General features: G+C 69.8%; 58 protein-coding genes and 1 pseudogene. 38 read left to right on the top strand and 21 right to left on the bottom strand.

All coding sequences use genetic code 11. The features are described from left to right. Positions 1-174 precede the first annotated feature (174 nt). The 3 genes from IEY88_RS44720 to IEY88_RS41680 are packed head-to-tail and all read right to left on the bottom strand — an operon-like array spanning position 175 to position 3,475. Positions 175-558, bottom strand: coding sequence for a helix-turn-helix domain-containing protein (locus IEY88_RS44720; protein WP_229694258.1), 384 nt, complete (start codon positions 556-558; stop codon positions 175-177). Positions 559-561: 3 nt separating this feature from the next. After that, positions 562-2,817, bottom strand: a complete 2,256-nt coding sequence (locus tag IEY88_RS41685) for an XRE family transcriptional regulator (RefSeq protein WP_189160430.1) — start codon at positions 2,815-2,817, stop codon at positions 562-564. Between the two features lie 10 nt (positions 2,818-2,827). Beyond that, positions 2,828-3,475 carry a GntR family transcriptional regulator gene (locus tag IEY88_RS41680; RefSeq protein WP_189160429.1) on the bottom strand — a complete coding sequence of 216 codons (648 nt, stop codon included), beginning with the start codon at positions 3,473-3,475 and terminating at the stop codon, positions 2,828-2,830. Between the two features lie 103 nt (positions 3,476-3,578). Here IEY88_RS41680 and IEY88_RS41675 point away from each other — a divergent pair, with 103 nt between their 5' ends. From IEY88_RS41675 to IEY88_RS41620, 12 genes are all read left to right on the top strand, one after another. After that, positions 3,579-4,532, top strand: a complete 954-nt coding sequence (locus IEY88_RS41675; RefSeq protein ID WP_189160428.1) for an asparaginase — start codon at positions 3,579-3,581, stop codon at positions 4,530-4,532. A gap of 66 nt (positions 4,533-4,598) precedes the next feature. After that, positions 4,599-4,889 (top strand): hypothetical protein, encoded by a 291-nt coding sequence (locus IEY88_RS41670; protein ID WP_189160427.1) that lies wholly within the window; start codon positions 4,599-4,601, stop codon positions 4,887-4,889. 113 nt (positions 4,890-5,002) lie between these two features. Beyond that, positions 5,003-5,425, top strand: coding sequence for a peptide-methionine (R)-S-oxide reductase MsrB (gene msrB / locus IEY88_RS41665; protein WP_189160426.1), 423 nt, complete (start codon positions 5,003-5,005; stop codon positions 5,423-5,425). Between the two features lie 256 nt (positions 5,426-5,681). Continuing rightward, positions 5,682-6,242 (top strand): TIGR04222 domain-containing membrane protein, encoded by a 561-nt coding sequence (locus IEY88_RS41660; RefSeq protein ID WP_189160425.1) that lies wholly within the window; start codon positions 5,682-5,684, stop codon positions 6,240-6,242. Then, positions 6,239-6,562: a hypothetical protein gene (locus IEY88_RS41655; RefSeq protein WP_189160424.1), complete on the top strand. Its 324-nt coding sequence runs from the start codon at positions 6,239-6,241 to the stop codon at positions 6,560-6,562. The genes IEY88_RS41660 and IEY88_RS41655 overlap by 4 nt, the downstream gene beginning before the upstream one ends. A 91-nt stretch (positions 6,563-6,653) precedes the next feature. Next, positions 6,654-7,439 carry a TIGR04222 domain-containing membrane protein gene (locus IEY88_RS41650; protein ID WP_189160423.1) on the top strand — a complete coding sequence of 262 codons (786 nt, stop codon included), beginning with the start codon at positions 6,654-6,656 and terminating at the stop codon, positions 7,437-7,439. Positions 7,440-7,451: 12 nt separating this feature from the next. Continuing rightward, on the top strand, positions 7,452-8,198 hold the full coding sequence (locus IEY88_RS41645) for a TIGR04222 domain-containing membrane protein (protein ID WP_189160422.1): 747 nt from the start codon (positions 7,452-7,454) through the stop codon (positions 8,196-8,198). Continuing rightward, positions 8,198-8,821, top strand: a complete 624-nt coding sequence (locus IEY88_RS41640) for a TIGR04222 domain-containing membrane protein (protein WP_189160421.1) — start codon at positions 8,198-8,200, stop codon at positions 8,819-8,821. Before IEY88_RS41645 ends, IEY88_RS41640 begins: the two co-directional genes overlap by 1 nt. After that, positions 8,821-9,594 (top strand): TIGR04222 domain-containing membrane protein, encoded by a 774-nt coding sequence (locus IEY88_RS41635; protein ID WP_189160420.1) that lies wholly within the window; start codon positions 8,821-8,823, stop codon positions 9,592-9,594. The genes IEY88_RS41640 and IEY88_RS41635 overlap by 1 nt, the downstream gene beginning before the upstream one ends. Next, the gene (locus tag IEY88_RS41630) at positions 9,594-10,412 is read left to right on the top strand and encodes an MbnB/TglH/ChrH family RiPP precursor modification enzyme (RefSeq protein ID WP_189160419.1); all 819 of its coding nucleotides are present in this window, start codon (positions 9,594-9,596) and stop codon (positions 10,410-10,412) included. Before IEY88_RS41635 ends, IEY88_RS41630 begins: the two co-directional genes overlap by 1 nt. 4 nt (positions 10,413-10,416) lie before the next feature. Further along, the gene (locus IEY88_RS41625; protein WP_189160418.1) at positions 10,417-10,776 is read left to right on the top strand and encodes an SCO6045 C-terminal-like domain-containing protein; all 360 of its coding nucleotides are present in this window, start codon (positions 10,417-10,419) and stop codon (positions 10,774-10,776) included. A gap of 175 nt (positions 10,777-10,951) precedes the next feature. Next, positions 10,952-14,035 carry a S8 family peptidase gene (locus tag IEY88_RS41620; protein WP_189160417.1) on the top strand — a complete coding sequence of 1,028 codons (3,084 nt, stop codon included), beginning with the start codon at positions 10,952-10,954 and terminating at the stop codon, positions 14,033-14,035. 32 nt (positions 14,036-14,067) lie between these two features. On the opposite strand, the gene hemQ is transcribed toward IEY88_RS41620, so the two are convergent. Genes hemQ through hemE form a run of 3 tightly spaced genes read right to left on the bottom strand, consistent with a single transcriptional unit; the run spans position 14,068 to position 17,245 of the window. After that, positions 14,068-14,760 carry a hydrogen peroxide-dependent heme synthase gene (hemQ, locus tag IEY88_RS41615; RefSeq protein ID WP_189160416.1) on the bottom strand — a complete coding sequence of 231 codons (693 nt, stop codon included), beginning with the start codon at positions 14,758-14,760 and terminating at the stop codon, positions 14,068-14,070. Positions 14,761-14,783: 23 nt separating this feature from the next. After that, positions 14,784-16,211, bottom strand: a complete 1,428-nt coding sequence (hemG, locus tag IEY88_RS41610; protein ID WP_189160415.1) for a protoporphyrinogen oxidase — start codon at positions 16,209-16,211, stop codon at positions 14,784-14,786. Further along, entirely contained in the window at positions 16,211-17,245 is a 1,035-nt protein-coding gene (hemE, locus tag IEY88_RS41605; protein WP_189160414.1) for a uroporphyrinogen decarboxylase, read from the bottom strand. The genes hemG and hemE overlap by 1 nt, the downstream gene beginning before the upstream one ends. 72 nt (positions 17,246-17,317) lie before the next feature. Here hemE and IEY88_RS41600 point away from each other — a divergent pair, with 72 nt between their 5' ends. Beyond that, positions 17,318-17,860, top strand: coding sequence for a DUF3000 domain-containing protein (locus IEY88_RS41600; RefSeq protein WP_030479951.1), 543 nt, complete (start codon positions 17,318-17,320; stop codon positions 17,858-17,860). 12 nt (positions 17,861-17,872) lie between these two features. On the opposite strand, the gene IEY88_RS41595 is transcribed toward IEY88_RS41600, so the two are convergent. Next, positions 17,873-19,015 (bottom strand): dipeptidase, encoded by a 1,143-nt coding sequence (locus IEY88_RS41595; RefSeq protein ID WP_189160413.1) that lies wholly within the window; start codon positions 19,013-19,015, stop codon positions 17,873-17,875. A gap of 255 nt (positions 19,016-19,270) precedes the next feature. Between IEY88_RS41595 and IEY88_RS41590 the strand changes: the two genes are divergently transcribed. From IEY88_RS41590 to IEY88_RS41580, 3 genes are all read left to right on the top strand, one after another. Continuing rightward, positions 19,271-19,987, top strand: coding sequence for a response regulator (locus IEY88_RS41590; RefSeq protein ID WP_015099292.1), 717 nt, complete (start codon positions 19,271-19,273; stop codon positions 19,985-19,987). A gap of 70 nt (positions 19,988-20,057) precedes the next feature. Then, entirely contained in the window at positions 20,058-21,314 is a 1,257-nt protein-coding gene (locus IEY88_RS41585; RefSeq protein WP_189160412.1) for a ribonuclease D, read from the top strand. A gap of 348 nt (positions 21,315-21,662) precedes the next feature. Continuing rightward, entirely contained in the window at positions 21,663-22,277 is a 615-nt protein-coding gene (locus IEY88_RS41580) for a TetR/AcrR family transcriptional regulator (RefSeq protein WP_229694257.1), read from the top strand. On the opposite strand, the gene IEY88_RS41575 is transcribed toward IEY88_RS41580, so the two are convergent. Next, entirely contained in the window at positions 22,261-22,902 is a 642-nt protein-coding gene (locus IEY88_RS41575) for an O-methyltransferase (RefSeq protein WP_189160411.1), read from the bottom strand. The genes IEY88_RS41580 and IEY88_RS41575 overlap by 17 nt on opposite strands. Before the next feature lie 69 nt (positions 22,903-22,971). Here IEY88_RS41575 and IEY88_RS41570 point away from each other — a divergent pair, with 69 nt between their 5' ends. After that, on the top strand, positions 22,972-23,574 hold the full coding sequence (locus IEY88_RS41570) for a TetR/AcrR family transcriptional regulator (protein ID WP_189160410.1): 603 nt from the start codon (positions 22,972-22,974) through the stop codon (positions 23,572-23,574). Beyond that, positions 23,571-24,059, top strand: a complete 489-nt coding sequence (locus tag IEY88_RS41565; RefSeq protein WP_189160409.1) for a GNAT family N-acetyltransferase — start codon at positions 23,571-23,573, stop codon at positions 24,057-24,059. The genes IEY88_RS41570 and IEY88_RS41565 overlap by 4 nt, the downstream gene beginning before the upstream one ends. A 92-nt stretch (positions 24,060-24,151) precedes the next feature. Here the strand turns inward: IEY88_RS41565 and IEY88_RS41560 are convergent, their stop codons facing one another. Then, a complete protein-coding gene (locus IEY88_RS41560; protein WP_189160408.1) occupies positions 24,152-24,640 on the bottom strand; it encodes an HIT family protein in 489 nt (162 codons plus the stop codon). A gap of 104 nt (positions 24,641-24,744) precedes the next feature. Here IEY88_RS41560 and IEY88_RS41555 point away from each other — a divergent pair, with 104 nt between their 5' ends. Continuing rightward, positions 24,745-27,924 (top strand): S8 family serine peptidase, encoded by a 3,180-nt coding sequence (locus IEY88_RS41555; protein ID WP_189160407.1) that lies wholly within the window; start codon positions 24,745-24,747, stop codon positions 27,922-27,924. A 47-nt stretch (positions 27,925-27,971) separates the two neighbouring features. Here the strand turns inward: IEY88_RS41555 and IEY88_RS41550 are convergent, their stop codons facing one another. The 3 genes from IEY88_RS41550 to IEY88_RS41540 all read right to left on the bottom strand — a co-directional run bounded on the left by IEY88_RS41550 (position 27,972) and on the right by IEY88_RS41540 (position 30,059). Beyond that, complete coding sequence (locus IEY88_RS41550; RefSeq protein ID WP_189160406.1) at positions 27,972-28,712, bottom strand: hypothetical protein; 741 nt, start codon at positions 28,710-28,712, stop codon at positions 27,972-27,974. Continuing rightward, a complete protein-coding gene (locus IEY88_RS41545) occupies positions 28,709-29,215 on the bottom strand; it encodes an RNA polymerase sigma factor (RefSeq protein WP_229694256.1) in 507 nt (168 codons plus the stop codon). Before IEY88_RS41545 ends, IEY88_RS41550 begins: the two co-directional genes overlap by 4 nt. Positions 29,216-29,408: 193 nt before the next feature. Then, positions 29,409-30,059 (bottom strand): MerR family transcriptional regulator, encoded by a 651-nt coding sequence (locus IEY88_RS41540; RefSeq protein ID WP_268241290.1) that lies wholly within the window; start codon positions 30,057-30,059, stop codon positions 29,409-29,411. A 59-nt stretch (positions 30,060-30,118) separates the two neighbouring features. Here IEY88_RS41540 and IEY88_RS41535 point away from each other — a divergent pair, with 59 nt between their 5' ends. The 4 genes from IEY88_RS41535 (at position 30,119) to IEY88_RS41520 (ending at position 34,858) form a co-directional block, all read left to right on the top strand. After that, positions 30,119-31,000: a hypothetical protein gene (locus IEY88_RS41535; RefSeq protein WP_189160403.1), complete on the top strand. Its 882-nt coding sequence runs from the start codon at positions 30,119-30,121 to the stop codon at positions 30,998-31,000. Then, positions 30,997-31,446, top strand: coding sequence for an ABA4-like family protein (locus IEY88_RS41530; RefSeq protein ID WP_189160402.1), 450 nt, complete (start codon positions 30,997-30,999; stop codon positions 31,444-31,446). The genes IEY88_RS41535 and IEY88_RS41530 overlap by 4 nt, the downstream gene beginning before the upstream one ends. 92 nt (positions 31,447-31,538) lie before the next feature. Further along, positions 31,539-32,753 (top strand): thiolase family protein, encoded by a 1,215-nt coding sequence (locus tag IEY88_RS41525; RefSeq protein ID WP_189160401.1) that lies wholly within the window; start codon positions 31,539-31,541, stop codon positions 32,751-32,753. Further along, the gene (locus IEY88_RS41520; protein ID WP_189160400.1) at positions 32,750-34,858 is read left to right on the top strand and encodes a 3-hydroxyacyl-CoA dehydrogenase NAD-binding domain-containing protein; all 2,109 of its coding nucleotides are present in this window, start codon (positions 32,750-32,752) and stop codon (positions 34,856-34,858) included. Before IEY88_RS41525 ends, IEY88_RS41520 begins: the two co-directional genes overlap by 4 nt. Before the next feature lie 61 nt (positions 34,859-34,919). Here the strand turns inward: IEY88_RS41520 and IEY88_RS41515 are convergent, their stop codons facing one another. From IEY88_RS41515 to IEY88_RS41505, 3 genes are all read right to left on the bottom strand, one after another. Then, on the bottom strand, positions 34,920-35,147 hold the full coding sequence (locus IEY88_RS41515) for a hypothetical protein (RefSeq protein ID WP_189160399.1): 228 nt from the start codon (positions 35,145-35,147) through the stop codon (positions 34,920-34,922). Positions 35,148-35,153: 6 nt separating this feature from the next. Next, a complete protein-coding gene (locus tag IEY88_RS41510) occupies positions 35,154-35,588 on the bottom strand; it encodes a hypothetical protein (protein WP_189160398.1) in 435 nt (144 codons plus the stop codon). A gap of 182 nt (positions 35,589-35,770) precedes the next feature. Continuing rightward, the gene (locus tag IEY88_RS41505) at positions 35,771-36,097 is read right to left on the bottom strand and encodes a hypothetical protein (protein ID WP_189160397.1); all 327 of its coding nucleotides are present in this window, start codon (positions 36,095-36,097) and stop codon (positions 35,771-35,773) included. Positions 36,098-36,156: 59 nt separating this feature from the next. On the opposite strand from IEY88_RS41505, the pseudogene IEY88_RS45650 reads away from it, so the two are divergent. Then, positions 36,157-36,558 (top strand): annotated as a pseudogene (locus IEY88_RS45650) (HAD domain-containing protein); the annotation flags it as partial. 79 nt (positions 36,559-36,637) lie between these two features. On the opposite strand, the gene IEY88_RS41495 reads toward IEY88_RS45650, so the two are convergent. From IEY88_RS41495 to IEY88_RS41485, 3 genes are read right to left on the bottom strand one after another with little or no spacing between them, the layout of a single operon-like run. Next, on the bottom strand, positions 36,638-37,153 hold the full coding sequence (locus IEY88_RS41495) for a DUF2199 domain-containing protein (RefSeq protein WP_189160396.1): 516 nt from the start codon (positions 37,151-37,153) through the stop codon (positions 36,638-36,640). 21 nt (positions 37,154-37,174) lie between these two features. Then, positions 37,175-37,582, bottom strand: coding sequence for a type II toxin-antitoxin system VapC family toxin (locus tag IEY88_RS41490; protein ID WP_229694254.1), 408 nt, complete (start codon positions 37,580-37,582; stop codon positions 37,175-37,177). After that, on the bottom strand, positions 37,570-37,857 hold the full coding sequence (locus IEY88_RS41485) for a type II toxin-antitoxin system Phd/YefM family antitoxin (RefSeq protein WP_189160395.1): 288 nt from the start codon (positions 37,855-37,857) through the stop codon (positions 37,570-37,572). The genes IEY88_RS41490 and IEY88_RS41485 overlap by 13 nt, the downstream gene beginning before the upstream one ends. A gap of 72 nt (positions 37,858-37,929) precedes the next feature. Here IEY88_RS41485 and IEY88_RS41480 point away from each other — a divergent pair, with 72 nt between their 5' ends. Next, complete coding sequence (locus IEY88_RS41480; protein WP_189160394.1) at positions 37,930-38,649, top strand: DUF72 domain-containing protein; 720 nt, start codon at positions 37,930-37,932, stop codon at positions 38,647-38,649. Continuing rightward, a complete protein-coding gene (locus tag IEY88_RS41475; protein WP_189160393.1) occupies positions 38,646-40,364 on the top strand; it encodes a glycoside hydrolase family 5 protein in 1,719 nt (572 codons plus the stop codon). The genes IEY88_RS41480 and IEY88_RS41475 overlap by 4 nt, the downstream gene beginning before the upstream one ends. Here the strand turns inward: IEY88_RS41475 and IEY88_RS41470 are convergent. Then, positions 40,319-41,053: an arylamine N-acetyltransferase family protein gene (locus tag IEY88_RS41470; protein WP_189160392.1), complete on the bottom strand. Its 735-nt coding sequence runs from the start codon at positions 41,051-41,053 to the stop codon at positions 40,319-40,321. The genes IEY88_RS41475 and IEY88_RS41470 overlap by 46 nt on opposite strands. A 17-nt stretch (positions 41,054-41,070) precedes the next feature. Between IEY88_RS41470 and IEY88_RS41465 the strand changes: the two genes are divergently transcribed. The 10 genes from IEY88_RS41465 to IEY88_RS41420 all read left to right on the top strand — a co-directional run bounded on the left by IEY88_RS41465 (position 41,071) and on the right by IEY88_RS41420 (position 52,562). Further along, positions 41,071-41,880, top strand: coding sequence for a DUF72 domain-containing protein (locus tag IEY88_RS41465; protein WP_189160391.1), 810 nt, complete (start codon positions 41,071-41,073; stop codon positions 41,878-41,880). Positions 41,881-41,920: 40 nt separating this feature from the next. Then, on the top strand, positions 41,921-42,277 hold the full coding sequence (locus IEY88_RS41460; protein ID WP_189160390.1) for a peptidase inhibitor family I36 protein: 357 nt from the start codon (positions 41,921-41,923) through the stop codon (positions 42,275-42,277). Positions 42,278-42,432: 155 nt separating this feature from the next. After that, positions 42,433-44,811, top strand: coding sequence for an AAA family ATPase (locus IEY88_RS41455; RefSeq protein WP_189160389.1), 2,379 nt, complete (start codon positions 42,433-42,435; stop codon positions 44,809-44,811). Then, a complete protein-coding gene (locus IEY88_RS41450; RefSeq protein ID WP_189160388.1) occupies positions 44,808-45,194 on the top strand; it encodes a hypothetical protein in 387 nt (128 codons plus the stop codon). The genes IEY88_RS41455 and IEY88_RS41450 overlap by 4 nt, the downstream gene beginning before the upstream one ends. A gap of 8 nt (positions 45,195-45,202) precedes the next feature. Beyond that, a complete protein-coding gene (locus IEY88_RS41445) occupies positions 45,203-46,039 on the top strand; it encodes a metallophosphoesterase family protein (RefSeq protein WP_229694253.1) in 837 nt (278 codons plus the stop codon). After that, a complete protein-coding gene (locus IEY88_RS45195) occupies positions 46,036-48,666 on the top strand; it encodes an ATP-binding protein (protein ID WP_189160386.1) in 2,631 nt (876 codons plus the stop codon). Before IEY88_RS41445 ends, IEY88_RS45195 begins: the two co-directional genes overlap by 4 nt. Before the next feature lie 107 nt (positions 48,667-48,773). Further along, entirely contained in the window at positions 48,774-49,406 is a 633-nt protein-coding gene (locus tag IEY88_RS41435; RefSeq protein WP_189160385.1) for a hypothetical protein, read from the top strand. Positions 49,407-49,541: 135 nt separating this feature from the next. Further along, positions 49,542-50,441, top strand: a complete 900-nt coding sequence (locus tag IEY88_RS41430; protein ID WP_189160384.1) for a helix-turn-helix domain-containing protein — start codon at positions 49,542-49,544, stop codon at positions 50,439-50,441. Between the two features lie 19 nt (positions 50,442-50,460). Further along, positions 50,461-51,588 (top strand): hypothetical protein, encoded by a 1,128-nt coding sequence (locus IEY88_RS41425; protein WP_189160383.1) that lies wholly within the window; start codon positions 50,461-50,463, stop codon positions 51,586-51,588. Positions 51,589-51,650: 62 nt separating this feature from the next. Continuing rightward, positions 51,651-52,562 (top strand): hypothetical protein, encoded by a 912-nt coding sequence (locus IEY88_RS41420; RefSeq protein ID WP_189160382.1) that lies wholly within the window; start codon positions 51,651-51,653, stop codon positions 52,560-52,562. On the opposite strand, the gene IEY88_RS41415 is transcribed toward IEY88_RS41420, so the two are convergent. Continuing rightward, on the bottom strand, positions 52,535-53,296 hold the full coding sequence (locus tag IEY88_RS41415; protein ID WP_229694252.1) for an NmrA family NAD(P)-binding protein: 762 nt from the start codon (positions 53,294-53,296) through the stop codon (positions 52,535-52,537). The genes IEY88_RS41420 and IEY88_RS41415 overlap by 28 nt on opposite strands. 127 nt (positions 53,297-53,423) lie before the next feature. Between IEY88_RS41415 and IEY88_RS41410 the strand changes: the two genes are divergently transcribed. Further along, positions 53,424-53,783: a nucleotide pyrophosphohydrolase gene (locus tag IEY88_RS41410; protein ID WP_189160380.1), complete on the top strand. Its 360-nt coding sequence runs from the start codon at positions 53,424-53,426 to the stop codon at positions 53,781-53,783. Further along, positions 53,780-54,370 carry an LURP-one-related family protein gene (locus IEY88_RS41405; protein WP_229694251.1) on the top strand — a complete coding sequence of 197 codons (591 nt, stop codon included), beginning with the start codon at positions 53,780-53,782 and terminating at the stop codon, positions 54,368-54,370. The genes IEY88_RS41410 and IEY88_RS41405 overlap by 4 nt, the downstream gene beginning before the upstream one ends. 3 nt (positions 54,371-54,373) lie before the next feature. Here the strand turns inward: IEY88_RS41405 and IEY88_RS41400 are convergent, their stop codons facing one another. Next, positions 54,374-54,538, bottom strand: a complete 165-nt coding sequence (locus tag IEY88_RS41400) for a hypothetical protein (RefSeq protein ID WP_157513017.1) — start codon at positions 54,536-54,538, stop codon at positions 54,374-54,376. Between the last annotated feature and the right edge of the window lie 223 nt (positions 54,539-54,761).

The following is a 54,761-nucleotide window of genomic DNA, read 5'->3' as shown; positions in this document are numbered from 1 at the left end:
CGTAGCGGCTGGTCACGACCACGAGCGAACCGGGACCGGCGGCCAGCAGCGGCCGGACCTGGGCCTCGTTCGCGGCGTTGTCGAGCACAGCACGGACGACGCCGCCGCACCGCCAATGCATCGCACAACCACGCCCTGAACGCACGGACTGTGGGCCACCTCCTGCCGAGAAGCTCATCGGCCGTGAAGCGGAGCAACAGCAGCTCGCCGCGCGCGATCACCCGGCTGCTCCGGGCGTTGGGCGTGCCGGACGCCAAGATGCCGGCCGACGCCGCCGACGGTCTGCGGCTCTACCGGTCGATGCTGCGTGAACGGACCGTGCTGCTCGACCTCTGACGCCCGTGCAAGCCCTACGAACTCATCGGCTTCGACGTCGGTCAGTGCCAGCCCGGCCACCAGCAGGTCGACGGTCTGGGCCTGCGGGGTGTGCACGCGGCCGCGTTCGAGATCGCTCAGCGTGCGGACGCCCAGCCCGGTCCGCGCGGCGAGTTCCTCCTGGGTGAGAGCCGCCCGCCGCCGGTAGAACCGCAGGAACTCGCTGAAGGTCGTCGCCCGCATTCCTCATCCCCCGGCCAAGCGCTCCCGCACCTCGGCGGCGATCTCGCGCGTCGCGTCCGTGTCCCACCGTTCGCACGCCGCGAGCGAGTCTCGCAGATGGCGCCGCCACGCGCTGTGCTCGCCCTGTGACTCGGCGTTGTCCGCGAGCGCCCGCAGGATCTCGATCTCCCCGATGCCGTCGCCGATCGCGCGGAACCCGGCGAGGGCCCTGTCCAGGTCCTCGTCCGATTCGGCGAGACGGCCCGCCGCGCGATGGGCGAGACCGCGGTGCCACAACGTCGTCGCGAGCCACGACGCCATGTGTGCGCGCCGGTAGACCTGCTCGGCCTCCGTCAGCGCCTCGACGGCCTCGTCCGGCCGGTCGACGTCCATCAGCGCGAGGCCGAGCCATCCGAGCGTGCGACCCAGTGCGGAGAGTTCGTAGATGGTGTTGGCGTAGGCGCGTTGTTCCTTCGCTACTTCTTCGTGGGCGGTCACGGCGGCGATCGGGCGGTTCATCGACCGCCACAGCACGCCAAGCACGGACCGTGCGTAGTGCTCGTCCATTGGCTCGTGCATCGACTCGATCGCCTGCAGGCACACGCGTTCGGCCTCGTCGAACTGGCCGAGCCCGCTGTGCGCGGCCGACATGATCAGCCTGATCCAGCCGAGGTGCCCGGTCTCCCCCGACTCCTCCGCGATCCGGGCCGCACCGGTCAGCACCTCCAGCGCCGGTCCCGGCCGGTGCGCGACGTCGAACAACGCCCAGCCGAGCTGGCCGCGCACCGCGATCTCCTGCCACGGCTCGCGCGCGGAGGCGAGGGCGAGGCGGTAGACGCGTTCCCAGACGAGGCCCGGTTCGATGGCCGCGTAGTGCGAGAGGGCGATCACCGCGCGGGCCACGTCCTCGTGCAGCCCTCTGGCCTGGGCCCTTTCGACGGTCTGGGGCAGCAGGTCGCGGTGCTCGTCCAGCCAGCGCCTTCCTGTTGCCACATCGGGGAAAGCACGTCGGCGTGCCTGGACGCGCCGCGCGTCGCCCGTCTGTCCGAAGAGGACTCCAGCCGCGACCGTGGTCTCCAGGAGCCAGGCGAGCATCCTGCCGTCCGCGTCGTCGTCGGTGGCGTCGATCAGGCCGGTGGCGAACGTCCGCACGAGGCCGTGGATCGCGTACCCGCGGTCGTCGGGGTCGAGCAGGCTGACGTCGGTGAGCTCTTCCAGCGCCCGCTCGGCCTCGGCGACGCCGGTGCCGGCCAGTTCGGCGGCGAGTTCCGGGGTCACGTGCGTGCCGATCAGCAGCCCGAGGCGCCGGAACACCAGCCGCGCGGTCTCCGGCAGGTGCGCGAGCGACACCTCGAACGCGCCGCGCACGTCGAGGTCGCCCGCGGTGAGCGCGGCCAGGCGGCGTTCCTCGATCTGCTCGACGAGGTGGCCGAGCGGCCAGCGCGGACGGCTGGCGAGGCGGTTGCCGGCGATCCGGAGCGCGAGCGGCGACGTCCCGCACAGCCGGACGAGCTCCCGCGCGGCCCCGGGATCGGCCTCCACGCGGTGCGCCCCGACGATCGACGCGAGCAGTTCGAGCGCGCACGGTTCGGTGAGCCCGCCGAGCCGGACCCACGTCGCGCCCGTCAGCCCGGCGAGCCTGCGCTGGGACGTGACGATCGTGAGGCAGCCCGGATCCGCACGGAGTGTGCGGACCTCCTCCTCCGTGCTCGCACCGTCGAGCACGAGCAGCAGTCGTTTGCCCGCGAGCAACGAGCGGTAGAGCCGCGTCTGGCCGTGCACGTCCTCCGGCACGTGTTCGGCGGGCACGCCAAGGTCTTTGAGCAGCCGTTGGAGAGGCTGCGCGGAGCTCTCCAGGTCGATGAGCACCTGTCCGTCGGGAAAGCGGCCTTCCAGCAGATGAGCGGCCCTCACCGCGAGGCTCGTCTTACCGGTGCCCGCAGCGCCGTGGACGACGACCAGTCCGTTGGAGGTTCCAGCGATGGCGTCGAGCTCTTCGTCGCGGCCGACGAGGTCCGCCACGTACATCGGCAGCGACCAGACGGGCCCGGCCGGCGCGATCCGGCCGGTCCTCGCGAGCAGGCGCAGTTCCGCGCGATCGGGTTCGTCCAGGTCCAGGGCATCGACCAGGGCCTCGGTCGTGCGGCGCTGGGGAGAACGGGCACGGCCGCGTTCCATGTCGCTGATCGCGCGGACGCTGACGCCGGACCGCTCGCTGAGCTCTTCCTGACTGAGCCCGGCGTTCTTGCGGTGCTGCACGAGCCGGGCGCCGAACGTCATGTCACCGAAGTTAGTGGGTCGAACTCGTGAGCATCTGCGCACACACCCGGGAGAGGTGCCTGCGCATCACCGTCGACGCCTTCGCCGCGTCACCATCGGCGATCGTGCGGACGAGTTCGTCGTGGTCGTCCATCGACGCGTGCTGGTGCGGCGGGTCGTCGCCCAGCGCGCTGCGGAGCAACACCACGCGTTGTTGCACGAGCCGCACCTGCTCGGCGATGTACGGGCTCCGGGCGGCGTCGAGCAACGTCTGGTGGAACGCGAGGTCCAGCCGGTACGGGAACGGCTGCCCGGCCCGGTAGTTGCGCCGGCTCTCCGCGCACACGTCCTGCAGCCGCACCAGGTCGACGTCGGTCCGCCGCGACGCCGCCAGCTCCGCCGCGGCGCACTCCAGCGCGGTCCGCAGCTCGAACAACGCCTTGACGTCCTCGGGGCCGGCGTCGGGCACGAACGCGCCGCGGTGCGGGACCAGCGTCAGCAGCCCCTCGGAGGCCAGGTGCCGGATCGCCTCGCGCAACGGCCCGCGGCTGATGCCGAGCTTCTGCGCCACCTCGACCTCGTTGACCCGCGAGCCCGGGGGGATCTCCCCGGTGAGCACCTGCTCGCGCAGCACGTCCACGGCCTGCCCGGCCAGGCTCAGGTGCAGTGGGGGTGTCACCTTCGTCTCCCGATCTGGACGGCACCGGCCGTCCTCCCGCTAAACTAGCGAACGTGTCAACTGTCGACAGTTGGCAGTTTCACTCACGGACTGGAGGGGCGACATGGCACACGAAGTGGTGGCTGAGGTCTGGCGGGGCGACTTCCTCGAGTCGGTGCACCACGGCACCGTCGTCGCCACTGACCCGTCCGGCAGCCCCGTCCTCTCCGTCGGCCGCCCCGGCGACGTCGCGTTCCCGCGCTCGTCGAACAAGCCGCTGCAGGCCCTCGCGATGCTGCGCGCCGGCCTCGACCTCGACGGCGAACTGCTCGCCCTGGCCAGCGCCTCCCACTCGGGCGAGGACTTCCACGTCGCCGGCGCCCTGCGGATCCTCGCCTCGGCCGGTCTGGGCGAGGACGCGCTGCAGTGCACCGCGGACCTGCCGCTCGGCGAGGAGGCCCGCGCGCGGCACCTCGCCCAGGGCCTCGCCGCCGCACCGAAGTACATGAACTGCTCCGGCAAGCACGCCGCCATGCTCGCCACCTGCGTCGCCAACGGCTGGTCCACGCACGACTACCTGGACCCGACGCACCCGTTGCAGGTCGCGACCCGCGAGACGATCGAGGACGTGGCCGGCGAGCCCGTCGCCCAGGTCGGCGTGGACGGCTGCGGCGCCCCGATCTTCGCCATCAGCCTCACCGGCCTCGCCCGCGCGTTCGGCCGCCTCGCCAGCGCGCCGGAGGGCACCCTCGAACACCGCGTCGCCACCGCCATGAACACCTACCCGCAGTGGGTGGGCGGCACCGGCCGCGACGTCACCGCGCTGATGGACGCCCTGCCCGGCGTCATCGCGAAGGACGGCGCGGAAGGCGTCTACGCGGTCGGCCTGCCCACCGGCGAGGGCGTGGCGCTGAAGATCGCGGACGGCTCGTCACGTGCCCGCGCGGTCGTCGTCGTCGCGGTGCTCAAGCGCCTGGGCGTGGACGTGAGCAAGCTCGAGGACCTGGCCACGGTGCCCGTTCTCGGGCACGGCCGCGCGGTCGGCGCCGTGAAGCCGTCGCTCGCGCTGGCGAGTTGACCGTCACCGCTGCGGTGAACGCCCGGCACACCGGAAACCCGCTCCCCTGCCACTAAGCTGGGAGTCATGGGCGATTCGAAGGACGAGAACGAGAAGTTCCAGGAGGAGCTGATCGGCCTCGACCCCCACGACCCCGAGACGAAGGCGTTCGCCGACCATCTCGACAAGATGCAGCGGCAACGCCCCGGCTACACCGTCGAGGGCTACCTGGAGGGCGTGCGGGACTTCGCGGACTCCGCGAACCGCACGACGGGCCACCAGCGGCTCGTCGCCGTCCTCGTCGTCGGGCTCATCCTGCTGGGCGTGCTGCTCACGGTATGGTTCGCGCTGGGCGACATCATCGCCATCATCTTCTGAGCCGTCACTCTTCCGGCCACAAACGAGAACGAGACCTTAACGGGGTCTTACGGCGCCGCACCCCACACCTCCCGCTGGGAAGCCTCGGGGGCGCACCGGAGTTATAAAGAGACATGGAACCTGTTGTCGGCGCCACCCCCAAAGTCGTGCGTTCCGAAGAGGAATGGCGCGCCCTGCTCGACCCCGCCGAGTTCGCGGTGCTGCGGCAGGCAGGCACCGAGCGTCCCTACACCGGCGAGTACACCGATACCAAGACCGAGGGCCTCTACGAGTGCCGTGCCTGCGGAGCCGAACTCTTCCGCAGCGACACCAAGTTCGACTCGCACTGCGGCTGGCCATCGTTCTTCTCGCCGCTGGCCGGCGACTCGGTCATCCTGCGCGAGGATCGTGCCCTCGGCATGAAGCGCGTGGAGGTCCTCTGTGCCGCGTGCCACAGCCACCTCGGGCATGTCTTCGAGGGCGAGGGGTATCCCACCCCGACGGATCAGCGGTACTGCATCAACTCCGTCTCCTTGAAACTCGTTCCGTCCGAATAGGAGACTGAGCCTGGGTCCGGCCACCTCAGGGCCGGACAGACCTGGGAGGCGCAATGATCTTCTCCACCGCCCTGCGGGGCACCGACGGTGAAGGCTCCGGCGGGGTCGACGGCGGCTCGTCGAGCTAGCCACAGCCGCTGGGAGGCGCTCCAAGTCCGGCAACCCTAAGGCTTCGTCAACAAGCCTTGTGAGGCTGTGGCGCGGACCACACCATTGACGCACCGAAGCATTTCGGGGCAGTCAGGGGGTGGGTCGCATGAAGCCTTGGGGGTTGTCCGGACCGGAGTTCCTTCAGCTGTACTGGATCGCGCTGGCACTGGCGGTGCTGGTCGCGATCGTCGTCCGGGTACGCGTGCGGGCGGGTCGCAGCACCCAGCCCGTGCGCTCCCTGGACATGGACGAGCTCGCCTACCTGGCGGGCGGTCCGAGGCGGGTCGTCGAAACGTCGATCGCACGTCTGCTCACCGCGGGTGAGCTCAGGACTTCCCGGCGTGGCACCGTTCAGGCCACGTCCACCACGCGGTCGCTCAACCCGGTGGACCGCGCGGTCATCACGGACTGCCAGCGCTACACCAACCGCACGGTGAACCTGATGATCCCCGCCGTCGCGGGCGACAGCGTGGTCACGGGCATCGGGCAGCGCCTCGAGGACATGGGGCTCCTCGTCAACCGGGCCGTCGCCAAAAGCGCGCTGCGCAAGGGATCCGTCGTGCTGTGGGTGCTGCTCGCGATCGGAGTGGCACGCTGGGTGAACGGCATCGCGCTGGACTTCGCCGTCGGCGGCTCACGCTGCAGCTCGTTCTCACCGGGCTCTTGATCCTGCTCCTCACGCGAGGCGGCAAGCACGTCCGCACCAGCAAGGGCAACAGCGTCCTCAGCACCGCTCGTACGACGAGCACCAGGGCGTCGGGCAGCGTCGACGAGGTCGTGTACGCGGGTGCGGCCGGCGCGGTCCTCTTCGGCGGACTCCTCGTGTACCCGGACCTGGCGGTGCGCAGTTCATTGCTCGCGTCCGGCTCCAGCGGCGCCGCCGGCAGCGGCAGCTACAGCTCGTGTTCGTCCAGTTCTTCCTCGTGTTCAAGCGGAAGCAGCTGCGGAGGCGGCGGGGGTGGCTGCGGCGGCGGCGGAGGCGGCTGATCCAGGTCGTTCGGTTCTATTCAGGTAACAACAGGAACCCAGGGGTAGATCTCACGTCGAAGATGCACTGACACCAGTGAGGGGAGTGCTGATGTCCAAGTCTTCGGCACCGCACCACACCACGTGGTCCGCGGAGGAGATCGGGTTCCTGGCAGGGGGACCGGGCAGGGCGGCCGAGGCCGTTCTCGCCCGGCTGCTGGACGGCGGTCTCGTGCGCGTCTCCCGCGAGGGACTCGTGACCGCCGTCCACCAGAACGGTCACGGCGCCAGGACCCCGCTGGAGGCGTACGTCCTCGCCGGACTGCACGGGGCCGCGCGCCCGATCCAGCAGGTGGTGCAGGTCGCCAGGGCGAGCAACGAGATGGGCGCGCTGCACGAGAGCCTGGTCGCGAGAGGGCTGGTGCAGCGCCAGTTCCTGAAGCCCCGCGGCGGCAAGACCGCGCTGCGGGTGGTGCTGTTCCTGCTGGCGTTCGTCTCGGTGTTCGTGGCTTTCGCGCTCGACGACTGGGTGTTCGTGCTGACGGGGGTGCTGCTGGTCCTCGCAATCCTGCTGCGCAATCCCGGCAGGCTCACGGCGAGCGGGAAGTCCGTGTGGATGTACGCGTTGAGGAATCCGCGCGCCAATGCGGACACCGTGGCGTTGTTCGGTCTGCGCAGGGGACAGCAGCGGTCGACGGCGTCCACTCCGTACATCGCCGCGAGCAGTTGCGGTGCGTACGACTGGAACCACCACAGCTGCGGCGGCACGTCGAGTTGCGGTGGCTCCAGCTGCAGCAGTTCCAGTTCCAGTTGCGGCAGCTCCAGCAGCAGCTGCTCCAGCAGCAGTTCGAGTTGTTCCAGCAGCAGTAGCAGCAGCTGCAGCAGTTCCAGCAGTTAGAGGGGGAAGCTGATGGTGACACCGGAAGCGGCGCAGGAGACGTGGCTGTCCGCGGAGGAGGCAGGCTATCTGGCGGCCGGTCCCGAGCGGGCCGCAGAGACCGTGCTGGCCCGGCTGGTCGACACCGGCCTGGTGCGGGTGTCGCGCGCGGGGATGGTCTCCGCCGTGCAGCAGGACGGCCGCGGCGCCACGACGTCGATCGAGGAGCGGGTGCTGCGCCACACGCGGACCGCGGTTCCGTTCGACGCGATCGTGCAGTCGACCGCGATCAGCACCGAGATGGCGCAGCTGTACCGGCAGCTGCTCGACCGCAAGCTCATGCAGGTGCCCCGCCGGCGCGACGAGAGCTGGAAGTTCTCCCTCGCCGTGGCGGTCGTGGCGCTCGTGCTCGGCTTCGTCTCGCCCGTGTTCTTCCTCGGCACGCTGATCGGGCTGGGGTTCTTCGTGTGGCAGTACGGCACGGGCCCGGTCACCCAGGCAGGCCGGAACGCGCTCAAGAAGGTGACGGCGAGCGACCGGGTGCACGCGGTGGCGCTGCACGGGTTTTCCGGCAGGGTCCTCGGCCAGGACGTCACCGAGCTCTTCGACCTCCCGCGCAACGTCGTGCGGACGATCCCGGCCAAGGCGCGAAGTCGGTCCACTCCGGACCGTCGCGGCCGTGGTTCGGCGTCGGGCTGCGGCAGCGGATCCGGCGGCGGCTGTGGCAGTTCCAGTTGCGGTGGCGGTAGCAGCTGCGGTGGCGGCGGAGGGGGAGACTGATGGTGGCGACGATTCGCGAGACGACGCGGTTCTCCCCGGAGGAGATCGGTTACCTGGCGGGAGGACCGGCCCGGTCCGCCGAGACCGCGCTGGCGAGACTGCTCGAGGCCGGCCTGGTCCGGGTCTCCCGGTTCGGCGACGTGTCGGCGGTGCACCAGCCCGCGACCACCACGCCCGTCGAGGCGCGCATCCTCGCGCACCTTCGCACACCCGTCCGGTTCGACCTGGTCGTGAAGACGGCCGCGGACAGCCAGGAGGTGCGGGCGGTGCACGACCGGCTGCGCGAACAGGGACTCACCCGGACTCCCCGGCGCTGGTTGCGGCCGAACCCGGTCACCAGGGCCGGCCGGGCCGCGGTGAGGCGCATGACGGCGAACGGCAGCGTCCTCGCGGTCGCGTTGCACGGCTTCGGCGGCACGGTCGGCGGCCTGCCGGTCGGCGACCTCTTCAGGCTGCCCCGGAACGTGGTCGGATCGCTGCCCCTCAACGGGAAGGCGGCCGCGGCAGGCACTTGCGGCGGCGCCGGGTGCGGAAGCGGCCATCTCGGCGGCCACGGTGGTGACTCGTCGGGCGGCAGTGGTTGTGGTGGTGGCGGAGGCTGTGGCGGCGGAGGAGGAAGCTGATGGCGACACCGACGGAAGCACGGGACACGCGGGTGTCACCGGAGCAGGTCGGGTACCTGGCGGGCGGGCCGCAACGGGCCGCCGAGACCGCACTGGCCCGGCTGCTCGACGCCGGCCTGGTGCGGGTGTCCCGCAACGGAGTGGTCTCCGCCGTGCACGAGACCGACCTCGGCGTCACGACCGCGGTCGAGACGGGCATCCTCGTGAATCTGCGCCAGCCCGTCCGGTTCGAGCCGGTCGTGCGGAAGGCCGGGGGCAGCGCGGAAATGCGGGCGTTGTACCAGCAGCTGCGAGCCCAAAGGCTGATGCGCACTCCTCGCCCCCGACTCGGAGCATGGTGGGTCTTCCTCGCCATCGGGGTCGTCCTGGCCCTGGCCGCCCTCCTGCAGCCGTGGACGCTTCTCGGAGCGATCGGGTTCCTGGCGTTCGCCTATTGGTCGTACGGCGCGAAACCCCTGACCAAGGCGGGCAGGGCGGTGTTGGAAGCCGTGGACGCGGACGACAGGGTGCTCACGGTCGCGGTGGAGGGCTTCCGCGGCAGGATCCGCAACCAGGCCGTCGGCGATCTCTTCGGACTGCCGCAGAGCGTGGTGAAGACGTTGCCGCGCAAGAAGAAGCCGAGGCGGGGCAAGGGTCGTGGCGCGGCGTCGTCCGCAGGTGCGGGATGCGGTGCCGGCGGCGGATGCGGCAGCAGCGGTTGTGGTAGCAGTAGCAGCAGCAGTTGTGGCGGCGGCGGCAGCAGTTGCGGTGGCGGCGGAGGAGGAAGTAACTGATGGTGGGCATCAAGGACCTGGGTGTCGGCATCGGCTGGCGCTCGGAGATCGACCTGACGGTGGAACGCCTGCCGGGCGTGGACTTCGTCGAGGTCGTCGCCGAGAACCTCCACATCGGACACCTGCCGGAGTCGGTGACGCTGCTGCTGGAGCGCGGCGTCCCTGTGCTCCCCCACGCCGTGTCGCTGTCGCTGGGCGGGGCGGACCCGGTCGACCTGCACCGGGTCGAGCACCTGGGCGCGGTCGCCGAGGCGGTCGGCGCGCCGATGGTCAGCGACCACGTGTGCTTCGTCCGCGCGGGAGGCCTCGACTCCGGCCACCTGATGCCGGTGCCGCGCACCAAGGACGCGCTCGACGTGCTGGTCGCGAACGTCAAGCTCGCCCAGGCGAACCTGCCCGTGCCGCTCGCGCTGGAGAACGTCGCCGCGCTGCTGGAGTGGCCGGACGGCGAGCTGTCCGAGGGCCAGTTCCTCGCCGAGCTGGTGGAGCGCACGGACTGCTGGCTGCTCGTCGACGTCGCGAACCTCTACGCGAACGCCCGCAACATCGGCACGGACCCGGAGCGGTTCCTCGACGAGATCCCGCTGGAGCGCCTCGCCTACGTGCACGTGGCCGGCGGCGAGCAGCACGGCGACATCTACCACGACACGCACGCGCACGCGGTGCTGCCGGAAGTCCTGGAGGTGCTCGACGAACTGTGCTCGCGCGTCGCACCGCCCGGAGTTCTGCTGGAACGCGACGACAACTACCCCTCCGACACCGAAATCGCGACCGAACTGGCCGCGATCCGCGCGGTCGTCGACAAGCATCGTGGCTGAATTCATGAACGAGAACGAACTTTTGGTCGCACGCGAAAGGCTTGCCGCCCGGCAGACCGAGCTGCTAAATGCACTGCTGTCGAACGGCCCGGTACCGGCGGGATTCGACGAACAACGCCTGAACGTCGAACGGCGTGCGTTGTTGTCGAAACGGCGCGGCATCGTGCGCATGCTGGGCCCCGCCGTCGCCGACGAGCTCGGCGACCGCTTCCGGCCGCTCTTCGACGCCTACGCCGTCGAACACCCACGTCGGGCGGGCTCCCGCGCGCGCGAGGATGCCGCATCGTTCGCGGAATGGTGCCGTGCCTCCGGGGAACTGTCAGCGGAACGCAAGGCGCGCTGGAAGTTCTGGCAGTCGAACTGACGGGCGAACGAAAAGGGGGCCAGAATCCCCCGTTCGGCCCTGTGTTACCTAGTCGTGATATCGATACGTTCGAAGGGTTGGGGGACCTTTTTCGCATTGCCTTCGCTTTGTCGCGGAAGGCCTTCCGGCCTGCGCGAACCACAGCGCGCAGAATTCGAACCACGAGGGGATTCGAATGCGCGGAAAAACGAAGGTGCTGGGCGCCGTCACGGCGCTCGCCCTGATCGCGGCACCGGCCGCGACAGCCGCTCCACCGGCGGGCGAGGCCCCGCGGAAGGCGGCCGACGAGGTCACGCTCGTCACCGGCGACAAGGTCCTGCTGGGACAGGACAGGCAGGTCGTCGCGATCCAGCCCGGCGAGGGTCGCGAGAAGATGGCCTTCAAGACCGCCCGCACCGCGGACGGTCACCTGATGGTCGTGCCGAAGGACGCGTTCGAGCCGCTGGCGGCGGGCAGGCTCGACACCCGGCTCTTCGACGTGACCACGTTGCTGGAGTTCGGCTACCGCGACCGCATGCCGTTGATCGTGGACGGCCGTGCGAGACTCGGTGCCCGGTCCTCGAACGACTGGTCGGCGCTCAAGGCCGAGGCCACGACCGGGGACAAGGTCTGGCTCGACGGCATCCGCAAGCCGACCCTGGACCGCAGCGTCGCTCAGATCGGAGCGCCGGCCGCCCACCAGAAGGGCATCACCGGCAAGGGGACCAAGGTCGCGATCGTCGACACCGGGGTGGACGAGAAACACCCCGACCTCGCCGGTCAGCAGATCGCCGAGAAGAACTTCACGACCGACCCCGACAACACCGACAACGTCGGCCACGGCACGCACGTCGGGGCGACCGTCGCGAGCCACGACGCGAAGTACGGCGGTGTCGCGCCGGGCGCGCAGCTCATCGACGCGAAGGTCTGCGTCGAGTTCGGCTGCCAGGAGTCCTGGATCCTCGACGGCATGCGCTGGGCCGCCGAGCAGGGCGCCCAGGTGATCAACATGAGCCTCGGCGGCGGCGACACCCCCGAGGTCGACCCGCTGGAACAGGCCGTCAACGACCTGACGGCCCAGTACGGCACGTTGTTCGTCATCGCGGCGGGCAACTCGGGCTCGCCGGGTTCGGTGGGCTCGCCCAGCACCGCGGAGGCCGCGTTGTCGGTCGGCGCAGTCGACCGCGACGACAAGATCGCCCCGTTCTCCAGCAAAGGCCCTCGCGTTGGAGACAGCGGGCTCAAGCCCGAGGTGACCGCACCCGGTGTCGACATCGTCGCCGCCAAGGCCGGTTCCGCGGACCACGTCGCGTTCAGCGGCACGTCGATGGCGACCCCGCACGTGGCGGGCGCGGCGGCGTTGCTCAAGCAGCAGCACCCGGAGTGGACGCCGGCACAGCTCAAGTCGGTGCTCGCGACCACGGCCAAGCCCACCGAGGGCGTCAGCGCGTTCGACCAGGGCGCGGGACGCATCGACGTGGCGAAGGCGATCGATCAGGTGCTGACCGGTGACGTGACGGTCAACCTCGGCCTGCACGAGTGGCCGCACGGCGACGACAAGCCGGTGACCAAGCCGATCAACTACACCAACCCGACGGACGCGGCGATCACGCTGGACCTCGCTCTCAAGAGCACCGCACCGGCGGGCCTGTTCGCGCTGGCCGCCACGAAGCTCACCGTGCCGGCCAAGGGCACCGCGTCGGTCAACGTCACCGGTGACTCGCGCGCGGGCACCCAGGACGCCGCGTACTCGGGCGAGGTCGTCGCCACGTCCGGCACGCACACCGTCCGCACGCTCGTCGGCATCGACCGCGAGGTCGAGAGCTACACCCTCACGATCGACATGATCGGCCGTGACGGCGCGGACCCGGCGGGCTCGTTCACGTTCCTCGTCGGCCTGGACAACAACACGTTCAAGCCGATCTCGGGCACGGGCGACGTGAAGGTCCGGCTGCCCAAGGGCACGTACTTCCTCGACACGAGCGTGTACAGCGGCGAGCGGGACATGGACCTGCTCTACCAGCCCACGGTCAAGCTGACCGGCGACCTGACGATCAAGCAGGACGCCCGCGAGGCCCGGCCCCTGTCGCTGAAGGTGCCGGAGGAGACCGGTGACTTCACGGTGGGCGTGATCGCCTTCCGCCGTTCGGTGAACGGCCAGAGCCGCCTGCAGGGCACGATGCTCATGTTCGGTGGCTTCGAAGGTGTCGGCGTCGGCCAGGCGGGCGGACCGCTGCCGCCCGCCGACCTGTCGTCGATCGCGATGCTGCACGCCAACACGACGGCCGACCCGCTCACGTTCTACCGGCTCGCCTACCCGGTTCCCGGCAGCCTCCCCGTCGGGCTGACCAAGGCGCCGGCGAAGAAGGACCTGGCCGAGGTCCGGTCCACGATCGGCGGCCAGAAACCGGACAGCCGGGCGTCGAAGGGCGAGATGCCGTTGTCCCCGCAGGGTCTGGGCGGCGGTACGGCGCTCTACCCGGTGCCGCCGGGCGCGACCTCCGTCGAGTACGTGTCGGCGGAAAACGTGCGCTGGCAGTCCGTGATCATGACCCAGCACGCCGGCGGCGCGCAGGAACGGGTCTCCTCGGCCTACCGCACCTACAAGGCGGGCAGGACATATCAGGAACGCGAGATCCGGCCGGTGTTCTCACCGGGTCTGCCCGAAGGGCCGTACGACTCCATCGAACGGTACGGCTCGACGTTCTACGTCACGCCTCCGCTGCTGAGCGACGCGAACCACGGCGAGGGTTACTCCACTGTGGACAAGGCGCGCACCGCCCTGTACCGCAACGGTGTGCTGATCGGCGAGACCACCACGGTCGGCGCCGGGTTCCAGAACGTGCCGCTGCCCGAGGGCGACTTCCGCGCCGAGGTCAGCCTCGACCGGAGCTCGCAGTTCGAGTTCAGCACCAAGGTGTCCGCGGTCTGGACGTTCAAGTCCCAGGGCGCCGAGGGCGAGGTCGACGCCGCGCCGGCGTCGGTGGTGCGCTTCGAACCGAAGCTCGACGCCAACGGCGCGGTGCCCGCGGGTTCGTTGCAGCGCATCGGTTTGCTCACGCAGTCGCAGGGCGATGTGGGCAAGGTGCGCATCACCGGCGTCGAGTACTCGCACGACGACGGCACGACGTGGCGCCGTGCGGGTGTGGTGGGCGACAACGCGTTGATCTACCACCCGCTCACCGCGCAGTGGACTTCCCTGAAGGCCACGGCGAAGGACAGCAAGGGCAACACCGTTGAGCTGACGGTGATCCGCGCCTACAGGGTCGCGGCGAAGTAGGTGGGTGACGGGGGTCGCTGGACCCCCGTCCCTCACGGCAGATTGAGAACGAGCTCGGCGGCCGGGACGCGGGTGCCCGTGTAGAAGGGGATCTCCTCACGCACGTGCAGCCGCGCCTCGGTGCCGCGCAGGTGCCGCATCAGGTCGACGATGCGGTGCAGCTCGTCGGCCTCGAACGCGAGCAGCCACTCGTAGTCGCCGAGAGCGAACGACGCGACGGTGTTCGCGCGCACGTCCGGGTAGTCGCGGGCTTCCTTGCCGTGGTCCGCCAGCATCTTGCGGCGGTCGCCCTCGTCCAGCAGGTACCACTCGTAGGACCGCACGAACGGGTAGACGCAGATGTACTTGCGCGCCTCCTCACCCGCGAGGAACGCGGGGATGTGGCTGCGGTTGAACTCCGCGGGGCGGTGCAGGGCGACCTGCGACCAGACCGGCGTGGAGACCTTGCCGAGCGGCGTGCGGCGGAAGCCCGTGTAGGCGGCCTGCACCTGCTCGATCTCCTCGGCGTGCCACCAGATCATGAAGTCCGCGTCGGCGCGCAGCCCGGCCACGTCGTAGACGCCGCGGACGACGACTCCCTTTCCCTCCAACGCGTCCAGGTAGTTCTGGGTCTCGCTGGCGGCCGCCGAGCGGTCGTCCGGAAGCTTGCCGGGTTCGACCCGGAACACCGACCACATCGTGTAGCGGATGGTGTCGTTGAGCTCGTTGTAGTTCAGGCGCGCCATACGTCCATCTTGGCACGGGCCCGTCAACGGCGAACGCGGCCCAGCAGGTGTGCTGCGACACGGGCGGCGGCCGAGTCGGCGGTCGCGATGCAGGCCGGCACGCCCACGCCGTGCAGCGTGGCGCCCGCGACGGCGAGACCCGGCACGTCGGCGACACCGCGTTCGATCGTGTCCACCAGGTCGACGTGCCCGACGCCGTACTGCGGCAGCCCGCCGCCCCAGCGCTGCACCACGTAGTCGATCGGCGCGGCCTTGATGCCCGTCAGCTCGTGCAGGTCGTTGCGCACGGCCTTCACCAGGTCGGCGTCGCTGCGCTGCAGGAGCGCCGTCTCGCCGTGCCGCCCGACCGAGCCGCGCAGGATGACCGGTTCGCCGTAGTGCGCCCACTTGCGGCTGGAGAACGTGAACGCCTTGGCGGTGAACGGGGTGATGCGGTCCGAGTACCGCTCGCTCTCCGCGATCAGGACGCCGGAGCGTTGCGGTAGTTCGGTACCAGGCGGCAGTGCCAGCGCGACGACGGCCATCGAGGCGACCTCGACCTTGCCGTACGCGGCGGAGACCTGCGGGGCGATCTCGTGCAGCAGCTTGCGCGCGGACGGCGCCGGGACCGCGAGCACGACGCCGTCGCACTCCAGGTACTGCGGGGTCGCGGCCGAGCCGATCTCGAGGCGCCAGCCGTCGCCGAGCCACGACAGCACGCGGACCGGCAGGCCGAGCCTGACCTCGGGCCTCGCGACCTCGGCGAGCTTGTCGACCAGCGACGACACGCCGCCCGCCAGCGACGCGAACACCGGCGGGCGGGCGGCGCGCGGCTGCAGCGGTGCGGGCATCATGGTCGCGGCGGCCGCGAGCAGCGAGCCGACGCCCTTGTCCAGCAGCGTCGCGATCTGCGGCATCGTGGCGCGCAGGCCGAGCTCGTCCGCGCGGCCCGCGTAGACACCGCCCAGCAACGGGCTGACCAGGCGGTCCGCGACCTCGGGACCGAACCTGTCCTTCATCAGGGCGCCGACGGCCACGTCGCCGCCCCGGAGCTCGATCGGCGGCAGCGTCGGTTCCATCTCGACCCGCAGCGCGCCCTCGGACGACAGCATGTGCCGCACCGTCTCGACGCTCGCGGGGACGCCCATGAACGTGTGCGTGGGCAGCTGGTGCGTGCGCCCGGCCGCGTGCACCGACGCCTTCGCGGCCGTGGGGTGCACGACGTGATCGGTGAGCCCGACCTCGTCGATCAGCTCCTGCGCCTCGGGCTTGCGGTGCAGGAACGCCTCCGCGCCCACGTCGAACCGCACACCCGCGAGCTCGGTCGTGCGCAGCTTGCCGCCGAGCCGGTCGGACTGCTCGATCACGGTGATCCTCGCGCCGGGCCCGAGGAGCATGCGCAACCGGTGCGCGGCGGCCAGGCCGGAGATGCCTCCCCCGACGACGGCGACGTGCGGCGCTCTTGCCTGCATTACAAGCTGTGGATCAGCTCGACGGTCCGGGTGATGATCTCCGGATCGGTGTCGGGCAGCACGCCGTGGCCGAGGTTGAAGATGTGGCCCGCGGCGGCCTTGCCCTCGGCGTGGATGCGGCGCACCTCGCGTTCGACGGCCTCGAAGCCCGCGAAGAACAACGCCGGGTCGAGGTTGCCCTGCACGACCGGCTTGGGCAGTTCGGGAGCCGCCTTCTCGAGACGCTCGACCGCCACGTCCAGCGGGAGGCGCCAGTCGACGCCGACGACGTCCGCGCCGGCCTCGCGCATCGCGGGCAGCAGCTCGCCGGTGCCCACGCCGAAGTGGATCCTCGGGACGGTGCTGATCGTCTCCAGGACGCGCTTCGAGTGCGGCAGCACGAACTCGCGGTAGTCGCGCTCGGACAGCGCGCCCGCCCACGAGTCGAACAGCTGGACCGCCTGCACGCCCGCGTCGATCTGGGCGTGCAGGAACGCCGTCGTGACGTCGGCGATCCTGGCGAGCAGCGCGTGCCAGAGCTCGGGGTTGCCGTGCATGAGCGCCTTGGTGCGCTCGTGGTTCTTGCTCGGCCCGCCCTCGACCAGGTAGGAGGCCAGCGTGAACGGCGCTCCGGCGAACCCGATCAGGGCGACCTCGGACGGGAGTTCCTTGAGCAGCAACCCGATCGCGTCCTGCACCGGCTGGACCTGCTCGGCGTGCAGCTCGGGCAGGGCCTGCACGTCCGCGAGCGTCCGGACCGGGTTCGCGACCACGGGACCGGTACCCGCGACGATGTCGAGGTCGACACCGGCGGCCTTGAGCGGCACGACGATGTCGGAGAAGAGGATCGCGCCGTCGACGCCGTGCCGCCGGACCGGCTGCATGGTGATCTCGCAGACCATCTCCGGGTCCATGCACGCGTCGAGCATGGCGGTGCCCTGGCGGAGGGCGCGGTACTCGGGCAGCGACCGTCCCGCCTGCCTCATGAACCAGACAGGGGTGTGCGACGGGGTGCCGCCACTTGCGGCCACGAGGAGGGGGACTTGAGTGCTCATATCTCTTTCATGGTCCCACGTCCCGGCGTGCCGCCGTCACTCGGCCGGATTGCGAGGCATACAGTCAGTTGTGTGACCGAGCCGGAAATCTTCCGCCGGGCGGTGGGGACGCTCAAGTCGGTTCGCCACAGGCCCGAGATCGAACTCACCGAAGTTCGCCCGCCGCAGCGGCTCGCTCCGTGGGCGTACGCGCTGACGGCTGAGGTCACCGGCCCGTCGGACGAGCTGTCGACCGGAAGGCTCGTGCTGCTGCACGATCCGGACGGCGACGAGGCGTGGGGCGGTGTTCTCCGCGTCGTGGCGTACGTACGGGTGGAGCTCGACCACGAGCTCGCGTCAGATCCCCTGCTGCCCGAGGTCGGGTGGTCGTGGCTGACCGAGGCGCTGGAGCAGTCCGGGGCCGGGTTCACCGCGCTGGGCGGGACCGTCACGCAGACGTCGTCGGCCCGGTTCGGCGACATCGCGGGGCCCGCGCGCACCGACGACCTGGAGCTGCGCGCGTCGTGGACCGCGCTCGACGGGGAGCTCGCCGAGCACGGCACCGCGTTCTACGAGCTGATGGCGACGGCCGTGGGGCTGCCGCCGGTCGGCGTCACCCTGTTCGGGCAGCGCTAGTTCTATTAAGCGTCAGTCGGCGTCCCGCAACACCCGGAGGACGTTCGCGCCGGCGAGCTTGGCGCAGTCGTCCTCGGACCAGCCCTTGTCGAGCAGCGCGCCGAAGAGGTTCGGGTACGTCGAGACGTCCTCGAGCCCCTGCGGGAGCGCCTGCACGCCGTCGTAGTCGCCGCCGACGCCGATGTGGTCGATGCCGACGACCTCGCGCGCGTGCTCGACGTGCGCGACCACGTCGTCGAGCGTCGCACCCGGCGCCGGGTGGTCGACGACCCACTCCTCGCCGAACGTCTTGCGCTCGTCCATGTCGGCGTGGTTCCGCCCCGCGGCCGTCATGGCGTCACGAAGGGCTGCGTCCCATTCAGCGAACCGGGGCGACACGAAGCTCGGGACGAATGTGATCATGGCCACACCGCCGTTCGCCTTCAGCTTGACCAGCACGTCGTCCGGGACGTTGCGCGGATGGTCCGCGACGTGGCGGCACGACGAGTGGCTGAAGATCACGGGCTTGACGCTCGTCGCCAGCGCGTCGTGCATGGTGCTCGGCGCGACGTGGCTCAGGTCGACGAGCATGCCGATCCGGTTCATCTCGCGCACGACGTCGCGGCCGAACTCGGTGAGACCGCCGTGTTCGGGCTGGTCAGTGGCGCTGTCGGCCCACGGCGTGTTGTCGTTGTGGGTCAGCGTCATGTAGCGGACGCCCAGGCGGCGCAGCGCGCGCAGGACCCCGAGTGAAGAGTTGATGGAATGTCCGCCCTCGGCCCCGAGGAGGGAGGCGACACGCCCGGAGGCGAAAACTTCTTCGGCTTCGGCGGCGGTCGTCGCGACGCCCAGCCGGTCGGAGTAGCGCTCCGCCAGTTCGTAGACCAGTTCGACCTGCTCGAGCACCGCGGTCACGGCGCCGTCGCCCGCGAGCCTGCCGGGAATCCAGACGGACCAGAACTGCATCCCCAGGCCGCCCTCGCGCATTTTCACGAGGTCCGTGTGCAGGCTGGGATGACGTTCGGTGAGATCGATCTTCGCGGCGGTCGTGTAGACGTCCTCGCCCGTTCCGCCGCCGAACTCGCGCAGGGCCCACGGGAGGTCGTTGTGGCCGTCGACGAGGGGGACACGCTGCAGCAACGCCCGCGCTCGCTCGACACCGGAACTACTAGACACAACCAACTCCAAGATGTCGTTCTGAGAGGGGCTCGCGTTACATCCCCTATCTAGTTGTCATCCAATCGTGTGACACATGGGGCCATCTGTCACAACTCAATAGGGATAGATACCCGATTGATCGTCCCGTAGACCCGCATGGGCGGCTACGCTGCCCCAGACGACACCACTTTCGGTCGATCAGTGGCGCGGCTGATTGGACGAAAGTCTCCGGTGCCGGTCGGGGGGCACGACCGACTCCAGGGAGGTAGTGACGTGGCTGCCGTCGGCTTAGGTCAGGCCGTTCGTACCACGCCAGCCGGCTCGTTGCCGGCGAACATGGTCCCGCACCCGCGGGAAGAGCTTTTTTCAGTGCTGGTGGTCGACGACCACCCACTGCTGAGGGAGGCGATATCAGCTCGGCTCACCCAAATGGGAGCCGGCACAGTTCATGAGGCCGCTTCGGTGGCGGAGGCTCGGGCGCGGGCACTCGCTACCGGACCATGCGACCTCGCGATCCTCGATCTGGGTCTGCCGGATGGCACCGGCATCGACCTGGTCACGGAACTCCGTGCCCAGGGCTGGCCCCGCATCGTGGTCCTCGCATCCTCCGACGACCCCTACGCGGTCAGGTCGGCCTTCCAGGCGGGCGCCCAGGCGTACCTCCTGAAGTCCGCCTCTCCGATGGTGGTCACCGACGGGGTGCGCAGGGTTCTCGATGGTGGCGTTTACGCAGATCCGAGCGTGGCACCAGTACTCGCAGCGGGTACTCGGGTGCCGGGCACCGACAACACGCCGCGGGAACTCTCCGCGCGTGAGGTCGAGGTGCTCCAGCTGGTCGCCGATGGCCAGAGCAACAAGGAAATCGGCGAGGCTCTGAGCTTGTCCGCGTTGACGGTGAAGTCTCACCTGTCGCGGATCGGCCGGAAGCTGGGCACCGGGGATCGCGCTCAGATGGTCGCGCTGGCCATGCGTGCCGGCGTGATCCGTTAGATACCGGTTTGAAGCACTGAACCGGCCGAGAACACCTGTGAGTGGTGCGATCGTCGTAGGGTCATCCGCTGTGGATGTACCCGCCGACGAGCCAACCGCACCAACCGGACCAGAACCGGTACCGCTGACGGAACCTGCTGATGGGGTCCCGCCCGTGGTCGCCGATCCAGCTGCGCTCCGGCGAGCCGCTGACGCGCTCGCCGGGGCGAAGGGCCCGGTCGCGGTGGACACCGAGCGAGCCTCGGGCTACCGCTACTCACAGCGTGCCTATCTGGTGCAACTGCGCCGGGAAGGCGCCGGCACCTGGTTGGTCGACCCGATCGCCCTGGGCGGACGGCTAGACCCGCTGGTGCAGGCCCTTGATGGCACTGAGTGGGTGTTGCACGCGGCGTCTCAGGACCTGCCGTGCCTCGCCGAACTCGGGCTGAAACCCGGCGTGCTGTTCGACACCGAGCTGGCGGGCAGGCTGGCTGGGTTCGACCGCGTCGCACTGGGCACGCTGGTGGAACGGCTACTCGGTTACAGGCTCGAGAAGGGGCACGGCGCGGCCGACTGGTCGCGCCGGCCCCTTCCTGCCGACTGGCTGACGTATGCCGCTCTCGACGTGGAGCTGCTCGTGCAGCTGCGCGACGTTCTCGAAACCGAGCTGGAGCGCCAGGGCAAGCTCGCCTGGGCGCTCGAAGAGTTCGAGGCGGTGCGGACGGCGCCATCGCCGCGCCCCCGCACCGACCCCTGGCGGCGCACGTCCGGTATCCACCGCGTGCGCAACCAGAGGCAGCTGGCCCTCGTGCGCGCGCTCTGGGAAGCCCGCGACACCGTGGCCCGCGAACGCGACATCGCTCCTGGCCGAGTCCTCCCGGACTCCGCCCTCATGGAGGCAGCCGCCCGCAACCCGGCCAACGAGGCCGAGCTGCTCGCTCTGCCGGTCTTCCGCGGCCGCTCCCAGCGCCGCATGTCTGGCGTGTGGATGAACGCCCTGCGCAAGGCAGGCGCGTTGACCAAGTCGGAGCTCCCGGAACCCGCGGGCCAGCACGACGGCCCGCCCCCGCCCAACCGGTGGGGCGACAAGGACCCGGACGCGGCGGCCCGCCTGGCCGCGACCCGTGCGGCACTGGCGGCCATCGCCGAGGCCAACACCCTCCCGGTGGAGAACCTGTTGCTGCCCGACCTGGTGCGGCGCACCTGCTGGCAGCCACCGGCCGACCTCTCCCCCGAGTCCGTGGCGACGGTGCTGCGCGACGGCGGGGCCAGGTCGTGGCAGATCGACCTCACGCTGGAAGCCCTGGCCAAGGCGCTCACCGCGACGGCACCCACGCCGTCCGACTAGCGGAGCCCGACTGATATCCGATACATCGGTCCGGAAGCGACACATCAGTCCAACTGAGCGTTGACGACGGCCTCGACGTCCACCCGGCTCGTCAAACCGAGTGCGCCGCCGAGCGCCGTCGTCACCATGTCGAACGGATCGTCCATCTCCAGGGTGCCGAGTGCGGCGACGGTTCACGGGCCGCCGCCGTCGACGCGCGGTGCACGGCGGCCCAGTGACTCACCGCGAACGTGTCCTTCAGCCTCACGGCGACGACGTCGAGCTCCGCCTCGCTGAGCGGTTCTCCATTACATTTGGTTCATCATTATACCGAGTGCATTGATTAGCTAGATGCACTAAGATCGGCACGTGCCAGTCGATCCAGGACGCCGCGAACGCAAGAAGCAGGTCACCCGCCAAGCCCTCATGGCCGCGGCAGTGCGGCTCTTCACCGAACGCGGCTACGACGAGACGAGCATCGCGGACATCACCGACGCCGCCGACGTCAGCAAACGCACGTTCTTCCTGCACTTCCCCACCAAGGAGGACGTGCTGCTGGCCGACAGCACCAGACGCATCACCCTGGCCGTGCGCGCCATCGAGGAACGCTCCCCCGGCACTCCCCTGCGCGACGCGCTCGCCACGGCCGCGGACCGGATGATCACCAGCGCCGCCGAGCACGACCTGCCGGCCGGCCTCGCCGCACTCCGCGCACGCCTGGTGGTGACGGCCCCGTCCGTGCAGGCACGAGTGCTCCACACGACGTTCACCGCGCAGACCCGCATCGCCAAGGCCCTGCGCGACGCCTACGCCCTCGACGAGGTCACCGCGGCCGCCCTGGTCGGCGCGCTGATGGGTGCGATCAGCGCCGCGACGGCCACCAGCCTCGAACGCGGCGACGCCTTCGAGGCGACGCAGGCCGCGATGCGCACCGCCGCCTCGCTGGCGCTGCGCTGCACCGAGCCGATCAGGCCCGGCAGCTGATCTCCATGCCGTCCTCCACGGGAAACGCGACGCTGACGTACCCGTTCGCCGGATCCCGCACGTATTCGAGGTAGCCGGCCATCGACTCCTGGTCGATGTCGTCGGCGACGACGAGCGCACCGGGTGCGAGCCGCGGCTCGAGGTCGCGCAACACCGGCAGGCACAGCTCCTTCCAGCCGTCGAGCAACACCAGCCCGATCGGCCCGGCCAGATCAGCCAGCGTGCGCCGCGCGTCCCCCGGCAGGATCGTCACGACACCACCGAGCCCGGCCTCGTCGAGGTTGGCCCGCGCGGCGGCGACCTTCTCCGCCGACATCTCCGTCCCGTAGACGTGCCCACGCCCGTTGTCCGCGACGGCCGCCGCCAGGTGCAGCGTCGAGATCCCGAACGACGTGCCGAACTCGACGACGACCTCCGGCCGCGCCGACCTCACCAACCCGTAGAGCAACTCCCCGCCGCTGGCCGAGATGGGCATGTACACCCCGGCCAACGCGTCCGCGCGCTCCTGCGCACTCCCCGTGCGCACAACGTCCCAAGGCGCCTCGAAGTCGTCATCACCCCCAGCCGCACCGAACAACCGATCAAGAACCCCGCGAACCCGCGGTGCGTGCAAAGTGATGGTCATGGCGCCAGACTAGACGCAACGTCGCGTCTAGCCTAGCCCTGGCTAAAGTACGCCTCCGGGAGGTGGGCGATGGAGAGCAGCACCACGCATCGCGGGAACCGGCACGGTCGCAGCGAGGAAGCCCGTCGGGCAGTCCTGGAGGCGGCAGACGACCTGCTGGCCGAACGGGGCTTCGCCGGCGTGACGATCGAGGGCATCGCGGCCAGAGCCGGCGTCGCGAAGCAGACGATCTACCGCTGGTGGCCGTCCAAGGTCGACGTGCTCCTGGAAGCGTTCACCGAGGACATGGCCGAACACCTCACCCCGCCCGACACCGGCGACCTGGCCACCGACCTCCGAACGCACCTGGCGAACCTGGCCGAGTTCCTCACCACCTCGGACCCCGGCGCCGTCTTCCGCGCCCTGACGGGCCAGGCCCAGCACGACCCCCAGCTGGCCACCCGCCTGCGCGACGACCACCTCAGCGCCCAACGCGCCCGCGACCGCCTCCCCCTGCACCGCGCGATCGAACGCGGTGACCTCCCCGCGGACATCGACGTCGACGCGGCGCTGGACCACCTGCTCGGCCCGATCCACTACCGGGTCCTGGTGACCGGCACCCCGGTTCCCCGGTCCTTCACCGACGACCTCGTCGCGGCCTTCCTGCACCGCCACCGGCCCGACTCGCGATGATCACCACCAGCCGCCTGGACCTGCTGCCGCTGCAGCCCGAGCACGCGTCCGAGATGGCCACCGTGCTCTCGGACCCGGCCCTCCACACGTTCACCGGCGGCACCCCGCTCACCGAGGACGCACTCAAATCCCGCTACGAACGTCTGGCCGCAGGCTCCCCCGACCCGGCCGTCCGGTGGCTGAACTGGGTGATCCGCCTCCGCGACGCCGACTCGCTCGTGGGCACCGTCCAGGCCACGATCACCCTCGCCGACCACACGGCCGAGATCGCGTGGGTCGTCGGCACGCCGTGGCAGGGCCGCGGCATCGCGCGGGAAGCAGCCCAGGGCCTCGTCACCTGGCTGGTCACCCAACCAGTCCGCGCCGTGATCGCGCACGTCCACCCGGACCACCACGCCTCCGCCTCCGCCGCCACCTCCGCCGGCCTCACCCCCACCGACGAGGTCCACGGCGGCGAGGTCCGCTGGCTCCTCCGCCTCCCCTGACCCTTTGCAACGGCTCTTTTGCGGACGAAGTCAAAAGACTCATTGCTAAGCAGCAGGTCAACGCGGCGCAAACTAATATATTGGCCGATATATCAGTTGGCCATGCGTTCGCCGAGCCGCCGCGCCAGGTCTGCGACTTCGTCGTCAGGCAGATCGAGGACACCGCGAGAAGCCTCGAAAACGGCGATCTGCTGATCTTCGTAGGGCACCCCCGGCGGCAACGGCGCGAGGTGCCAGTGGACGTGCCGGTTGGCCTGCTGGCTACCGAGCGACAACACGTAGAGCCGCTCGGTGGGCAGCAGCGAGCTCAACGCCGTGCCGGCCCGGTGCACGATCCGTTGGATCGCCGCGTACTCGTCGGGGGTGAAGTCGTCGACGGCGTGCTCGCGGTGGTCGACCGGCGCCACCAGGAAGTGGCCGACGACCGAGGGGAACCTGCTCGCGAAGACGATCGCGACCTCATCCCGGTAGGCGACGTGGTGCGGGTAGTCCGGGTTGCCGGAGAGGAGCTCGCAGACGAAGCAGGCCCGGCGGGCGAGCGCGAGGTAGTCGTCGGAGTTCAGCCGCACGCGTGTGGTCATGGTCCAGCTGTACCGGACTGTTGACAGTTGCCGTTGCGAAATATCGGGGCGCGGTGACGGACATATCCCGCCGAGGAGTTGTCCGTCCCTAGGAGAGGCCTCCGTTGAAACCTCATCTCCCCCTCGCCGTGGCCGGCCTCGTGCTGGCCACAGCCCTGAGCGGCGCCACCCCCGCCTCGGCGACCACCGCCGGCACGGCCAAGGCAGGCACGTCCGTCCAGCAGCAGTGGATCACCCTCATCACGGGCGACCAGGTGCTGACCGACGCCAAGGGCAAGCCGGTCCAGTTCAAGCCCGCTCCGGGGCGCGAGCACATCATGGTGTCCACGAGAGAGGACGGCGCGCACCACTACGCCGTGCCGGCCGACGTGGAGCCGTTGATCACCGAGGGCCGGGTGGACCGGCGGCTGTTCGACCTCGCCCTCCTGAGCCGGCCCGAGTACGCGAAGCGCCAGGGTCTCGGGGTGCTCGTGTCGGCTGGCTCCGGTCTGCCGAGCGCGCGGTCGTTCAGCCGCATCGGCGTGGACGCCGTCACGGTGACACCCAAGACCGCGCCGGACGTGTGGAAGTCGCTGGCCGGCAGCCTCAACCGCGTCGCGAAGACCACGGTCTGGCTGGACGCGGTGCACAAGGCCGCGCTCGACCGCAGCACCGCCCAGATCGGCGCGCCGCAGGCGTGGCAGGCCGGGTTCGACGGCAAGGGCGTGAAGATCGCCGTGCTGGACACCGGCGTCGACAACACCCATCCCGACCTCGTCACGCAGGAGGTCGCGGAGAAGAACTTCACCGACTCCCCCGACAACCAGGACCGCGTCGGGCACGGCACGCACGTCGCGTCCATCGCGGCCGGGACGGGGGCGAAGTCGGGCGGGAAGTTCCGGGGCGTGGCTCCGGGCGCGCGCATCCTCGACGGCAAGGTGCTCGGCGACGACGGGTCCGGCTACGAGTCGGGGATCCTCGCGGGCATCGAGTGGGCGGTCGAGCAGCAGGCGGACGTCGTCAACATGAGCCTCGGCGGCGACGACGGCCCGTTGCTGGACCCGATGGAGGTCCTGATCAACCGGCTCTCGCAGGAGACCGGCACGCTGTTCGTGATCGCGTCGGGCAACGCCGGCCCGAACTCCGTGGGTTCGCCCGGCAGTGCGGACGCCGCCCTCACCGTCGGTGCCGTGGACCGCGACGACAAGCTCGCGGGCTTCTCCAGCACCGGCCCGCGCAACGGTGACGGCGCCGTCAAGCCGGACGTCACCGCACCCGGCGTCGGCATCGGCGCCGCGGCGGCGGGCCGGCTCGGCGAGACCAGGCCCAGCCCCGCCGAGGGCTACATCTCGCTCGACGGCACGTCGATGGCCACCCCGCACGTCGCCGGTGCGGCGGCGATCCTGGCACAGGTGCACCCGGACTGGCGCGGCGACCAGATCAAGGCCGCGCTGATGGCGTCGGCGAAGCCCGGCGCGCACACCCCGTTCGAGCAGGGTGCCGGGCGCACGGACGTGGCGAAGGCGGTCAAGCAGACCGTCTCGTCCGGCTCGGTCTCCTTCGGCACGGCGCTGTGGCCGCACCACGACGACGTCCCGATGACGCAGAACGTCGTCTACCGCAACGAAGGCGACCAGCCCGTCACCCTCGCGCTCGAGGTCGACACGGCCGCACCGCAGGGCTTCTTCACGCTCAAGGACGCCACTCTGACCGTGCCCGCACACGGCACGGCCACCACCACGCTGACCGCGGACACCAAGCTCGGCGGTGACGCGTCCGGCACGTTCAGCGCGTACATCAACGCGAGCGGCGGCGGCCAGTCCGTCGTCACCCCTGCGGCCGTGACGCGCGAGCCGGAGCGCTACAGCCTCACGATCAAGGCGATCGGCCGTGACGGCAAGCCCGCCGCGAACTGGGGCGCGAGCCTGCAGGGAGTCACCGGGGAAGCCAAGGGCGCCTTCGCCGGACTCGGCACCGGGCTGGAGACCCTGCGCGTCGCCAAGGGCCGCTACCTGCTCAACGGCCACGAGTGGGTCCGTCCCGACCAGCCGAACCCGTACTACAGCTGGTTCAACGGCACGAACATCGAGGTCGGCGCGGACACCACGATCACGCTCGACGCCCGCCAGGCCAAGCCCGTCGACATCGGGCTGCCCGGCAAGCCGACCGAACGCCACTCGTACATCCGCGTCGGCCACAAGGTGCCGGAGATGGAGTACGGCTTCGGCCTGCTGGGCGTGCCGCTCAGCTCCCTGAGCACCGCGCACGTCGGCCCCGAGGGCAAGTCCGGCGAGATGAACGAGCTGGTCATCGCCTCCTACACCGGCGCCGATCGCGAGGAGTTCCACGTCGTCGACCAGAACACGACGCTCACGAAGTTCTGGACGGGTTACCGCAAGCAGCTGAAGTCCAAGGACCTCGTCACCATCACGGCCACTGCGGGCGCGACGGCCGAGGGACGCACCGGCTACCTGCACGCACAGGCCGAGGTCGGCGACAGCCCGTTGTTCGGGGTCGCGTTCGGGTACGCGCTGCCGCACACCCGCAAGCTGAACCTGCACTCCCCCAACAACACCTGGAGCCTTCGCTTCGAACAGGACCACGGCGACACCACCGAGGCGTACTGGAGCGCCGAGAACGAACAGTTCACGCCGGGCCGCACCTACAAGAAGACGTTCAACACCGGCGTCTTCGGCCCGAAGCTGACCGACGAACGCCGTGTCGGCCTCTACCGCGACGGCGACATCCTCTTCGGCAGCCTGCCGTTCTTCGCCGACGGACAGGGCCGCTCCGGCGGTTCGGTCGTGGACTCGGGGTCGACCGTGCTGAAGCTCGGCGGCAAGGTGGTCGACTCGACGGACCGCCCGCTCGACCTGGAGACGTTCTTCTCGCTGCCGCCGGCCCCGGGCCGCTATGAGCTGACCACCACCGCAACCCGCTCTGGCGTCGCGGCGATCAGCACCTCGGTCACCACGACGTGGGGCTTCGACTCGGCCACGACCTCGGGCCTCACGCAGGTGCCGTTGTCGATGGTCAGGTTCACGCCGGAGCTCGGCCTCGGCGGCACGCTGCCCGCGCACAGGTTCCAGCGGATCCCGCTGACGGTGCAGGGCAAGACGAGGTCGCTGACCGCGCAGGCGTCCTACGACAAGGGCGCGACGTGGCAGAAGGCGCTCGTGTTCGGCGACTCGCTGTTCGTCGTCAACCCGGGCAGGGGCGGCAGCGTCTCGCTGCGGGCCACGGCGGTGGGCAGGGGCGGTGACTCGGTCACCCAGACCGTGATCAACGCCTACCTGACGAAGTAAGCGGAGATGGCGATGCGCCCGTGCCAGGGCGCATCGCCGTCGTCGTCTCAGCGCTTCGGGAACGCCTCGTCGTAGACGGCCCGCAGCTCGGGCTCGTCGATCCCGCTGTAGCCGCAGCCCATGACCTGCAGATCGCTCGCCGCGACCAGGTACTTGCGGCCGACCTCGGGCTCGAACCCCAGCAGCATCGGCGAGTTCGTGGTGTTCCTGACCTCGACGAGGTCGGCCTCACCGGCCCAGGCGCGATCAACCCGCAACGTCACGACGTTGCCCTCGAGCTTCAGCACCGTCGCCTCGAACGCCATCTGCGCTCGTTCCCGCAGCACCGCCGCCTCGGGCTTGCGGCACCGCACGTCCGGATCGACCGGCCCGTCCGTGAGCACGACGACCGTGGTCTTGCGCCCCTCGGACGTGGTGGTGACCGGCGGCGCCGGGACGGTGGTCGTGCCGGTCGGCGGCGCGACGCTGGTGGTGGGCCGTCCGCCGCTGTTGTCGGGCAGCCCCGAACCGTTCTCCAGACCGGGCTGCGTCGAGGTCGGCAACGCGACGTCCGGCCGCGGCGCCTGCTGCTGCCCGCCGCTGTTCAGCACGAACACCCCGGCGACCACCGCGATCGCGGCCGCGGCCCCGACGAGCACGGGCAGCTTCCTCGTGGAGAACCGCGGCGCCACCGGGCCGTCGAGCGCGGCCCCGGCCACCAGCCGCCGCACCTCGTCCTCGGGCAGCGGACGCACCGAGGCCGCCGGATCGGCACGGCGCATCCGGTCGCGCAGGTCGTCGTCCGTCACGGCCGCTCTCCTTCCGCCTGCTCGTCCAGCAGGGACTTCAACTTCCGGCGTGCCCGGTGCAGGCGGATGCTGACCGCGTTGGCACTCATCCCGACCACCTGGGCGATCTCCGCCGGGCCGAGCTCCTCCCACGCCCAGAGCCGCATCAGCTCGGCGTCCACGGAGGACAGCCGCGCGAGCGCTCTGGCCAGCCCCGGATCCGGGTCGTCACGTGCCGGCGCGTGCTCGGGCGGTCTCGCGAGCTGCCAGATCCGCACGAGCAACCGGTCCTGCCTGCGCCGCGCCCGTTCCGCGTTGGCAAGACAGTTGCGCGCCACGGCGTACGCCCACGCCAGCGGTTCGGCCGGCATGTCGTCGCGCCGCCGCCAGGCCACCAGCAACGTCTCGGACAGCAGGTCGTCCGCGGTCGCGGCATCGGTCCGCCGCGCCAGGTACCGGCGCAGCGGCTCGATCAGCTCCTGCGCGACGGCCTCGAAGCCCGTCTGGCGCGGTTCCACGTCCACCTGCTCCACCCCGGGACATGTCCGGCAGGACGCCCGCTCTTTCATCCGACCCGAAGAACTTTCGTCGGCCGCGCACCCCTTTGCAACGAGTCTTTTGCGGACGAAGTCCAAAGAGTCATTGCTAAGCAGCAGGTCACAGGCGCCACTGAACCGCCAGGACGGCCGATATATCAGTTAGAGGGTGTAACGGCAGTCAGTCTGCACGGCCGGGAGCGGGGACGTCGCCGAGCACCTCAGCCGACACCTGCGCGTGCGCGAGCCGCCGGACGGCCTTGAGAACGGTGTCGCCGATGAGGGTGCCGACGACCATCGCCTCGATGACGTCGTCGGGCGAGCGGTGCTGCGCGACGTAGTCGAGGTCGGCCCGAGCGATGATCTTCAGCCCCTCCAGGTAGGGGTCGAGGAGTTCCTTGATGCTGTCGTGGCCGACCGAGCGGGCCGAGGACAGCGCGGCCGCGAGCATGTGGGTCACGTTGGACTCGGTGACGTCGACGCACTCGGTCTGACCGTGGCGCGCGAAGAAGTCCTGGACGTCCTTGATCGCCAGCGGGTCGAGCTCGACCGGGCTCGGCTGGCTGATCGCCTCCTGCACGGCGCCGAGCTTGTTGTGCAGCGACTCGTCGCGGGTGTCGATGGCGGCGAGGACCTCGCGCACCGACGCGATCGACAGGCCGCCGACGTCCACGAGGGCACGGACGAGCCGCAGCCTGCGCAGGTGCTCGTCGTCGTAGTGGGCCTGGTTCGGGCTGGTCAGCACGCCGGCGGGCAGCAGTCCCTCACGCAGGTAGTACTTGATCGTCGGCACCGGGACGCCGCTTCTCTTCGCAAGCTCGCCAACACGCATATGGATAGTGTAGCTTCCGGATAGTAGAGAGTGCCGCTATCCATTCAGGGGGTATAGAGATGCTTCGCACGTGGCACCGGCCGTTAGTGCTCTTCGGCTGGACGATGGCGATCCTGATCCCGGTCGCGCTGATCGGGCTGCTGGTCGACGACCGCACGGTGGTCAACTCGCCGATCTGGCTCAAGCCGCTCAAGTTCGCCGTGTCGCTGACGATCTACGCGTTCACGCTGGCGTGGCTGCTCACGTACCTGAAGAAGTTCCAGCGCGTCGGCTGGTGGGCGGGCACCGTGCTGGCGGTGGCCGGTGCGCTGGAGATGGTCGTGATCGTCGGCCAGGTCCTCCGCGGCAGGCGCAGCCACTTCAACTTCGAGACGCCGCTCGACACGGCGTTGTTCTCGATCATGGGCTCGACCATCGTCGTGCTGTGGGTGACCCACGCGGTCGTGGCGGTCCTGCTGTGGCGCACGAAGATCGAGAACGAGGCCCTGTCGTGGTCGATCAGGCTCGGCCTCGTCATCTCGTTCCTGGGCCTGGGCGTCGGCTTCCTCATGACGCAGCCGAAGCCCGGTCAGGCCCTCGACGGCGGCACCCTCGGCGCCCACACGGTCGGCGCGCCCGACGGCGGGGCGTACATGGCGCTCACCGGCTGGAGCACCGAGCACGGCGACCTGCGGGTCGGGCACTTCGTGGGCATGCACGCGCTGCAGGTGCTGCCGGTGGTCATCGCGCTGCTCGGCGCCCGCGCCAACACGAAGCTCGCCTGGGTGGTCAGCGGGTCGTTCCTGGGGATCTTCCTGCTCGTGACCTGGCAGGCGTTGCGCGGTCAGTCCCTCGTCCAGCCCGACGGCACGACCCTGCTCGCGCTCGCCGGGATCATCGTCGCGACCGCACTGGGTGTGGTGTGGGCGCGTGAACCGAAGAAGGAGCTCGTGTCCGCATGACCGCCCTGTTGTTCGACCTGACGTTCCTGGTGGCCGCGCCGTTCTGGGCGCTCATGATCCTCGCGCCGAAGTGGTCGTGGACGAGGAGGATCGCCGAGTCCTACCTGATCGTGCTGCCGCCGGCCCTGATCTACATCGTGCTCCTCGTCCCGGAACTGTCCACTGTTCTGCCGCTGGTCACCCGGCCCGAGCTCGGCCCGCTGGCGGAGTACCTGGCCACGCCCGCCGGCACGGCGCTGGTGTGGGCGCACATGCTCGCGTGGGACCTGTTCGTCGGGCGCTGGATGTACCTGGAAGGGCGTCGACTCGACGTCCACCCGCTGGTCATGGCACCCGTTCTGGTGATCACGATCCTGCTGGCGCCGGTCGGGTTGCCGCTGTTCCTAATCGTCCGCAAGGTGTGTGACAGAACGAACAGGGGTACCGCTGTGGTTACTCACCAGTAACTAGGGTTAGAGTTGGCGTTACCGACCGGTAGGGATGTCGCGCGACCCGCCCGGTAGTGGACAGAGTTGTCACCACAAGTGGAGGAGACGCCGTGGCCGCACCAGCAGCGCCCGCACGCGTTCGGAACGTGGTCTTCGTCGACGGCGTCCGCACGCCTTTCGGCAAGGCCGGTCCCAAGGGGATCTTCGCCGAGACCCGTGCCGACGACCTGATCGTCAAGGTCATCCGTGAGCTGCTGCGCAGGCACCCCGAGCTGCCGCCGGAGCGGGTCGACGAGGTCGCCATCGCCGCGACCACGCAGATCGGCGACCAGGGCCTCACGCTCGGCCGCACCGCCGCTCTGCTCGCGGGCCTGCCGAAGTCGGTCCCCGGTTACTCGATCGACCGCATGTGCGCGGGCGCGATGACCGCCGTGACCACGGCCGCGAGCGGCATCGCGTTCGGCGCCTACGACGTCGCCATCGCAGGCGGCGTCGAGCACATGGGCCGCCACCCGATGGGCGAGGGCGTCGACCCGAACCCGCGCTTCCTGTCGGACAAGATCGTCGACACCAGCGCGCTCGTGATGGGGCAGACCGCGGAGAACCTGCACGACCGGTTCCCGCACATCACCAAGGACCGCACGGACGCCTACGCGGCCGCCTCGCAGGCCAAGTACGCCGACGCGATCAAGAACGGCAAGATCGGCCCGGAGCTCGTGCCGGTCGCCACCCGCTCCGCGGAGAACGGCTGGGGCCTCGCGACGGCCGACGAGCCGCCGCGTCCGGGCACCACGGTCGAGGACCTGGGCAAGCTCAAGACGCCGTTCCGCCCGCACGGCCGGATCACCGCGGGCAACGCGGCCGGTCTGAACGACGGCGCGACCGGATGCATCCTCGCCGAGGAGGAGACCGCGCGCGAGCTCGGCCTGCCCATCGGCATGCGGATGGTCGGCTACTCGTTCCTGGGTGTCGAGCCCGAGGTCATGGGCATCGGCCCGGTTCCCGCCACGGAGAAGGCTCTCGAGCGCGCCGGTCTGTCCATCGAGGACATCGGCCTGTTCGAGGTCAACGAGGCGTTCGCGATCCAGGTGCTCGCGTTCCTCGACCACTTCGGCATCGCCGACGACGACGCCCGCGTGAACCAGTGGGGCGGCGCGATCGCGACCGGCCACCCGCTGGCGTCGTCCGGTGTCCGTCTGATGACGCAGCTCTCGCGTCAGTTCGCCGAGCGTCCGGACGTGCGCTACGGCCTCACCACCATGTGCATCGGCATCGGCATGGGCGGGACCGTCATCTGGGAAAACCCGAACTGGAGCGGCAAGTGACCATCTCTGCTGAGGAAGCAAAGGCGATCTTCCCCGATGAGGTCGTCACCCACGCCAAGACGCGTCTGATCAGCGTGCCCGGCCTCGACAAGCCGGTCGCGTTCATCACGATCGACAACGGCCTGGACCACACCCGTCCGTCGACGTTCGGCCCGCAGTCGCTCGTCTCGCTCGGTGCAGCGTTCGACGAGGCCTACGCGGCTTCTCCCGCCGCCATCGCGGTGACCGGCAAGCCGTTCATCTTCGCGGTGGGCGCCGACCTGACCGCCGTCGAGCAGGCCACGGACCGCTCGCAGGGCGTCACGATCGGCGCGCTGGGCCACGAGGTCTTCAAGAAGTTCACCGACTCGGACATCCCGACCTTCGCCTTCGTCAACGGCGCGGTCATGGGCGGCGGGCTCGAGCTCGCGCTGTCGTGCCACTACCGCACGCTGGCGTCGAACGCGGCCGCGATCGCGCTGCCCGAGGTGTTCCTGGGCCTGTTCCCGGGCTGGGGCGGCACGCAGCTGCTGCCGAACCTGATCGGCGCCAACGACGCCGTGACGGTGATCTTCGAGAACGCGTTGAACCAGAACAAGATGCTCAAGCCGAAGGACGCTCTCGGCCTCGGCATCGCGGACGTGCTGTTCGACTCCGCCGACTACCTGGAGCAGTCGCTGCTGTGGCTGTCCGGCGTCGTGCGCGGTGAGATCTTCGTGCCCCGCAAGGAGATCGACCGCGGTGACGCGTGGGACGCCGCCGTCGCGCGCGCCAAGGGCATCGTGCACGGCAAGACCAAGGGCGCGGCGCCGGGTGCGCAGAAGGCCCTGGAGCTGCTGGAGCTGGCGCGCGAGAACGACCTGGAGAAGGGCTACGCCGCCGAGACCGAGGGCCTCGCGGACCTCGTCATGAGCGACGAGCTGCGCGCGGGCCTGTACTCGTTCAACCTGGTGCAGAAGCGGGCGAAGCGCCCGGCCGGCGCGCCGGACAAGTCGCTGGCGCGCAAGGTCACCAAGGTCGGTGTCGTCGGCGCGGGCCTGATGGCCTCGCAGATGGCGCTGCTGTTCATCCGCCGCCTGCACGTGCCGGTCGTGCTGACCGACATCGACCAGGCGCGCGTGGACAAGGGCGTCGGCTACGTCCACAGCGAGATCGACAAGCTGGCTTCGAAGAAGCGGATCTCGCCGGACGAGGCGAACCGCCTCAAGGCGCTGGTGTCGGGTTCGCTCGACAAGTCCGCGTTCTCCGACGCCGACTTCGTGATCGAGGCCGTGTTCGAGGACCTCGCCGTGAAGCAGCAGGTGTTCGCCGAGGTCGAGGAGCACGTCTCCGCCGAGGCGATCCTCGCCACCAACACGTCGTCGCTGTCGATCACGGACATGGCGTCGAAGCTCAAGCACCCCGAGCGGGTCGTGGGCTTCCACTTCTTCAACCCGGTCGCGGTCATGCCGCTGCTGGAGATCGTGCGCGCCGAGCAGACCGACGACGCCACCTTGGCGACGGCGTTCTCGATCGGCAAGCAGCTCAAGAAGTCCTCGGTGCTCGTGAAGGACGCGCCCGCGTTCGTCGTGAACCGCCTGCTGACCCGCTTCATGGGCGAGGTCATCAAGTCGGTCGACGAGGGCACGTCGTTCGAGGTCGCGGACAAGGCCACCGAGCCGCTGGGCCTGCCGATGTCGCCGATGATCCTGCTGCAGCTGGTCGGTTCCGCCGTCGCGCTGCACGTGTCGGAGACGATGCACGGCGCGTTCCCGGACCGCTTCTCGGTGTCGGAGAACATGAAGAAGTTCGTCGCCGCCGGCAAGGGCGCGGTCTGGCAGTGGGACTCCACCGGCAAGCAGACCGTCGACCCCGAGGTCCAGGCGCTGTGGGAGTTCGGCTCGTCCCCGCTCACCGGTGACGAGGTGAAGACCCGCGCGCTGGAGGCGCTGGCCGAGGAGATCCGGATCATGCTCGACGAGGGCGTGGTCGCGGAGGCGCAGGACATCGACCTGTGCATGCTCCTGGGCGCCGGGTGGCCGTTCTGGCTGGGCGGCATCACGCCGTACCTGGACCGCACCGGCATCTCGGAGAAGGTCACGGGCAAGCGTTTCCTGGCACCGGGCGTGGCCTCCGTGCCTGCCTAGTGTGCTCGTACGAAGAAGCCCCCGGCTCCTCCACGACGGAGCCGGGGGCTTCTTCACGTTCTCAGGCCTGATAGACCAGTTTTTCGGGCGCCTGGCCGGTGACCCACGCCCTGGCGAGCTTGCCCGCGGCCGCGCGGAAGACGCCGTCGAGATCGCCGTCGTCGGGCAGGATCGTCTCGGCCTGCTTGTCCAGGACGAGGTAGCGCACCGTGCCGCCGTCGGTGTGGAACCGGTAGCGGGCCGACGTCGCCGTCTCCTCTTCCTTATGCAGGTACACGAGCATTGCCATCCGGTACTACCTCCACGGCTTGCCGAAGTCTTCGTTGCTCGACGGCGGGATCCGGCTCTCCCAGCGGGAGACCTCGTTCGCCGCCGCGTGCGCGTCCTTGTACGACGCGTTGGGATTCTGCTGCCAGTACCGGCTCTCGGCGAGCTCGTGCTCCAGCAGCGCGACATCCTCCGGCCGTTGCCGTCCTGCTCGCAGGCGCAGCCACGCCTCCGCCATGTCCGGGTTGGGGTCGAAACGCTGCATCACCGTACCGCCGGCATCTCCTTCGAGCGGGTGCAACTCGTCGAAGACGTGCTTCTTGATCTGCTCGATCTCCGCCTGGGTGAAACCTCTGCCGCCGTTCACCCGCGGCACGTCGCCGACGTTGCGCGCGACGTCGGCGACGTCGTCCGAGCCCCGGATCGACTGGTAGGCGTCGTCGGCCCACCGTTCGGTCCTCATGTAATTCCGAACGGAGCCGTCGTCGGGAGGGCGCGCTCCGCCGGTCCGGCCGGGAACCGCTGCCTCGTCACCCCTTCGAGCGGGCTTCCTGAGATCGTCCATCACCTTCCGAACGCGCCGGAAGACGTCGCTGAGCTGGCGTAGCTGAACCGGGTCCGGCATACCAGAACCGGCAGCCGGCCCTACGCCTCCGGCATCATCACCGGCTGGTGCAGCTCGGCGTTGCCGGCCTTGCAGACGAAGTAGGCGTCGATGTTCGTCGCGCGCAGCGTCACCTCGGAACCCGCCACCAGCTCGCGGTAGCGCGGCAGGTCGGGAAGACCGATGGCGACGGTGTCGAACGGGTGCGTCTGGCGCAGCATCAACGACTTGCGCAGCGCCTCGCCGAACGCCCAGCGGGGAGATTCGTCGTCTCCGGGAACTTCTACCAGCGCGCCTTCGAGGTGACGTTCGAGCGCGGCTCGCACGTGGTCCGCCGTTCCCCACGTCGCGATGTCCGTGACAGTCATGTGTCACGTATCGGGATGAATCGCGGGATCATTAGCCGTTCGGATGTTTCGATCAGGTCATGTTCTCGCGTCCTGCGATCCTCTTGGACGTCGACGGCCCGCTGAACCCGTTCATGGCGAAGCCGACCCGGCGTCCGGCCGGCTACACCACGCATCGAATCCGTCCGTACGGTTTCTTCCGTCCTCTGCGCGTGTGGCTGGACTCATCGCACGGCCCGTGGCTGCTCTCGCTCGCCGTCGCGACCGGTGCGGATCTGGTGTGGGCGACGACGTGGGAGCGCGAGGCGAACGAGTTCATCGGCCCGCGCATCGGACTGCCGGACCTGGAGTGGATCGATTTCGGCGGTCGCGGCTCGGACCACGCCGACGGCCATCACGGCAAGGTCGCGGCGATCACCGAGTGGGCGGGCACGCGTCCGCTCGCGTGGCTGGACGACGAGTTCCAGCCGCGCGACCAGGACTGGGCGGCGAACAGGCCGGACACGCTGCTGGTGCCGGTCGACCCGCGCAAGGGGATCGGCGTGGACCATCTGGAACAGGTCAGGACGTTCCTGACTGGTGGAACGCGATCTCCGCGAACTCCCGCACCCGCGCGAGCGTTTTGCCCTCCCGCTGCTCCACGGCAAGCGGGTGGTTCGTCGGCTCGACCTCGATCAACGGCCGCACACCGAGCTCCTGCGTGTGCAGGTTCGTCTTGAGGTTGAGCGTCGTGTGCTCGTAACCGGGCAGCACCGTCGACAGCCAGCCGAAGTACGGCGGCTCGTCCACGCGGGCGGGGTCCTCGAAGACGTCGATCATGCGGGCGTAGTTGGCGGGCGAGAGCGAGACCCACACGCCCCACTCGAGGTCCTCCTCGGCGTCGCGGACCGGCAGCACGATGCGGCCGCGCACGAAGAAGTGCTCGTTCTCGATCACGCACTGCTCGCCGCCGAGGAAGCTGCCGGGCTTGTCCGCGACCTCGGGCGACCAGTACACCGGCGCGGGCATCGAGTAGGCGAACGGAAGGCCGTCGTGCACCTCACCGCAGCACGAACAGGTGAACCCCGGGGAAGTCATGCCCGGCAGCCTAGAGACCGCTCAGACCTGACGGATCGGCACGACCTCCACGAGTCGGCCGACGTCCTTGAAGTCCTTGACGTTCATCGTCAGCACCGGCACCCCCGCGACCGCCGCCGTGGCCGCGATCTGCAGGTCCATCCGGCGCGGCCGCGGACTGCGACCCGCCCGGCGCACCAGCGAGGCCATCTGCCCGTAGACCTTGGCCTCCTCGACGCCGAACGGCAGCACCTCGAACGTCTGCAGCGCCGCGTAATACCGTTCCGTGCGCGCGAACCGCTCGACCGGGTCCTCGGTGTCGAGCCCGAACGCCAGCTCCGCGATCGTGACGGCGCTCAGGTACGGCTGGGCGTTCACGTACTCACCCAGGTTCGCCCGCTCGATCCTGATCAGCACACAGGTGTCGAGCAGACAGCTCAGCTCCGCCACGGGTCGTCCAGCGGGTCGTCCGCGCCGAACACGTCGTCGGCGGCCCGGCGGTCGGCCTCCCACCGCTCGGCGTCCACGGGCGGCAGCGTGCCGAACAGCACCTGCACGTCCCCGAGCGGCGGACGGGTCACGGCGTCCTCGCGGTAGGGCGAGAGCTGGGCGACGGGCTTGTTGTTGCGGGTGACGACGAAGCTCTCACCCGCCTCGACGCGCCGCATGATCTCCGCGTTGTCGTTGCGGAGCTCACGCTGGCCGATGGCTTTGAGCTGCTGCATGCCACCAATGTAGCTCAATTCCCAAAAAGGTGCTACGGAGTAGCTACGCCGCTGACGGGTTACCCGGACGACATGATCAGGATCGGCACGTCGGGCTGGCGCTATCCGGAGTGGCGCGACGACTTCTACCGCGGTGTCCCCCAGCGGCTGTGGCTCAGCCACCTCGCCCAGCACGTCCGGACGATCGAGATCAACAGCTCCTTCTACCACCCGCAACCGGCGTCGAACTACCGCAAGTGGGTCGCCGAGACCCCGCCGGACTTCGTCTTCGCCGTCAAGGGCCCGAAGCAGATCACGCACGTCCAGCGCCTGCGCCACGTCGAAGACCCGCTGAAGACCTTCGCCGACTCACTCGCGCTGGGCACGAAGCAGGGTCCGATCCTGTGGCAGCTGCCACCGTCGCTGCGCTTCGACCGCGCCACGATCCAGGACTTCCTCGCCGCACTCCCCCAAGGCCGCCACGCACTCGAACCGCGCCACGAGTCGTTCCGCACCGACGCCTACTTCGACCTGCTCCGCGCGCACAACGTCGCCCACGTCGTGTCGGACGCACCGACGTTCCCGTGCATCGAGGCCGTCACCGCCGACTTTGCCTACTTACGTCTGCACGGCCACGACGAGCTGTACATCAGCTCCTACGACGACGAACAACTCGACGAGTGGGCCGGGAAGATCCGCGGGTGGGACCGCGACACGTACGTCTACTTCGACAACACGATGCACGGCGCGGCTCCGCACAACGCGCTGGCCCTGGCGCAACGCCTCGACACGCCTATACGGTCACATATGTGAAATCAATTCGCGTCTTGGCTCCCCTGCTCCTGGCCGCGAGTCTCGTGGCGCCCGCACAGGCACAAGCGGAAGAGGCGACCTGGACGGGTCCCCTCAGCACCCGAGGCCGGTGGATCGTCGACGCCCACGGCGACCGCTTCAAGCTCAAGTCCGGCAACTGGCACGGTGCGAGCGGCACCTACACCGGTTCCGGCGACATCAACGACCCCGCCAACCACCATTCCGGCGAGAAGGCCGACCAGGTCCCCCTCGGGCTCGACCGGGCGACCATGGCCACGATCATCAGTGGCTTCAAGGAGATCGGCGTCAACAGCATCAGGCTGCCGTTCTCCAACCAGATGATCAGGGACACCACCCCTGTCAACGGCCTGAAGGACCCGCAGCTCAACGGAAAGCGGCCGCTGGAGGTCTACGACGCGGTCGTGGCCGAACTGACCCGCAACAACCTCGCCGTCATCCTCAACAACCACACGACGACCTCGCGGTGGTGCTGCGGCGTCGACGGCAACGAGCGCTGGAACACCAGTCAGAGCACCGACCAGTGGATCAACGACTGGGCGTTCATGGCCGACCGGTACAAGGCGAACAAGCGCGTGGTCGGCGCGGACCTCTACAACGAGGTGCGCCGCAACGTCTGGGACGACCCGAACTGGGGCTGGGGCAACGACCACGACTGGCACAAGGCCTCCCAGCAGGCCGCCGACCGCCTCCAGCAGACCTCCCCCGACCTGCTCGTCATCGTCGAGGGCATCAACTGGACGGGCATCCCCGTCGACGGGTTCGCGCACGGGCGGCCGACGCTGGAGCCGGCGCGGTTCCTCAGCCACACGCTCGCCAACCCCGCCAAACTCGTCTACTCCGCGCACTTCTACGGTTACACGGGCCCGAACCACAGCGGCGCGACGGGAATCGGCGAGACCACCGACCCGCGCTACCAGGACCTCTCGCCGCAGGACCACGTCAACGTCCTGCAGCGCCAAGCGTTCTTCATCACCGAGGCGCAGAAGCACTTCACCGCGCCTTTGTGGATCAGCGAGTTCGGCGTCGGCGGGCGCAACGAGAACAACCCCAAAGCGCGCGACTGGTTCGAGCGGTTCGTGAACCAGCTGATCGCGAACGACACCGACTTCGCCTACTGGCCGCTGGTCGGCTTCCACACCAACCGGGGCGGCAACGGCTGGGCGCTGCTGCACTGGGACGCCGCCGGGAACCGCATGGGTGTCAACGACGGCGACGACTGGCGGGCCGGAGCGTGGAACCGTCTCGTCAACGCGCCGAGCCGCACCGGCCAGGTCCCGCACGAGACCCGGTGGAACCAGCTGCTCAAGGAATCCTGCCCGCAGAAAGAGAAGCTCGTCGGCATCAGCCACACGGGCAACCGCGGGCTGTGCGTCAGCGGTCCACAGTGGAGCGGCACGACCCGGGTCACCAACGAGCAGCACGTGACCAACGACTGGGCGACGGGCTACACGAAACTGCAGTGCCCCACCAACAACGCCGCCGTCGGCTATGCGAACTTCACGCTGGTCTGCGCTCCTGTGGCACAGGGAACGCAGACCCGAGTGCTGTGGTTCGACCGGAGTGACAACCGGCCGGACCAGGGCGGCGACTGGGCCAACGGGCACTACAAGGGCCAGTGCGCGCAGGACGAGCACATCGCCGGCGTCGCCTACAACTGGCGCAGGACCCCGGACGCGTTGCTCTGCCGGAAGTGAAGTCCAAAGTGCTCCAGGAAGGCGGCCGCGGGATCCTCGATGTCGCTCGAGGTCTTGTGGCCGTTCTCCGTCCGCACGATCTTCTTGTCCGTCACGGTGATCCGCCCGGCGGGCAGCGCGAGCGACGCCATCGGCCCGGTGCGGAAGTGCGACTCCGGCGCGGTCTGGTGCCACCAGCAGGTCGGCACGAACTCGGCGAGCTCACGCGGGCGGCGTTCCAGCCGGTAGCAGGGCTTGCCGTCCATCAGCACCTCCACGTCGTCGCCGGCGTCCACGAGCCGGAAGACACCGAACGGGTCGTGCTGGTCCTCGCGTGAGCGCCAGTCGAGCGGGTGCAGCGTCAACGAGCCGAACCCGACGTCGGCGAGCCAGGTGCCGTCCACGAGCAGCGCCAGGTGGTCGAGCGGCGGGCCGAGCCGCCGTTCCTCGCCGATCGTGCGCGCGGCGAGCAGGTCGACGTGATGTCCCAGGTGCCGCAACAACTCCGCGAACATCCCGTTGAGCTCGTAGCAGAACCCGCCGCGCCGCCGCACCACGATCTTGTCGTGCAGCCACGGGACCTCCAGCACGATCCGGATGTCCATGTGGGTGTCGAGGTTCTCGAACGGGACGCTCAGCAGATGCCGTTCGTGCAGCTCCGCCAACGAAGACGTGCTCGAGGCGCCGATGCGCTGTAGGTAGTCGTCCACCGTGCCACGATAGCCACATGGGCGAGGTCAGGATCGGCACTTCGGGATGGGTCTACCCGCCCTGGCGCGGCGTGTTCTACCCCAAGGGCGTCACGCAGAAGCGCGAGCTGGCGTACCTGAGCGAGCAGCTCGGTTCGGTGGAGATCAACGGTTCCTTCTACTCGCTGCAACGCCCGTCGAGCTACCAGAGGTGGGCCGCGGAGACGCCGGACGACTTCGTGTTCTCCGTCAAGGGCAGCCGTTTCATCACGCACATGAAGCGCCTCAAGGACGGCAACGAGCTCCTCGCGAACTACCTCGCGTCCGGCGTCCTCGCCCTGGGCCCGAAGCTCGGCCCGATCCTCTGGCAGCTCCCGCCCACGCTGCGGTTCGACGCGAACCTGCTCACCGGCTTCTTCGAGGGCCTGCCCCGCACCACCACCGAGGCCGCCGAGATCGCGAAACGCCACGACCACCGCGTCGACCCGGCCCACACCACCACGGACGCCGAACGGCCGATGCGCCACGCCCTCGAAGTGCGCCACGACAGCTTCAACACACCGGAGTTCGTCGACCTGCTCGCACGCCACGACATCGCGCTGGTGGTCGCGGACGCGGCCGGCAAGTACCCGCTGATCGAGGAGGTGACGAGCGACTTCGTCTACGTCCGGCTGCACGGCCACGACGAGCTCTACGTCAGCGGCTACACCGACGAGGGGCTCGACGAGTGGGCCGAGAAGGTCAGGGCGTGGCGGAAGCGGGGCGACGTGTTCGTCTACTTCGACAACGACGCGAAGGCCTACGCCCCGCGCGACGCGAAGGCGCTCCAAGATCGTCTGGCCGATTGAGCCGAACGGCCGCACACTCGTCTCCGACGGAGGTGCGCCCATGTCGACGAAGAGCCTCATCACCGCCCTGGTGATCACTGCGAGCACGATCGCCTCCAGTGGGACCGCTGTCGCGCAGAGTGACAAGACCTGCGACAAGGGCGAGTTCTGCGTGTGGTCCGGACCCGACTACACGGGGACCGTCCAGCGCCTCGACGTGGAATCGGCGAACCCCGGCGAGTGCATCACGCTCACGGTGACGGGGAAGTCCTTCGTGAACCGCCTGAGCAGGGACGCGACCGTCTACCAGCGCGAGAACTGCTCGACCGAGGCCGAGTTCACCACCTACCCGAAGCACGGCACGTACGTGCCCGACGCGTACTTCGTGATCAGGGGCCTGCAGGTGTGGGGTCCCTAACGACGACGGCCAACTTTAGTCACCCTATGTAACACCACTCGATCGTGTGAGTACTCACCAGTAGGTCCCCTTTCGTGCCTAAGTTGCCGCCCTATCGAGTGGTGGCAGCTGGAGGAAATGTGACCGTGGCGGGTGAAGCCGGGTTACTCGAACTGATGGCCGGGCGACTGGCCAAAGACGATCTCACCCCACGTGCGGCGGAACTGGTGCTGGCGGCGTGCCGAGGCGACGCGGCGCTGGAGCGCACGCTCGCCGGCGCGCCCTCCCCGGACGAGGCCCCGCGAGAACGCACGGACGGCCCCGGCCAGGGGATCTTCGTGTCGGAGATCCGGGTACGCGGTTTCCGCGGCATCGGCCCGCAGGCACGCCTGCCGCTGGCACCGGGTCCGGGACTGACCGTCGTCACCGGCCGCAACGGCTCGGGCAAGTCGAGTTTCGCCGAGGCCGCCGAACTGGCGCTGACCGGCTACAACGCGCGCTGGACCCGAGCACGGCACGACGTGTGGAAGCAGGGCTGGCGCAACCTGCACCAGAACGACACCGCCGTCGAACTGGACCTCGTGCAGGCCTGCCAGGTGAACAGGACGACGATCCGAAGACAGTGGGCGCCGCAGGACGACCTGGCGCGGGGCGAGTGGACCCAGGACGACCAGCCGTTCGACGCCGGCAGGTGGCACGAGGCGCTGGAGACCTTCCGGCCGTTCCTGCCCTACAGCGAACTGGGGACCGTCCTCGACGCCCAGCCCGAGGACCTCTACGAGGCGATGCACCGCCTCCTGGGCCTGGAAGCGATCACCGAGGCGCAGCAGGCGCTCGCCGAGCACCGCAAACGCCTCGCCGAGATCGTCGCCCGCCCTCACGACCGGCGGGAGCGCGTGCGGGCGGAGTTGCTGGCGTCGCAGGACGAACGCGCCCGCCGGGCCGCCGCACTGCTCGGCGGCGACTCCCCCGACCTCGACGCGATCGCGGACCTCGCGCTCGGCGCGGAGGTCGGCAGCGGCACGAACCTGCTGCACCAGATCATGGACGTGGCGCTGCCGCCCGACGAGGAGGTCGACCGGGTCCGCGAGACGCTCGACCTCGCGCTCGGCGCGGTCACCGCGGTGGCGACGGCCAACGCGCAGGACTCGTTGCGGTGCAGCGAGATCCTGCGGCTCGCGATCCAGCTGCAGGAGTCGGCCAAGGACTCGCACCGCGACCAGACGTGCCCGGTGTGCGACCTCGGCCGGCTCGACGGGATCTGGCTCGGCAAGGCCAAGGAGCGTGCCGAGCACCTCGCCAGGGCCGCCGCCGAGCTGCACGAGGCCGCCGACCGCCTGGACCTGGCCGTCGGGGCCACGCGGGCGTTGTGCGTGCCGGTGCCCGAGGTGCTGACCGAGGCGCAGGGCGTGCTCGACACGACAACCGCACTGCAGGCCTGGCAGGCGTGGGAGGACTGCGTCTCGATCGACGACCCCGTACGCCTTCGACAGGATGTGTTCGAGCGGTATACAAGTCTTGTACAAGCTGTCGACCAGCTGAAATCGGTCGCCCGCGAGCAGATCGAGCGGCGCGACCTGGTGTGGCGGCCGATGGCCATCGCGTTGTTCGAGTGGCACTCCCAGGCGCAGCAAGCGATTGCGGACGCCGAGGTGCTGGCCGACGTGACGGAGGCGGAGAACTGGATCCGCAAGACCGCGGCCACCCTGCGGTCCGAGCGGATCGCGCCCTTCGCCAAGGAGTCGCAGCGGATCTGGCAGCGGCTGCGCCAGCAGAGCAACGTCGACCTGGGCGCGGTGCGGCTCGGCGGCGCCCGCAACGTCGAGCTGGACGTGTCGGTCGACGGCGTCTCGAACTCGGCGCTCGCGGTGATGAGCCAGGGCGAGCTGCACTCGCTGGGGCTCGCGCTGTTCCTGCCGCGCGCGATGGTGGACGAGAGCCCGTTCCGGTTCGTGGTGATCGACGACCCGGTGCAGGCGATGGACCCGTCCAAGGTGGACGGACTCGCGCAGGTGCTCGCCGACGTCGGGCTGACCCGCCAGGTCGTGGTGTTCACGCACGACGAGCGACTGGTGGAGGCGCTGCGGCGGTTGCGGCTCCCGGCGACGGTCTGGGAGGTCTGCCGCGGCGAGGAGTCCGTCGTGCAGGTGCGGCTGGCCGACGACCCGGTCGGCCGGTGCCTGGGCGACGCCCGCGCGATGAGGATCGACGAGGACCTGCCGGACGCGTTGCGGGCGGAGCTCGTCGCGTCGTGCTGCCGGGCGGCCCTGGAAGCGGCGGCGCACGCGCGGTTCCGCCGGGAACGGCTCGGCCGCGGCGTACCGCACGCCGAGGTGGAGCGCGTGCTCGAATGCGCGCTGACGACCAGGCAGAAGCTCGCGCTGGCCGTCCTCGACGACCTGGCGGAACCCTCGAAGTTGTTGCCACACCTGGAGGAGGTCGTCGGATCGTGGGCGGTGGACTTGTTGCTGGCATGCCGGGTCGGCGGCGAGAGCGGAGATTTGGACGTGCTGATCCGCGACACCGAGCTGCTCGCGGGATGGCTGCAGCGATGAGCCTCCCCTCCGACGTCCAGGACCGGCTCACCTGCGTGGCGAACCTGCTGGCGCGCCCCGACCAGCTCGACGGCGTGCGGATCCGTTGCTGCGCCGAGCTGTTGCGCACCGCGGTGGAACGGTCGGTGGCCCGCGCCTGCGGAGCCGAGAACACCGACCAGCCCGTGCACGCGTTGCTGCTCAGCCTCCCGTCCCACGTGGACGCCGACGTGGCGCACGACACCTCCCAGCTGTGGCACGCGCTGAGCCGCGCGATCCGGCACCACGGCTACGAGCTCACCCCGACCGTCGCGGAGCTGACCGGCTGGCACGCCGACACCGCCTCGGTCGCGGCGACTCTCGGGCCGACCCTGACCCTGTCCGGCAACATCGACCTCACCTGAGGGCATTGGTGAAACTGCTGCTGTTCGCGGACCTGCACCTGGACACGCGCTTTCCCAGCGCGGGCCCGGAGCGGCGTCAAGCGTTGCGTGACACGCTGGGCCACATCGTGGACCTCGCCCAGGAATCCGACGTCGACGCGATGTTGTGCGCCGGTGACCTGTACGAGCACGATCGCTGCTCCCCTTCGACCGCCGAGTTCCTGCGGTCGTCGTTCGACTGCCCGGTGCCGGTGTTCCTGGCTCCGGGCAACGACGACTGGTACGGGCCTGCGTCGGTCTACCAGCAGGTGGACTGGACGCCGAACGTGCACGTGTTCTCGTCGGGGTCGATGACGCCCGTGGAACTCGCCGACGGCGTCACGCTGTGGGGTGCCGCGAACGTCGGACCCGGTCCGGCGCGGGACGTCCTGGACGGGTTCGCGGTGAACCGGGGTGGCGTGAACCTGGCGCTGTGCCACGGTTCCGCGCCCGATGACGTCGCGATCACCGGGCTGGACCACGCGTTCCTCGGGCACGTACACACGCCGGAGCACGCGACGGACTACACGTTCCCGGGCAACCCGGATCCGCTGACGCCGGGCGAGACCGGTGAGCGCGGGGCCGTGCTGTGCACGGTGAACGAGGACGGTTCGGTGTCGCGCGAGGTGTTCGACGTGTCGGCGTCGCGGTCGCTCGGCTGGATGGACTCCGAGAAGACGTTCCCGTTGCTGGACTTCGACACCGTTGCCGCGGAACGGACCGTGCGCGGTCAGTTCGTTCGTGATGTGCTCGCTGACCCGTCTTTGGACATGGCGCTGCGCGGCCGCGTGTTGTCGGCCGGCCTGCGGGCGTTGGAGGAACGATGAGGATCGAGTCCGTCACGGCACACGCGTTCGGGCCGTTGCACGAGCGCACGTTGCCGTTGGCGCCCGGTCTGACCGTGGTGTCGGGTGCGAACGAGTCGGCGAAGTCGTCGTGGCACGCCGCCATCCGCGCGGCGTTGTGCGGGGACCCGTCGATGCGGCACCGCCCGTGGGAGGGCGAGGCCTGGCGGGTGGCGGCGACCGTGTCGCTGGAGTCGGGCGAAGTGGTCGCGGTGGACCGTGATCTGAACGCCGACCTGGCACCGGACGGCTCGCGCTGGGTCGGGCTGGACCGCCTGTCGTTCGCCGCCACCGCGTGCGTGGACCAGGCTCAGCTGCTGACGGTGCTGGACGCGGCGAACGGTCTGCAGGACCACCTGCGCCGTGCGGCGGCCACCGCGGGCACGGACGGCACGGTGGAGCAGGCGCTGCAGCGGCTGACCGCGCCCGTGGACGCGTTGCGGGACGCGCGGAACCGCTTGCGCGAGGCCGAGACCGACCTCGCTGTGGCTCAACGTGAACACACCCGATATCTGGGGCTGAGCGCGAAGGCACGTTCGGCCGCCGCCGCTCGTGCACGCCTGGCGGTGCAGGAGCACGCGGCGTCGCTCGAGTCGATCTCGACGCGGGTGGCCCGGTTGAACGAACTGCAGGAACGCTTTGGCGACTCGCCGCCGTCCGGGCTCGCCGCGCAGGAGGAGCTGACGCACCTGGTGAACCGCGCGCTGGCCGCGTGGCGTGCCGCACCGACCCCGCGCGTGCTGCCGGGCCCGTCCGCGGAGGCGCTGGCGAACGAACTCGCCGCCCTGCCGGACTTTCCCGTCGGCGAGACCGCGCTGGACGACGAACTCCGTGTTGTGGCCTCGGCCTACGCGACCGCGTCCGCAGTCGCCGCCGCGCACCACGAACGCCGGCCGTCACCTCGGACGAACGCCGACCCGTCCGTGCTGCGCGGTATCGCCACCCGCCTGGACCCGGCCGCCGGTGGCCGCCTGACCACGGCGTCGATCGACGTGGACACCGCCCGCCAGTACCAGGACGAGGCCGCCGCCAACGCGGCCCGCACCCAGGTCGAGGCGGACGTGGCGGCGGCGCGCGTGCAGGAGATCGCGTTGCCGAACCCGTTCCTGCGCAACGCTTTGCTGGCGTTGAGCTGCCTCACCTCACTCGTGGGCGTGCTGCTCTTCCTGACAGGCCAGCAACTCGCCGCGATGGGAGTCCTCGTCGCCGCGCTGGTGGCCGGCGTCGGCGGCGCGATGTCCCGGGGCAACGCCGCCCAGCGCGAGAGCGCCGTGACCTTCGCCGCCGAACGCACCGCCATCGCCACCGACGCGCGGGCCGTGCTGTTCACCGCGGACCGCACCCTGGCCGAGGCCGAGGGCCAGCGCGCGGTGGCTGCGGAGGCCGCGCGAATCCACGACGAGGCACTGGCCGAATGCGCGTCCCTGGGCGTGCCGGCGGACCGGGAGACGTTGTGGCGCCTGGCGAACCGCCCCGCGTGGGAGGCCGAACACGCCGACCTCGTCACCGAAGTGGCCCGCACCGAGAAGGCCATCCGGGTGGAACTGGCGACGCGCGGCAAGGTGGACGCCGCGATGACCGTCCCGGACCTGCTGGTGGACTACGAAACGGACTGCAAGGTCCGCGCCCGCCAAGCGTCGATGGCGGCCCAGCGCCCCTTGCTGGCCCAGACCCTGGCCGACCGCCACCTGGCCGAAGCCACCGTCGCCGAGGCGACCGCGGCCCACACCCGAGCCCTGGACCTGCTGCGCGAAGCCGTCTCCGCGATCGGCGGCACCGGCGACCGCCCGGAAGACCTGCTGCGCGCGATCGCCGAGTGGCAACGAGGCTGGGACCGCCAGCTCCGCGAAGCCGAGGACGAACGCAACGCCTGGGCAGAACTCCAGTCCCTGATCGCGTCCGGCACCCTGGACGACCTGGAAGCCACCCACTCCGCAGCCCAGACCCACCACGCCACCCTGCTGGAGGCAGCGGCCCGCTACGCCGCCTGCGACGCCGTGGACCCGTCCCTCGCCTCCAGCGCGGACTCCCTGGCAGCGACAGTCGCCGAACTGGCCAGGACCTCACCGAGCGTCCCGGACGCCGAGGAGGCCGTAGCCACGGCCACCGCCGTCCTGGCCGAGGTGACCGCCGAGGTGGAAGCCATCGACCTCGCCTCCCGCTACCTCACCGCGGCCCGCGAGAAGGTGCACAGCACCATCGCCCCGGCCCTGGAGAACACCCTCCGCACCTGGCTCCCGTCGGTGACCGACGGCCGCTACGTGGACGCCGCCGTGGACCCGTCCACCCTGACCGTGCGGGTGTGCGCGGCCTCCGAGTCGTGGCACCAGGCCTCCCACCTGTCCCTCGGCACCGCGGAACAGATCTACCTGCTCCTGCGCGTGGCCCTGGCCCAGCACCTCGCGACCGAGCCCTGCCCGTTGCTGCTGGACGACGTCACCGTGCAGGCCGACGACGCCCGCACCCGTGCCGTGCTGGACCTGCTGCTGCAACTGTCCGCGGACCGGCAGATCGTCCTGTTCGCGCAGGACGCCGCGGTGGCCGAGTGGGCGCAGGAGCGGCTGGGTGAGCGGGACCTGCTGCACCAGCTCACGCCGGTGGCGGCCTAAAGAACAGCCGACTGGGACATGACAGGAAGGGCAGACAAATGTTCCCGTAGCGGCATCTGACCAGCGGTTTCCTGGAAAATGTCAGACCCCGTCGCTACCGTCGGCCCATGACCAACGCCGCCTTCCGCAAGCTCACCCCCACCACCGACGAGAAGCTCGCCGATCTCGGCCTGCGTCTTACGATCCTGGACCGCGCGATCGCCGCCGGCATCGACGCGCGGGCCGCCTCGCCGCCGTTCGGGCCGACCAACGCGCCGGGCCTGCTCGACTGGATCCACCGGGTGGGCACGTTGCGGCAGCTGCTGGCGGCGGAGGGGTGGCAGCGCCTCGACCACTGGAACGCGGGGCTGATCAAGCACCCGTCGCGGCCGGTGCTGCTCGGCACGTTGCAGGGCAACCGGGGGACGGGGTCGCCGGAGGCGCCGTTGCGCAGTGATTACGCGAAGGGGCCCGCCATCGCGGCGATGATGCGGGACAACGACCACGACCAGTTCGCGCTGTTCGAGAACGTGCGCACCGAGGGGCTCAAGTTGTGGTTCCTGGTGACGTACCCGCTGCAGCTCGAGGATCGGCTCGTGGTGTTGCGCGAGGTGTCGCAGCCGGAGCCGACGCCGCAGAACCAGATCATCGAGCGGTGGGCGCATCGGATTCCGTTGCCGCCGATGGAGTTCCCGCAGCTCAAGGCTCCCAACGTCGACGGTCCGGAGGAGGTGGACTTCCCGATCGCGCTCCGCCGTTAGCGCGGCGGGCGAACCCCGGCGCAGGCTTGCGGCCAGGTCGGGACACGCGGGCCGAACAGGCACGACGCGCGGTCCGCTCGGTGCACCAGGACCCGCCTGGCAGTCCGTTGCGCCGCCAGCGACAATGACCGGATCATGCTCACGCCCTCGCGACTCACGCTCGCCCGCACCCGGCGCGGTCTCACCGCCGCCGAGCTGGCGCGGAAGTCGGGTGTGCAGGCGCGGGTCATCGGCGAGTACGAGCGTGGGCAGCGCAGTCCCCAGTCCGCCGCGGTCGAGTCGCTCGCGGGAGCGCTCGGTTTCCCGGCGGAGTTCCTGTCCGCGCCGGAGCCGCCTCGGCCGCAGAACGCGCCTCGTGACGCGCAGGCGATGGCGGCGGCGCAGCTCGCGATCGAGTTCAACGGGTGGATCGACCGGCTGTTCGTGCTGCCGCAACCGAGTCTTCCTCCGCCGCGCACCTCGCCGCAGGGGGTGCGGGACGCGTGGCGCCTTGCCACCGGGCCCGCGCCGAACATGGTGCAGCTGCTCGAATCCCACGGCGTGCGGGTGTTCTCGTTGCCCGTCGACTGCGCCGAGCAGGAGGCCTTCTCCTGCTGGCACAACGGAACGCCGTTCGTGTTCCTCACGCCCACGGCGACGCCGGAGCAGGCGCGGTTCGACGCCGCCGTTCAGCTCGCCGTGCTGCTCGGGCACGACGGGCCGCACGAGTTCGCCGCCGAGTTCCTCATGCCCCAACGACTGCTGCCCGGTACCGACCACCGGCACTGGCACGTCGGCAGGGACCAGTTCACGAAGTGGGCGAACGTCCACAGCCTCGTGCCGGGCGGCATGACGCGCCGCGAGACGTCGAAGCTGCTCACGAAGGTGTTCAAGGTCCTGCGCGAGAACGGCACGACACCGTCGCACGTGGCCAAAGAACTCAACCTCGGCCTCGAAGAGCTGAACGGACTGGTGTTCGGGCTCGTGCTGACCGCGCTACCGGGTGGCGGAGAACCAGGACCGGGAGGACGTGCACGCCTTATCCTGGTCAACTGATCAAGACCTGGGGGAAGTCGTGTTGATGTTCTTGCGGTACCTGCTGGCCGCACCGTTGCTGCTGGCCGCCGTGATCGGGGTGCCGACCGGTTACCAGGTGCTCTCGTCCTACCTCTTCCGCCGCGAGCTGCGCGACGGGACGTTCGACTTCGCAGGGGAGTTTCGGGACTCCTTCGCCGAGACGGTCGTCCTCTGGCCGACGGCGCTGGCCGTCGGGTTGCTCGTGGTGTTCTGGTGGATGACGACGGCGTGGCCGAAGATCGCGTTGGTGCCGTCGGTGCCCGCCGCGCTGGATGGCCTCATCTTCGGGCTGCTCGACGGATGGAAGCACGCGGTGTCGGGAGTCGCGGCGCCGCTGGTCGCGTTCGGGCTCGCGTGGCTCGCGGCGCGGGTCGTGGCGCGGCCGCTCACCGGCGACGTGCGGCGGGCCGCGGTCGAGGTCGCTGCCGGGCTGCGCGGTGGCGGGCGGTTGCGGGTGCAGTCGCGGCGGTTGTTGCTCGACGAGTTGCCACCGCCGGTGCACCCGATGAGCCCCATCGGCCGGGTCGCTCTCCGGTTCGACCGGATTCGCAGCGTCGAGGTCGGGGTCGTGCACTCGCCGGCGCCCTGGCGGCTGGCCAACACCAGCGAGCTCACGGTCACGCCGGGTCCGGCGCTGAGGATCATCGGCGGCGGGCAGGAGTGGCTGCTGCCGATCGACGACGCGGATGAGGTGGGCAGGCTCGTCTCGGAACGGGCGAAGGTGCGGGCGACGCCGGATCCCCGGCCGCCGCTGGACAGCGGCAGGTGGTTCCACGCCAAGATGCTGTGGGAACTGGCGGGCCAGGAACCGCCGATCCTCAACACCCGCACGGTCAACCACGGGAACCGCTGGGCGGCGCTGATCATCTCCGCGCTCACCACGCCGATGGCGCTCTTCTCGATCTCTCGCGTCTTCACCCACGGATGGGGCTACCTCGTCGGCGTGCTCGTGTTCGGCTCCACCGCGTGGATCGCGACGCACGTGTGGTTCCGCCAAGGCACCGTCTACAAGCTCACCGAGGAGAACCCGGTCTCGCCATTGGCCGACGATCCCGACCTTCATCGGATGCCGGTCACGGGCTGGAGTACTCAAGACGTCGTACTACGCCAAACGAGCGATCTGTGAAACGGATCGTCCGGCGTATCCGACACTGAGAGTGACGGGACGCCGAGTCGTGAGGATGCCCCATGACGATGCAGCAACGCACAGAACCCTCGCCTGCCGCCGTTTTGATCGCTGTCGCCGTGCTCGCGCTGGTTCTGACCGTTGCTTTCGGTCCTCTGGGCTTCGTCATCGGGCTCGCGCTGTTCGGGTTGATGTTCATCGGCACCAAGAACAGGACGGCTGAGCAGATCGTCCCGACGCGCACCCGTTCGCGTCTTCGCCGGCTGTCGACGGCCGGCCGGATCTCGATCGTCGGCGAAGCGCACCACCAGGACGCCATCGCCGAGGTGGCCAGGCTCTCGGCGTCCGTCGCCGGGGACGACACCCCGGCGACGGCGGTGCTCGTGCCGGAGTCCGCCAGCCGCCACGACCGGGCAGCGGTGCGGGTCGACCTGCTGCGCGGCGACGGCACCGCGGTCACCGCCGGCTACCTGCGCAGCGAGCAGGCCACCGAGTACCAGCCGCTGCTGCTCGACCTCGCCGAACGCGGCGAGGTCGGCTCGTGCCCCGCCCGCATCGTCGGCAACAGCTCGTACTACGGCGTGCACCTGCATCTCGGCATCCCGCGGCTGCTGCTGCTCGACCACGAGGCACTGGGCACGGCACCGACGCTGCCCGCGGAGCACCAAGTCGCCGTCGTCGGCGAGGAGGCCCATCAGCACGTGCTGCACCGCGTGGTCAACGGCCGCACACCCGTCCACGTCATCGCCGAACTCCGCGACTGCCGCATGGTCACGGGATCTCACATCGGTGAACACACGCTCGAGGTGCTCCTCGAAGGCGAGTGCATCGGCCAGCTCACCTTCGCGATGGGTCTTCGCTACCGCGACGTGGCGCAGGAGTGGCGCGCCCGCACGGGGCGCGCGCTCTGCGAAGCCGTCATCACGAACGAGGGCACGCGCGGTCTTCAGGCGAACTTGCTGCTGCCCAGGTAGTCCGCGAACGTCCGCGGCTCACGGCCGAGAACCCGCTGCACGCCGTCGGCGATGTGCGCCTCCTTCCCCTCACGGATGAGCACGATCAGCATGGTGACGAGGTCCGCGATCTCGTCCGAGTAGCCGTGCCCCCGCAACACCGCCGTGAACTCCTCCGCCGGGATGTCCGCGTACCGCACGGGCTTGCCGGTCACCTCGCTGATCCGCGCCAGCATCTCGGGGAACGACAACGCCTCGGGTCCGCTGAGGTCGTACGTCTGCCCGTGGTGACCGTCCTGGGTCAGCGCGGCGACCGCGACCTCGGCGATGTCCACCACGTCGATGAACGGGTGGACGCCCTGCCCGGCGGGGACAGCGAGCTCACCGTGCTCCACGGACGCCGCGAACATGTCCTCGTCGAAGTTCTGCATGAACCAGGTGGGCCGCAGGACGGTCCACTCGGCACCCGACTCCTTCACCGCCGCCTCGAACGGATCGTCGTCCGGGGCACCACGCATCGACAGGAGCACGAGCCGGGTGACACCGGCCTTCACCGCGACGCGCACGAAGTCGTTCAGCTGCAAGGGGTTCTCCGGCGGCACCACGTAGACGGCGGTCGTGCCGGCCACGGCGGGCTCCCAGGTGTCCTGGTCGGACCAGTCGAACTTCGTGGACGCGGATCGCGACGCCGGACGGGCGGCGGGACCGAGGAGGCTGGTCACGCGACGGCCGGTCTTGCCGGTGGCTCCGAGCACGAGGACGGACCCAGGGTTGATTGCACTCGATGTTGACATGACTAGAGCTAATCAACGTTGACGCGGACGAACCATGCCTCAACAGCCGCCGTTCTTGCTCGTTCGTCCACGTGGTAATCAGTGGGTCATGAGTCAGCGTGATCTCGTGGACCTGAGGGACGCCTTGCGCGCGTTCGCCGCTGCCCGCGACTGGGACAGCTACCACACGCCCAAGAACCTGGTCATGGCCTTGTCCGCGGAGGTCGGCGAGCTCACCGACCTCTTCCAGTGGCTGACGCCAGAAGAGGCGCAGGACGCGATGAAGGACCCCGACCTCGCGTGGAACGTGCGTGACGAGCTCGCAGACGTGATGCACTACCTCACCAGGCTGGCGGACAAGCTCGGTGTCGACCTCGTCGAGGCCGCGTTCGCCAAGATCGATCGCAACGAACGGCGGTTCCCGTCCGGGAGCCTGACACCGGTTCCAGTGGAGAAGGGCGAGCTGTGAGTCTTCAGAACGTGCGGACGCTGCACGTGCACCAGAAGGTCACGTTCATGGTCAACCGCTACGAGGTGTTCGTCGACGACAACGGCCGGCCGGGCGCGTTGGTCGGCTTCGCCGAGCAGAAACGGCTCAAGATCAAGGAACGGGTCACGATCTACACCGACCCGTCGAAGAGCCAGGTGCTGTTCGAGTTCAACGCGCGCAAGGTGATCGACCTGGGCAGCGGTTACGACGTGACCGACGGCCAGGGCAGGTCGATCGGGTTGTTCCGCAAGGACTTCACCAGGTCGCTGCTGCGCTCGACGTGGCACCTGGAGCAACCGGGTCTCGGTCAGGCGACGGGGGCGGAGCGGAACAGGTTCCTCGCTGGCTTCCGCCGGCTGTGGCAGTGGATCCCGATCGTCGGAGATGCGCCGTTCCCCATGCGGTATCACTTTGACTTCGTCACGGAGAACGGCGCGCCCGTGTTCAGCGTCGACAAGAAGACCTGGCTCCGGGACCACTACCTGGTCCAGATCCAGGATCCTGGCGTCGACCGCCGGCTCGTGATCGCTCAGGCCGTGGCGCTCGACGCGCTGCAGTCCCGCTAGGACTCAGAGGTAAGTCAGCAGGAGGAGGATCAGGCACACCAGCAGCACGACGCCGAGCACTGCGGGCAGGATCGACTGCGAGGACGGCGCGGGCTCGCGGGCGTGCCTGCCCCGCCTCCTGCGCGCTCGCCACCGCAAAGGTGCCTCCCCTACCCACTGCTCGTTCATGACGATCACGGTAGGGAGGAACAACCCCGGCTTGACCCACGTCACCCGCTCGCCGGGGTCTCATCACCCGGTCAGCCGCTCAATGAACACAGGGCCGCATGCACGAAGACATGAAAAAGCCCTGCGGGGAGCGCTTGTGGCGCTCGACCCGCAGGGCAAAATATGTTCGGCGGCGACCTACTCTCCCACACCGTAACCAGTGCAGTACCATCGGCGCAGAAGG

Source organism: Lentzea pudingi (assembly GCF_014646255.1).
GTDB classification, from domain to species: domain Bacteria; phylum Actinomycetota; class Actinomycetes; order Mycobacteriales; family Pseudonocardiaceae; genus Lentzea; species Lentzea pudingi.
This window is presented reverse-complemented; position numbering and strand designations above follow the sequence as displayed.

What these genes read in the sequence shown, in the direction of transcription:
- IEY88_RS44720 (WP_229694258.1), bottom strand. Translation starts at nt 558, where the DNA reads ATGCGGGCGACGACCTTCAGCGAGTTCCTGCGGTTCTACCGGCGGCGG.
- IEY88_RS41685 (WP_189160430.1), bottom strand. Translation starts at nt 2,817, where the DNA reads ATGACGTTCGGCGCCCGGCTCGTGCAGCACCGCAAGAACGCCGGGCTC.
- IEY88_RS41675 (WP_189160428.1), top strand. Translation starts at nt 3,579, where the DNA reads ATGGCACACGAAGTGGTGGCTGAGGTCTGGCGGGGCGACTTCCTCGAG.
- IEY88_RS41670 (WP_189160427.1), top strand. Translation starts at nt 4,599, where the DNA reads ATGGGCGATTCGAAGGACGAGAACGAGAAGTTCCAGGAGGAGCTGATC.
- msrB (WP_189160426.1), top strand. Translation starts at nt 5,003, where the DNA reads ATGGAACCTGTTGTCGGCGCCACCCCCAAAGTCGTGCGTTCCGAAGAG.
- IEY88_RS41660 (WP_189160425.1), top strand. Translation starts at nt 5,682, where the DNA reads ATGAAGCCTTGGGGGTTGTCCGGACCGGAGTTCCTTCAGCTGTACTGG.
- IEY88_RS41650 (WP_189160423.1), top strand. Translation starts at nt 6,654, where the DNA reads ATGTCCAAGTCTTCGGCACCGCACCACACCACGTGGTCCGCGGAGGAG.
- IEY88_RS41645 (WP_189160422.1), top strand. Translation starts at nt 7,452, where the DNA reads ATGGTGACACCGGAAGCGGCGCAGGAGACGTGGCTGTCCGCGGAGGAG.
- IEY88_RS41640 (WP_189160421.1), top strand. Translation starts at nt 8,198, where the DNA reads ATGGTGGCGACGATTCGCGAGACGACGCGGTTCTCCCCGGAGGAGATC.
- IEY88_RS41635 (WP_189160420.1), top strand. Translation starts at nt 8,821, where the DNA reads ATGGCGACACCGACGGAAGCACGGGACACGCGGGTGTCACCGGAGCAG.
- IEY88_RS41630 (WP_189160419.1), top strand. Translation starts at nt 9,594, where the DNA reads ATGGTGGGCATCAAGGACCTGGGTGTCGGCATCGGCTGGCGCTCGGAG.
- IEY88_RS41625 (WP_189160418.1), top strand. Translation starts at nt 10,417, where the DNA reads ATGAACGAGAACGAACTTTTGGTCGCACGCGAAAGGCTTGCCGCCCGG.
- IEY88_RS41620 (WP_189160417.1), top strand. Translation starts at nt 10,952, where the DNA reads ATGCGCGGAAAAACGAAGGTGCTGGGCGCCGTCACGGCGCTCGCCCTG.
- hemQ (WP_189160416.1), bottom strand. Translation starts at nt 14,760, where the DNA reads ATGGCGCGCCTGAACTACAACGAGCTCAACGACACCATCCGCTACACG.
- hemG (WP_189160415.1), bottom strand. Translation starts at nt 16,211, where the DNA reads ATGCAGGCAAGAGCGCCGCACGTCGCCGTCGTCGGGGGAGGCATCTCC.
- hemE (WP_189160414.1), bottom strand. Translation starts at nt 17,245, where the DNA reads ATGAGCACTCAAGTCCCCCTCCTCGTGGCCGCAAGTGGCGGCACCCCG.
- IEY88_RS41575 (WP_189160411.1), bottom strand. Translation starts at nt 22,902, where the DNA reads ATGACCATCACTTTGCACGCACCGCGGGTTCGCGGGGTTCTTGATCGG.
- IEY88_RS41570 (WP_189160410.1), top strand. Translation starts at nt 22,972, where the DNA reads ATGGAGAGCAGCACCACGCATCGCGGGAACCGGCACGGTCGCAGCGAG.
- IEY88_RS41565 (WP_189160409.1), top strand. Translation starts at nt 23,571, where the DNA reads ATGATCACCACCAGCCGCCTGGACCTGCTGCCGCTGCAGCCCGAGCAC.
- IEY88_RS41560 (WP_189160408.1), bottom strand. Translation starts at nt 24,640, where the DNA reads ATGACCACACGCGTGCGGCTGAACTCCGACGACTACCTCGCGCTCGCC.
- IEY88_RS41540 (WP_268241290.1), bottom strand. Translation starts at nt 30,059, where the DNA reads ATGCGTGTTGGCGAGCTTGCGAAGAGAAGCGGCGTCCCGGTGCCGACG.
- IEY88_RS41535 (WP_189160403.1), top strand. Translation starts at nt 30,119, where the DNA reads ATGCTTCGCACGTGGCACCGGCCGTTAGTGCTCTTCGGCTGGACGATG.
- IEY88_RS41530 (WP_189160402.1), top strand. Translation starts at nt 30,997, where the DNA reads ATGACCGCCCTGTTGTTCGACCTGACGTTCCTGGTGGCCGCGCCGTTC.
- IEY88_RS41515 (WP_189160399.1), bottom strand. Translation starts at nt 35,147, where the DNA reads ATGGCAATGCTCGTGTACCTGCATAAGGAAGAGGAGACGGCGACGTCG.
- IEY88_RS41510 (WP_189160398.1), bottom strand. Translation starts at nt 35,588, where the DNA reads ATGAGGACCGAACGGTGGGCCGACGACGCCTACCAGTCGATCCGGGGC.
- IEY88_RS41505 (WP_189160397.1), bottom strand. Translation starts at nt 36,097, where the DNA reads ATGACTGTCACGGACATCGCGACGTGGGGAACGGCGGACCACGTGCGA.
- IEY88_RS41495 (WP_189160396.1), bottom strand. Translation starts at nt 37,153, where the DNA reads ATGACTTCCCCGGGGTTCACCTGTTCGTGCTGCGGTGAGGTGCACGAC.
- IEY88_RS41485 (WP_189160395.1), bottom strand. Translation starts at nt 37,857, where the DNA reads ATGCAGCAGCTCAAAGCCATCGGCCAGCGTGAGCTCCGCAACGACAAC.
- IEY88_RS41480 (WP_189160394.1), top strand. Translation starts at nt 37,930, where the DNA reads ATGATCAGGATCGGCACGTCGGGCTGGCGCTATCCGGAGTGGCGCGAC.
- IEY88_RS41465 (WP_189160391.1), top strand. Translation starts at nt 41,071, where the DNA reads ATGGGCGAGGTCAGGATCGGCACTTCGGGATGGGTCTACCCGCCCTGG.
- IEY88_RS41460 (WP_189160390.1), top strand. Translation starts at nt 41,921, where the DNA reads ATGTCGACGAAGAGCCTCATCACCGCCCTGGTGATCACTGCGAGCACG.
- IEY88_RS41455 (WP_189160389.1), top strand. Translation starts at nt 42,433, where the DNA reads ATGGCCGGGCGACTGGCCAAAGACGATCTCACCCCACGTGCGGCGGAA.
- IEY88_RS41450 (WP_189160388.1), top strand. Translation starts at nt 44,808, where the DNA reads ATGAGCCTCCCCTCCGACGTCCAGGACCGGCTCACCTGCGTGGCGAAC.
- IEY88_RS45195 (WP_189160386.1), top strand. Translation starts at nt 46,036, where the DNA reads ATGAGGATCGAGTCCGTCACGGCACACGCGTTCGGGCCGTTGCACGAG.
- IEY88_RS41435 (WP_189160385.1), top strand. Translation starts at nt 48,774, where the DNA reads ATGACCAACGCCGCCTTCCGCAAGCTCACCCCCACCACCGACGAGAAG.
- IEY88_RS41430 (WP_189160384.1), top strand. Translation starts at nt 49,542, where the DNA reads ATGCTCACGCCCTCGCGACTCACGCTCGCCCGCACCCGGCGCGGTCTC.
- IEY88_RS41420 (WP_189160382.1), top strand. Translation starts at nt 51,651, where the DNA reads ATGACGATGCAGCAACGCACAGAACCCTCGCCTGCCGCCGTTTTGATC.
- IEY88_RS41410 (WP_189160380.1), top strand. Translation starts at nt 53,424, where the DNA reads ATGAGTCAGCGTGATCTCGTGGACCTGAGGGACGCCTTGCGCGCGTTC.
- IEY88_RS41400 (WP_157513017.1), bottom strand. Translation starts at nt 54,538, where the DNA reads ATGAACGAGCAGTGGGTAGGGGAGGCACCTTTGCGGTGGCGAGCGCGC.